Annotated in this window: 43 protein-coding genes, 1 tRNA gene and 2 riboswitches (1 of these 46 only partly in view); of the genes, 31 read left to right on the top strand and 13 right to left on the bottom strand. The window is 72.9% G+C overall.

Going from position 1 to position 40,675, the window contains the following annotated elements:
* Positions 1–509 precede the first annotated feature (509 nt).
* The 8 genes from fdh (at position 510) to ACIBO1_RS15050 (ending at position 9,690) form a co-directional block, all read left to right on the top strand.
* Positions 510–3,800 (top strand): formate dehydrogenase, encoded by a 3,291-nt coding sequence (gene fdh, locus ACIBO1_RS15085; RefSeq protein WP_396746115.1) that lies wholly within the window; start codon positions 510–512, stop codon positions 3,798–3,800.
* Positions 3,800–4,873, top strand: a complete 1,074-nt coding sequence (locus ACIBO1_RS15080) for a 4Fe-4S dicluster domain-containing protein (protein WP_396746113.1) — start codon at positions 3,800–3,802, stop codon at positions 4,871–4,873. Before fdh ends, ACIBO1_RS15080 begins: the two co-directional genes overlap by 1 nt.
* The gene (gene nrfD, locus ACIBO1_RS15075; protein WP_396746110.1) at positions 4,870–5,970 is read left to right on the top strand and encodes an NrfD/PsrC family molybdoenzyme membrane anchor subunit; all 1,101 of its coding nucleotides are present in this window, start codon (positions 4,870–4,872) and stop codon (positions 5,968–5,970) included. The genes ACIBO1_RS15080 and nrfD overlap by 4 nt, the downstream gene beginning before the upstream one ends.
* 43 nt (positions 5,971–6,013) lie before the next feature.
* A tRNA-Sec gene (locus ACIBO1_RS15070) sits at positions 6,014–6,109 on the top strand.
* A 20-nt stretch (positions 6,110–6,129) separates the two neighbouring features.
* Positions 6,130–7,437: an L-seryl-tRNA(Sec) selenium transferase gene (gene selA / locus ACIBO1_RS15065; RefSeq protein ID WP_396746107.1), complete on the top strand. Its 1,308-nt coding sequence runs from the start codon at positions 6,130–6,132 to the stop codon at positions 7,435–7,437.
* Positions 7,438–7,439: 2 nt separating this feature from the next.
* On the top strand, positions 7,440–9,242 hold the full coding sequence (selB, locus tag ACIBO1_RS15060; RefSeq protein ID WP_396746104.1) for a selenocysteine-specific translation elongation factor: 1,803 nt from the start codon (positions 7,440–7,442) through the stop codon (positions 9,240–9,242).
* A gap of 4 nt (positions 9,243–9,246) precedes the next feature.
* The gene (locus ACIBO1_RS15055) at positions 9,247–9,444 is read left to right on the top strand and encodes a hypothetical protein (protein ID WP_013733930.1); all 198 of its coding nucleotides are present in this window, start codon (positions 9,247–9,249) and stop codon (positions 9,442–9,444) included.
* A 69-nt stretch (positions 9,445–9,513) separates the two neighbouring features.
* Positions 9,514–9,690 carry a hypothetical protein gene (locus tag ACIBO1_RS15050; RefSeq protein WP_162854401.1) on the top strand — a complete coding sequence of 59 codons (177 nt, stop codon included), beginning with the start codon at positions 9,514–9,516 and terminating at the stop codon, positions 9,688–9,690.
* A gap of 9 nt (positions 9,691–9,699) precedes the next feature.
* Here the strand turns inward: ACIBO1_RS15050 and ACIBO1_RS15045 are convergent, their stop codons facing one another.
* The 4 genes from ACIBO1_RS15045 to ACIBO1_RS15030 form a co-directional block, all read right to left on the bottom strand.
* Positions 9,700–10,347, bottom strand: a complete 648-nt coding sequence (locus ACIBO1_RS15045; RefSeq protein ID WP_396746100.1) for a hypothetical protein — start codon at positions 10,345–10,347, stop codon at positions 9,700–9,702.
* Between the two features lie 328 nt (positions 10,348–10,675).
* Positions 10,676–11,146: a hypothetical protein gene (locus ACIBO1_RS15040; protein ID WP_350694393.1), complete on the bottom strand. Its 471-nt coding sequence runs from the start codon at positions 11,144–11,146 to the stop codon at positions 10,676–10,678.
* Positions 11,143–11,358, bottom strand: coding sequence for a phosphatidylethanolamine-binding protein (locus ACIBO1_RS15035; RefSeq protein ID WP_396746097.1), 216 nt, complete (start codon positions 11,356–11,358; stop codon positions 11,143–11,145). Before ACIBO1_RS15035 ends, ACIBO1_RS15040 begins: the two co-directional genes overlap by 4 nt.
* A gap of 40 nt (positions 11,359–11,398) precedes the next feature.
* Complete coding sequence (locus tag ACIBO1_RS15030; RefSeq protein ID WP_396746094.1) at positions 11,399–12,301, bottom strand: universal stress protein; 903 nt, start codon at positions 12,299–12,301, stop codon at positions 11,399–11,401.
* Positions 12,302–12,430: 129 nt separating this feature from the next.
* Between ACIBO1_RS15030 and ACIBO1_RS15025 the strand changes: the two genes are divergently transcribed.
* From ACIBO1_RS15025 to ACIBO1_RS14955, 15 genes are all read left to right on the top strand, one after another.
* Positions 12,431–13,177 (top strand): SAM-dependent methyltransferase, encoded by a 747-nt coding sequence (locus ACIBO1_RS15025; RefSeq protein ID WP_396746091.1) that lies wholly within the window; start codon positions 12,431–12,433, stop codon positions 13,175–13,177.
* A gap of 62 nt (positions 13,178–13,239) precedes the next feature.
* Positions 13,240–14,418 (top strand): PP2C family protein-serine/threonine phosphatase, encoded by a 1,179-nt coding sequence (locus ACIBO1_RS15020; protein ID WP_396746088.1) that lies wholly within the window; start codon positions 13,240–13,242, stop codon positions 14,416–14,418.
* A gap of 44 nt (positions 14,419–14,462) precedes the next feature.
* Complete coding sequence (locus ACIBO1_RS15015; protein WP_350694383.1) at positions 14,463–14,918, top strand: MarR family transcriptional regulator; 456 nt, start codon at positions 14,463–14,465, stop codon at positions 14,916–14,918.
* 297 nt (positions 14,919–15,215) lie between these two features.
* Positions 15,216–15,851 (top strand): CDP-alcohol phosphatidyltransferase family protein, encoded by a 636-nt coding sequence (locus ACIBO1_RS15010; protein WP_396746084.1) that lies wholly within the window; start codon positions 15,216–15,218, stop codon positions 15,849–15,851.
* 76 nt (positions 15,852–15,927) lie between these two features.
* Positions 15,928–16,827: a DUF881 domain-containing protein gene (locus ACIBO1_RS15005; protein WP_396746081.1), complete on the top strand. Its 900-nt coding sequence runs from the start codon at positions 15,928–15,930 to the stop codon at positions 16,825–16,827.
* Positions 16,824–17,156: a small basic family protein gene (locus tag ACIBO1_RS15000; RefSeq protein WP_396746078.1), complete on the top strand. Its 333-nt coding sequence runs from the start codon at positions 16,824–16,826 to the stop codon at positions 17,154–17,156. Before ACIBO1_RS15005 ends, ACIBO1_RS15000 begins: the two co-directional genes overlap by 4 nt.
* A gap of 9 nt (positions 17,157–17,165) precedes the next feature.
* Positions 17,166–18,146, top strand: coding sequence for a DUF881 domain-containing protein (locus ACIBO1_RS14995; protein ID WP_396746075.1), 981 nt, complete (start codon positions 17,166–17,168; stop codon positions 18,144–18,146).
* 58 nt (positions 18,147–18,204) lie between these two features.
* Positions 18,205–18,585, top strand: coding sequence for a glycine cleavage system protein GcvH (gcvH, locus tag ACIBO1_RS14990; RefSeq protein ID WP_396746072.1), 381 nt, complete (start codon positions 18,205–18,207; stop codon positions 18,583–18,585).
* Positions 18,586–18,803: 218 nt separating this feature from the next.
* The gene (locus ACIBO1_RS14985) at positions 18,804–19,256 is read left to right on the top strand and encodes an FHA domain-containing protein (protein ID WP_093402417.1); all 453 of its coding nucleotides are present in this window, start codon (positions 18,804–18,806) and stop codon (positions 19,254–19,256) included.
* Between the two features lie 50 nt (positions 19,257–19,306).
* A complete protein-coding gene (locus ACIBO1_RS14980; protein ID WP_396746156.1) occupies positions 19,307–20,005 on the top strand; it encodes a MerR family transcriptional regulator in 699 nt (232 codons plus the stop codon).
* 173 nt (positions 20,006–20,178) lie between these two features.
* Positions 20,179–20,643 (top strand): bifunctional nuclease family protein, encoded by a 465-nt coding sequence (locus ACIBO1_RS14975; RefSeq protein ID WP_396746069.1) that lies wholly within the window; start codon positions 20,179–20,181, stop codon positions 20,641–20,643.
* Between the two features lie 210 nt (positions 20,644–20,853).
* Positions 20,854–21,450, top strand: coding sequence for a MerR family transcriptional regulator (locus ACIBO1_RS14970; RefSeq protein ID WP_396746066.1), 597 nt, complete (start codon positions 20,854–20,856; stop codon positions 21,448–21,450).
* 424 nt (positions 21,451–21,874) lie between these two features.
* Positions 21,875–22,273 (top strand): group 1 truncated hemoglobin, encoded by a 399-nt coding sequence (locus ACIBO1_RS14965; protein WP_396746063.1) that lies wholly within the window; start codon positions 21,875–21,877, stop codon positions 22,271–22,273.
* A 3-nt stretch (positions 22,274–22,276) separates the two neighbouring features.
* Positions 22,277–23,455 (top strand): globin domain-containing protein, encoded by a 1,179-nt coding sequence (locus tag ACIBO1_RS14960; RefSeq protein WP_396746060.1) that lies wholly within the window; start codon positions 22,277–22,279, stop codon positions 23,453–23,455.
* A complete protein-coding gene (locus ACIBO1_RS14955; protein ID WP_396746057.1) occupies positions 23,452–24,171 on the top strand; it encodes a DivIVA domain-containing protein in 720 nt (239 codons plus the stop codon). The genes ACIBO1_RS14960 and ACIBO1_RS14955 overlap by 4 nt, the downstream gene beginning before the upstream one ends.
* A 51-nt stretch (positions 24,172–24,222) precedes the next feature.
* On the opposite strand, the gene ACIBO1_RS14950 is transcribed toward ACIBO1_RS14955, so the two are convergent.
* Positions 24,223–24,882 (bottom strand): NAD(P)H-binding protein, encoded by a 660-nt coding sequence (locus ACIBO1_RS14950; protein WP_396746054.1) that lies wholly within the window; start codon positions 24,880–24,882, stop codon positions 24,223–24,225.
* A gap of 72 nt (positions 24,883–24,954) precedes the next feature.
* Between ACIBO1_RS14950 and ACIBO1_RS14945 the strand changes: the two genes are divergently transcribed.
* Both ACIBO1_RS14945 and gcvP read left to right on the top strand, forming a co-directional pair.
* Positions 24,955–25,821, top strand: a complete 867-nt coding sequence (locus tag ACIBO1_RS14945; RefSeq protein ID WP_396746051.1) for an NAD-dependent protein deacetylase — start codon at positions 24,955–24,957, stop codon at positions 25,819–25,821.
* A gap of 62 nt (positions 25,822–25,883) precedes the next feature.
* Positions 25,884–25,982: riboswitch (glycine riboswitch) on the top strand.
* Between the two features lie 77 nt (positions 25,983–26,059).
* Positions 26,060–28,879 (top strand): aminomethyl-transferring glycine dehydrogenase, encoded by a 2,820-nt coding sequence (gene gcvP / locus ACIBO1_RS14940; RefSeq protein WP_396746048.1) that lies wholly within the window; start codon positions 26,060–26,062, stop codon positions 28,877–28,879.
* 122 nt (positions 28,880–29,001) lie between these two features.
* Here the strand turns inward: gcvP and ACIBO1_RS14935 are convergent, their stop codons facing one another.
* Positions 29,002–29,202: a DUF5999 family protein gene (locus tag ACIBO1_RS14935; RefSeq protein WP_131057861.1), complete on the bottom strand. Its 201-nt coding sequence runs from the start codon at positions 29,200–29,202 to the stop codon at positions 29,002–29,004.
* Between the two features lie 96 nt (positions 29,203–29,298).
* On the opposite strand from ACIBO1_RS14935, the gene ACIBO1_RS14930 reads away from it, so the two are divergent.
* Positions 29,299–30,567 carry a chorismate-binding protein gene (locus ACIBO1_RS14930; protein ID WP_396746045.1) on the top strand — a complete coding sequence of 423 codons (1,269 nt, stop codon included), beginning with the start codon at positions 29,299–29,301 and terminating at the stop codon, positions 30,565–30,567.
* Positions 30,568–30,577: 10 nt separating this feature from the next.
* Complete coding sequence (gene def / locus ACIBO1_RS14925; RefSeq protein ID WP_396746042.1) at positions 30,578–31,084, top strand: peptide deformylase; 507 nt, start codon at positions 30,578–30,580, stop codon at positions 31,082–31,084.
* On the opposite strand, the gene ACIBO1_RS14920 is transcribed toward def, so the two are convergent.
* Genes ACIBO1_RS14920 through ACIBO1_RS14910 form a run of 3 tightly spaced genes read right to left on the bottom strand, consistent with a single transcriptional unit; the run spans position 31,067 to position 33,275 of the window.
* Positions 31,067–31,651 carry a GNAT family N-acetyltransferase gene (locus ACIBO1_RS14920; protein WP_396746153.1) on the bottom strand — a complete coding sequence of 195 codons (585 nt, stop codon included), beginning with the start codon at positions 31,649–31,651 and terminating at the stop codon, positions 31,067–31,069. The two genes, def and ACIBO1_RS14920, sit on opposite strands and share 18 nt — an antisense overlap.
* Before the next feature lie 34 nt (positions 31,652–31,685).
* Positions 31,686–32,462, bottom strand: a complete 777-nt coding sequence (locus ACIBO1_RS14915; protein WP_396746039.1) for a GNAT family N-acetyltransferase — start codon at positions 32,460–32,462, stop codon at positions 31,686–31,688.
* Between the two features lie 33 nt (positions 32,463–32,495).
* The gene (locus ACIBO1_RS14910) at positions 32,496–33,275 is read right to left on the bottom strand and encodes a sulfite exporter TauE/SafE family protein (protein ID WP_396746036.1); all 780 of its coding nucleotides are present in this window, start codon (positions 33,273–33,275) and stop codon (positions 32,496–32,498) included.
* Between the two features lie 175 nt (positions 33,276–33,450).
* Between ACIBO1_RS14910 and ACIBO1_RS14905 the strand changes: the two genes are divergently transcribed.
* Positions 33,451–34,230: an endonuclease/exonuclease/phosphatase family protein gene (locus ACIBO1_RS14905; RefSeq protein ID WP_396746033.1), complete on the top strand. Its 780-nt coding sequence runs from the start codon at positions 33,451–33,453 to the stop codon at positions 34,228–34,230.
* Here ACIBO1_RS14905 and ACIBO1_RS14900 read toward each other — a convergent pair.
* Together ACIBO1_RS14900 and ACIBO1_RS14895 are read right to left on the bottom strand one after the other, a co-directional pair.
* Positions 34,227–35,099 (bottom strand): bifunctional 5,10-methylenetetrahydrofolate dehydrogenase/5,10-methenyltetrahydrofolate cyclohydrolase, encoded by an 873-nt coding sequence (locus ACIBO1_RS14900; protein ID WP_396746030.1) that lies wholly within the window; start codon positions 35,097–35,099, stop codon positions 34,227–34,229. The genes ACIBO1_RS14905 and ACIBO1_RS14900 overlap by 4 nt on opposite strands.
* Positions 35,100–35,112: 13 nt before the next feature.
* A riboswitch (ZMP/ZTP riboswitch) is annotated at positions 35,113–35,196 on the bottom strand.
* A 32-nt stretch (positions 35,197–35,228) separates the two neighbouring features.
* Entirely contained in the window at positions 35,229–36,290 is a 1,062-nt protein-coding gene (locus tag ACIBO1_RS14895) for an FAD-dependent monooxygenase (protein ID WP_396746027.1), read from the bottom strand.
* A gap of 55 nt (positions 36,291–36,345) precedes the next feature.
* Here ACIBO1_RS14895 and ACIBO1_RS14890 point away from each other — a divergent pair, with 55 nt between their 5' ends.
* On the top strand, positions 36,346–36,912 hold the full coding sequence (locus ACIBO1_RS14890; RefSeq protein ID WP_396746024.1) for a TetR/AcrR family transcriptional regulator: 567 nt from the start codon (positions 36,346–36,348) through the stop codon (positions 36,910–36,912).
* A 9-nt stretch (positions 36,913–36,921) separates the two neighbouring features.
* Here the strand turns inward: ACIBO1_RS14890 and ACIBO1_RS14885 are convergent, their stop codons facing one another.
* Positions 36,922–37,926: a tyrosine-type recombinase/integrase gene (locus ACIBO1_RS14885; protein WP_396746021.1), complete on the bottom strand. Its 1,005-nt coding sequence runs from the start codon at positions 37,924–37,926 to the stop codon at positions 36,922–36,924.
* 479 nt (positions 37,927–38,405) lie between these two features.
* On the opposite strand from ACIBO1_RS14885, the gene ACIBO1_RS14880 reads away from it, so the two are divergent.
* Both ACIBO1_RS14880 and ACIBO1_RS14875 read left to right on the top strand, forming a co-directional pair.
* The gene (locus ACIBO1_RS14880) at positions 38,406–39,050 is read left to right on the top strand and encodes a formylglycine-generating enzyme family protein (RefSeq protein ID WP_396746150.1); all 645 of its coding nucleotides are present in this window, start codon (positions 38,406–38,408) and stop codon (positions 39,048–39,050) included.
* 38 nt (positions 39,051–39,088) lie between these two features.
* A complete protein-coding gene (locus ACIBO1_RS14875) occupies positions 39,089–40,024 on the top strand; it encodes an ADP-ribosylglycohydrolase family protein (RefSeq protein ID WP_396746018.1) in 936 nt (311 codons plus the stop codon).
* A 57-nt stretch (positions 40,025–40,081) separates the two neighbouring features.
* On the opposite strand, the gene ACIBO1_RS14870 is transcribed toward ACIBO1_RS14875, so the two are convergent.
* Positions 40,082–40,675: the 3' portion of an HpcH/HpaI aldolase/citrate lyase family protein gene (locus ACIBO1_RS14870; protein WP_396746015.1), read on the bottom strand. Its footprint extends 282 nt past the window's final position; 594 of the gene's 876 nt are visible here — the last part of the coding sequence; the start codon falls outside the window, past its right edge — the gene reads right to left on this strand; its stop codon occupies positions 40,082–40,084.

The raw sequence follows: 40,675 nt of genomic DNA, 5'->3' as shown, positions 1-40,675 counted from the left end.
GCCCCCCCAACGTGACACCCCGCCCCCCCACACCATCACATTTCCCCCCACGGGGGGGGGTCACCCCCCCCCCCCCCCCCCCCCCCCGGGGCCCCGCCCGGCGGCGTCTGTCGTGCCTCGGATCCGTCGCTCGTCATCCGGTGTACGGCCGGGTGCGATGTTAGGAGGGGTCCCTTCCTATACACCAGGCGATAGCAGGGGACCCCTCCTTACATCAGGGTTGAGACGTGGGGGAGGGGGAACAAGGGTGGGCGTGGGTCGGTTGTACCGAGCGTCGGTGTGATCCAGTGTCCCCGGGCCTCACCTATATCGCCGTCGCGGAATACCGTTCGGCTGGAGCCGCGTCGCGCCACTCGCCGAGAGGCGACCTGCACACCGACACCCACCGTCGCCCCCGGCCCGATACGGGCCGGGGGCGACGTCCGTTCCGAGCCGGTTCTGCCGCCCCGCTCGCCTGCCTGCCTGAGCTGGCCTAAGGTCAGGACAGAGCGGGGACCGAGGAGGCGGGCGTGGGACTGCGGGACGTGCTGCTGGGGTGGCCGGTGTACCGGCAGCTCACCGGCACCGACCCGCTGGGCCGGGGCGCCGCCGCCCAGTCCGCCCGCAGCGCCGGGCTCACCGCGCGCACCGAGGACGCCGACGAGGTGGCCAGGTCGGTCTGCCCGTACTGCGCGGTGGGGTGTGGTCAGCGGGTCTTCGTCCGTGACGGCCGGGTGACGCAGATCGAGGGCGACCCGGACAGCCCGATCTCCCGGGGGCGGCTCTGCCCGAAGGGTGCGGCCAGCAAGAGCCTGGTGACCAGTCCATTGCGGCAGACGACGGTGCGCTACCGCCGGCCGTACGGGACCGAGTGGGAGGACCTCGACCTCGACACCGCGCTGGACATGATCGCGGATCGGGTGCTGGCGGCGCGGGCGCAGACCTGGGAGGACGTCGACGCGCAGGGCCGTCCGTTGAACCGCACGCTGGGCTTCGCCAGCCTGGGTGGGGCGACGCTGGACAACGAGGAGAACTACCTCATCAAGAAGTTGTTCACCGCTGCAGGCGCGTTGCAGATCGAGAACCAGGCCCGGATTTGACACTCCGCCACGGTTCCCGGTCTGGGAGCCAGTTTCGGTCGCGGTGGTGCGACGGTCTTCCAACAGGACGTGGCGAACGCTGACGTCATCGTCATCCAGGGCTCGAACATGGCCGAGGCCCATCCGGTGGGCTTCCAGTGGGTGATGGAGGCGAAGAAGCGTGGGGCGAAGGTCTTCCACGTCGATCCCCGGTTCACCCGGACCAGCGCGGTCGCCGACGCGTACCTGCCGATCCGGGCGGGCACCGACATCGTGCTGCTGGGTGCGGTGGTCAACCACATCCTCGCCAACGAGTTGGACTTCCGGGAGTACGTGCTGGCGTACACCAACGCGGCGACGATCGTCAGTGACGACTTCGTCGACGCCGAGGACGCCGAGGGGCTGTTCTCCGGGTGGGACCCGGAGACCGGCAGCTACGTGCAGGACAGCTGGCAGTACGCGGGCCACGAGGACGACTCGGGCAGCGGTGGCACCGCCGAGGAGCGGGACACCGCTGCGGGGCTGCGCCACGAGTCGCACGGTGCGCCGGTGGCGGGTCGGACCGACCGGGACGAGACGCTGCGACATCCGCGCTGCGTCTACCAGATCCTCAAGCGGCACTTCGCCCGCTACACGCCGGAGATGGTGGAGCGGGTGTGTGGCCTGCCCCGGGAGAGGTTCCTGGAGTTGGCCCGGGCCTGGACGGAGAACTCGGGCCGGGAGCGGACCGGGTGTCTGATCTATTCGGTGGGGTGGACCCAGCACACCGTGGGCGTGCAGTACATCCGCACCGGGGCGATCATCCAGTTGCTGCTGGGCAACGTGGGTCGTCCGGGTGGTGGGGTGTTGGCGCTGCGCGGGCACGCCAGCATCCAGGGGTCCACCGACATCCCGACGTTGTTCAACCTGCTGCCGGGCTACCTGCCGATGCCGCACCACGCCAAGCACGTGACCTTCGACGACTGGGTGGACGACATCCGGCATCCGGGGCAGAAGGGGTTCTGGGGCAACGCCCGCGCGTACGCGGCGAGTCTGCTCAAGGCGTACTGGGGGGACGCGGCGACGCCGGAGAACGACTTCTGTTACGGCCACCTGCCTCGGCTGACCGGCGACCACGGCACGTACCAGCAGGTGCTGGACATGATCGCGGGCAAGATCAAGGGGTACTTCCTGCTCGGCCAGAACCCGGCGGTCGGGTCGGCGCACGGGCGGGCGCAGCGACTCGGGATGGCCAACCTGGACTGGCTGGTGGTCCGCGACCTGTTCATGATCGAGAGTGCGACCTTCTGGCAGCGGGGTCCCGAGGTCGCCACCGGTGAGATCGTGCCGCAGGAGTGCCGTACCGAGGTGTTCTTCCTGCCCGCCGCCTCGCACGTGGAGAAGGAGGGCACGTTCACCCAGACCCAGCGGCTGGTGCAGTGGCGGGAGAAGGCGGTCGATCCGCCCGGCGACGCCCGCTCCGAGCTGTGGTTCTTCTATCACCTGGGGCGTCGGCTGCGGGAGAAGCTGGCGGGTTCGTCGCTGCCGCGCGACCGGGCGCTGCTGGACCTGGCGTGGGACTACCCCACGCACGGCCCGCGCGACGAGCCGGACGCCGAGGCGGTGCTGCGGGAGATCAACGGGTACGACACCACCACCGGCCGCCCACTGTCCGCGTTCGCCGAGGCCCGCGACGACGGTACGACCGCGGTGGGCTGCTGGATCTACACCGGCGTGTACGCCGACGGGGTGAACCAGGCGGCCCGGCGGCGGCCCGGTCACGAGCAGGACTGGGTGGCCGCCGAGTGGGGGTGGGCGTGGCCGGCGAACCGGCGTCTGCTGTACAACCGGGCGTCGGCGGATCCGCAGGGGCGGCCGTGGAGCGAGCGGAAGCGCTACGTATGGTGGGACGCCGAGGCGGGCCGGTGGACCGGGCGTGACGTGCCGGACTTCGAGGTGACGAAACCGCCGTCGTACCGGCCGCCGGAGGGTGCCACCGGTCCGGCGGCGCTGGCCGGGGACGACCCGTTCGTGATGCAGTCCGACGGGAAGGGCTGGTTGTACGCGCCGAGCGGTGTGCTGGACGGGCCGTTGCCGACCCACTACGAGCCGGCCGAGTCCCCGGTGCGCAACCCGCTCTACGCGCAGCAGGCCAACCCGACCCGCAAGATGTACGCGCATCCGGTCAATCCGACGAACCCCAGTCCGCCCGCGCCGCACAGTCAGGTCTTCCCGTACGTGTTCACGGTCAGCCGGCTCACCGAGCACCACACGGCGGGTGGGATGAGCCGCACCGTACGGCCGCTTGCGGAGTTGCAGCCGGAGATGTTCGTGGAGGTGTCCCCGGAGTTGGCCGGCCTGGTCGGGCTGACCCATCTGGGCTGGGCGCACCTGGTCACCTCCCGTGCGGTGATCGAGGCGAAGGTGCTGGTCACCGATCGGATCGTGCCGTTGCGGGTGGACGGGCGGGTGATCCACCAGCTCTGGCTGCCGTACCACTTCGGGTACGAGGGGCTGGTCACCGGCGACTCGGCCAACGACCTGTTCGGCATCACCCTGGACCCGAACGTGCTGATCCAGGAGAGCAAGATCGGCACGTGTGACGTGCGTCCGGGGCGGCGTCCCACCGGAGCGGCCCTGCGGGAGATGGTCCGCGACTACGGTGACCGGGCCGGCATCGTGCCGGGCAGCATCCCGCCGGCGGTCACTCCCGGTGTGCCGAGAACGCCGACCGGGACCGGCGACGAGGAGGGGAAGCACTGATGGTCGACCCGCAGCACCGGTCTGGCCCGCCCGCGTCGCCGAGCCCGGCGTACCAGCCGGCGTCGGCGTCCGGGTGGGTCGACGCGCCGGAACGGATGGGTTTCTTCACCGACACCAGCGTCTGCATCGGCTGCAAGGCGTGCGAGGTGGCCTGCAAGGAGTGGAACGGGGTGCCGGCCTCCGGCCTGGACCTGCTCGGCATGTCGTACGACAACACCGGCGCGTTGACCGCGAACTCCTGGCGGCACGTGGCCTTCGTGGAGCAGCCCCGTCCCTCCGGTCACCGCGACGCGCCCTTCGCCGGCACACCCACCGGCGACCCGGTCAGCGCCGCCTCGGCGGCGACCGCCGCCGACACGAGCAACCCGACCGGCACCGGCAGTCCGACCGGCACCGATCCCGGCCTGCCGTCGGGTGATCCGGCGGCAGCCGCCCGGATGACCGAGTTCCTGGGGATGCCGGCCGCCGGACCGCCGGGGCGTACCGGCAGCGCGCAGGGCCGGTCGGACTTCCGCTGGCTGATGATGTCGGACGTGTGCAAGCACTGCACCCACGCCGCCTGCCTGGACGTCTGCCCGACCGGTTCGCTGTTCCGCACCGAGTTCGGCACGGTGGTGGTGCAGGAGGACATCTGCAACGGCTGCGGCTACTGCGTCTCGGCCTGCCCGTACGGCGTCATCGACCGGCGGGTCGACGACGGCCGGGTGTGGAAGTGCACGTTGTGCTACGACCGGATCGGCGCCGGTATGACGCCGGCCTGCGCGCAGGCGTGCCCGACCGAGTCGATCCAGTACGGCCCGCTCGACGAGTTGCGGGAACGCGCCGCCGCCCGGGTCGCCGCGCTGCACGAGCGGGGGGTGCCGGAGGCGCGGCTCTACGGTCACGACCCGGACGACGGGGTCGGCGGCGACGGCGCGTTCTTCCTGCTGCTCGACGAACCGGAGGTGTACGGCCTGCCACCGGACCCGCAGGTCACCACCCGGGACCTGCCGAGCATGTGGCAGCGGGCCGGGGTCGCCGCGCTGGCCATGGCGGCGGTGGCGGTCGGCGCGTTCCTCGGTGGCCGGCGATGAATCCCCGCGACCCGGAGGTGGGTGACAAGTTCCGTCGCTTCCGCGACCAGGCGGCTCGTGGCGGGACCGGCGACCAGGCGACCGGTGGCGGCACCGGCGGGCGGCGGGGCGGTGGGCGCGGGAGGCGCGGCGGCGAGGATCTGGCGGTGCCCCCGGCGGAGTTCCGCTCCTACTATGGGCGGCCGATCCTGAAACCGCCGGTGTGGACCTGGGAGATCGCCGCGTACCTGTTCACCGGTGGGCTGGCGGCCGGCTCGTCGCTGCTGGCGGCGGGTGGGCAGGTGACCGGCCGTCCGGCGCTGCGCCGGGTCGGTCGGGTCGCCGCGCTGGTCGCGGTCACCGCCAGTGCGGGCCTGCTGGTCAAGGACCTGGGTCGGCCGGAGCGGTTCCACCACATGCTGCGGGTGGCGAAACCGACGTCGCCGATGTCGGTGGGGACGTGGATCCTGAGCGCGTACGGGCCGGCGGCCGGGTTGGCCGCGATCGCCGAGGCGGCGCCGCTGTTGCCCGAGCGGGGTCCGCTGGGGCTGGTCCGTCGGGCGTTGCCGCCGGTGGGGCACGCCGCCGGGCTGGCCGCCGCGGTGACCGCCCCGGCCCTGGGCACCTACACGGCGGTGCTGCTGGCGGACACGGCCGTGCCGTCGTGGCACGAGGCGTACCCGCACCTGCCGTTCGTCTTCGCCGGCAGCGCCCTGGCCAGCGGTGCCGGGGTGGGGCTGCTGGCGGTGCCGCCCGCGCAGGCCGGTCCGGCGCGGCGGATGGCGGTGGCCGGCGCCGGTCTGGAGCTGGTCGGCGCGCATCGGTTGGAGACCCGGCTGGGGTTGCTCGGTGAGCCGTACCGCACCGGTCGCGGTGGCCGGTTGTTGCGGGCCGGCCGGGTGTTGACCGTGGCCGGTGTGGCCGGTGCGCTGCTGGGTGCCCGTAGCCGGGTGCTGTCGGCGGTCTCCGGCGCGGCGTTGCTGGCCGCGTCGGTGGCGACCCGCTTCGGGGTGTTCCACGCGGGCGTGGCCTCGGCCCGGGATCCGAAGTACACCGTGCTGCCGCAGCGGGAGCGTCTGGCGCGGCGCGCCGGTGAGGCGCCGACGATCGAGCAGTGACTCGGCGGTACGGCCGGGCGGGTGCTGTGATCCAATGCTGGGTGGAGGCGTTCAGGCGGCTGGTGCCCCTCCCGGTCTTCAAAACCGGTGTGGTCCGGGATCCGGGCCAGGCGGGTTCGATTCCCGTCCGTCTCCGCCACACGGTGAGGAGATGACGCGATGGGCGACGGCGGCGTCGACCCGCGGCGCCGGGTGCCGCGTACCGACGCGCTGCTGGCCGATCCCCGGCTGGTCGCGGCTGCCGCCGCCCTGAGCCGGGACCGGGTGAAGGCCGCCGTCCGGCAGGCGCAGGACCGGGCCCGTCGCGGCGAGATCACCCCCGAGGCGGTACCCGTCGAGGCGCTGGCCGCGTTGCCGTCGGCGGCCCCGCGTGCGGTGCTCAACGCCACCGGTGTCGTGCTGCACACCAACCTCGGGCGGGCCGCCCTCTCCGACGCGGCGGTGGCCGCCGTGGTCGCCGCGGCCGGGCACACCGACGTCGAACTGGACCTGGGCACCGGCCGACGCGCCCGGCGGGGCCGCGACGCCGTCGACGCGCTCGCCGCTGCCGTGCCGGGTGCCGAGGCGGTGCACGTGGTCAACAACGGTGCCGCCGCCCTGGTGCTGGCGGCCACCGTGCTGGCCGCCGACGCCGAGATCGTGGTCAGCCGGGGCGAGCTGGTGGAGATCGGGGACGGGTTCCGCCTGCCGGACCTGCTGACCAGCACCGGGGCGCGACTGCGGGAGGTCGGCACCACCAACCGCACCACGGTGGCCGACTACGCCGCCGCGATCGGTCCCGAGACCGGTTTCGTGCTCAAGGTGCATCCGTCGAACTTCCGGGTCACCGGTTTCACGTCGGCGGTGCCGGTACGGCGGTTGGCTGCGCTCGGCGTACCGGTGGTGGTGGACATCGGGTCGGGTCTGCTCGCGCCCGATCCGCTGCTGCCCGACGAACCGGACGCGGCGACCACCCTGCGGGCCGGGGCGGACCTGGTCACCGCCAGCGGCGACAAGTTGCTGGGTGGCCCGCAGGCCGGGCTGCTGCTGGGCTCGGCCGCGCTGGTGGAGCGGCTGCGGCGGTCTCCGCTGGCCCGGGCGCTGCGGGTGGACAAGCTGACCCTGGCTGCGCTCGCCGCGACCCTCGGCGACCCGGCCGCCACCCCCACCCGCACCGCGCTGCACGTCGACACGGCGGTGTTGCGGGCCCGCACCGAGCGGCTGCGGGACGCCCTGGCCGCCGAGGGCCGCAAGGCCGACGTGGTGCCGTCGGTGGCCGTGGTGGGCGGTGGCGGTGCGCCCGGCGTGGAGCTGGACTCCTGGGCGTTGAGCCTGCCGGAGCGCTACGCCGGCCCGCTGCGCACCGGTGACCCGCCGGTGCTCGGCCGGGTGGCGCGGGGCCGGCTGCTGCTGGACCTGCGGTGCGTGCCGGAGCACGCCGACGCGACCGTCCGCGCCACCGTGCTGGCCGTGCCGGACGGCGACTGACCATGCTGGTGGTGGCCACGGCCGGGCACGTCGACCACGGCAAGTCGACGCTGGTGCGGGCGCTGACCGGGATGGAACCGGACCGCTGGGCGGAGGAACGCCGCCGGGGCATGACCATCGACCTGGGCTTCGCCTGGACCACGTTGCCCTCCGGGGCCACCGTCGCCTTCGTGGACGTGCCGGGCCACGAACGGTTCGTGCCGAACATGCTCGCCGGGGTGGGGCCGGTGCCCGCCGTGGCGGTGGTCGTCGCCGCCGACGAGGGCTGGATGCCGCAGTCCGCCGAGCACCTGGCCGCCCTGGACGCGCTCGGCGTCGCGTACGGCCTGCTCGTGGTGACCCGCGCGGACCTGGCCGATCCGGGTCCGGCGCTGGCGCGGGCCCGGGCGGAACTGGCGTCGAGCACGGTGGGCGCGGTGGAGGCGGTGGTGGTCAGCGGGGCCACCGGCGTCGGCCTGCCCGAGCTGCGTGCCGCGCTGGACCGGCTGGCCGCCCGCGTGCCGTCCGCCGACCGTGCGGCCCCGGTGCGGCTCTGGGTCGACCGCAGCTTCACGGTGCGTGGCAGCGGCACGGTGGTCACCGGCACCCTGGGCGCGGGCCGGCTGCGCGTCGGTGACGAGCTGGAACTGGCCGGCACCGGCGAGACGGTGCGGGTACGTGGCCTGCACCGCCTGGGTGAGGCCCGCGACACCGTCGACCCGGTCGCCCGGGTGGCGGTCAACCTGCGCGGGGTGTCCCGGGACCGGATCGGGCGCGGCGACGCGCTACTCACCCCGGGCCGGTTCCGGTCGACCGACCTGGTCGACGTACGGCTGGCCGGTGACGCGGTGGCCGAGTTGCCGGCCACACTGACCCTGCACGTGGGCGCGGCGGCCGTGCCGGCGCGGGTGCGTCCGCTAGGCGGCGACACCCTACGGTTGCGGTTGGGGCGTCCGGTGCCGCTGCTCGTCGGTGACCGGGCGTTGCTGCGCGACCCGGGTCGTCACCACGTCGCCGGTGGGGTGACCGTGCTGGACGTGCTGCCGCCGCCGTTGCGTCGCCGGGGTGCGGCGGTGGCCCGGGCGGCCGTGCTGGCCACCCTGGACGGTCGCCCGGATCTCGCCGGTGAACTGCGGCGACGCGGCCTGGTCCGGGCCGGGGACCTCATTCGCGCGGGCGTGCCGGTGCACGTGGCCCCGGTGGCGGGGGACTGGCTGGCCGATCCGGACCACTGGGCGCGGCTGGCCGGGCGGCTCGCCGACGCGGTGGCCCGCTACACCCGGGAGCATCCGCTGGAGCCGGGCGCCCCGGTGGAGGTGCTGCGTCGGCAGCTCGACCTGCCCGACCGGGTGCTGGTCGAGGCGTTGGTGCGGGCGCCACTGCGGCTGGCCGCCGGTCGGGTCGGCGCGGCCGGGGCGGATCCGCTGCCGGAGCCGGTGGCCCGCGCGGTGGCGCTGGTCCGCGACGACTTCGTGGCGTACCCGTTCCGGGCCCCGGACGCCGACCGGCTGGCCGCCGTCGGCCTCGGGGTCCGCGAGATCGGCGCGGCGGTCCGCGCCGGCGCACTGCTGCGCCTGACCGGCAACGTGCTGCTGCTGCCCGGCGCGCCACAGCAGGCGGCGCGGGTGCTCGCCGGGTTGCCGCAGCCGTTCACGCTCAGCGCCGCCCGGCAGGCGCTGGACACCACCCGCCGGGTGGCGGTGCCGCTGCTGGAGCTGCTGGACCGGCAGGGCCGCACCCGCCGGTTGCCGGACGACGCCCGGGTGGTGGTCGACGCGGATTCCGCCGATCCGCCGACCGGTGGGAGTCCGGGACGCCTACCGTGACGCCATGGACCCCTCCGCGGTCTGGCGGGACCGGCAGCACCGCTGGCGGATCGAGGCGTACCGGGCGCCGGACCTGAGGTTCGCCATCTTCGCCACCAACGGCACCACCGAGTCGGCGCCGCTGTGGCTGTTCGGGATGTCGGCGCTGGCCCGTTGGCTGATGAGCCACAAGATCTCGCTGGACGACCTGGAGACCGACTGATCGCCCAGTCGGGGGACAGAGTGGGCTAAGACCGGCATCCCGGGGGTGGTCGACCCTATCGTGCGACGGATGAAGGACCGAGGTATCCGCAAGGTCGTCGCTGTACTGGCCGGTCTCGCGGTGATCTACTTCGGCACCACCGGTCGGTCGGAGACCGAGGGCAGCGGGATCTCCGGCGGCCTGGTGGTGCTGGCCCTGCTCGCCGCCCTGCTGGTGTGGCACCTGACCAAACCCGGCGACGCCTGACGACGCCGGTCAGCGGGCCGCGACACGCCGGTTGAGCTGCCCCGCCGACTCCTCGCCGAGCGCCACCCGCACCAGCGCCGAGGCGAACCGACCGAAGTCGTCGTCGTCGACCAACCCGGCCAGCCGGTCCGGGGCGGCTGGCAACCCGAGCCGCTTGGCGCCGGCGACCGCCCGCCGGTCGGCGTACGGGCGCAACTCCGGCCAGACGCTCTGCACCTCGCGCAGGAAGATGTCCGCCCCGGTGGGCCCGATGCCGGGGAACTCGGTGAGCAGCCGGCGCAGCGCGGTCCGGTCGCCGCCCGCCTCCCGGTGCAGCCGACGCAGGTCGCCGTGCCATCGGTCCAGACACAGTCGGGCGCCGGTGCCGAGCATCGTGGCGGTCCGCTCGTCGTAGCGGCGGTAGTGGCCGCGTCCGAGCGCGTCGACGCGCTGCTGCCAGCGGGCCGCCTCCATCGCCTGCGGGGTGCGGTAACCGGCGGCGAACAGCTCCCGGGCCGCCGCCACCGCCACACCGGCCCGGATCCGGGTGCTCAGCAGCGTGACGAGCACCAGCAACTGGTACAGCGGCGCGGGCCGGTCGGCGAGGGTGATTCCCGCCTCCTCGGCGTACGTGCGCCGGGTGAGCAGGGCCTGTGCCATCTCGCGGTGATCGCCCATCTGGCGGGAGTACCCGTTGTGGCCCGGACTAGCCCTGCGCCCGGCCGGGACGCGGAATGCGGCGGTCGGCGGCGGGTATGCGGTCGGCGAGGGAAGGGAGAGCACCGTGACGAACCCGCAGCAGGAGGAGTTCCGCCGCAACGAGCGCGGCGGCACCAGCCAGTACAACAAGGCGCCGCAGGCATCCGGCCCACCGGGGCTCCTCGTCGGGTGACACCGGCCGTCCCGTGCCGCGAGGTCAGGTGTCCCGGTACGGTCCGACCGAGCAGCCGGTCGCCGACGACGACAGCGACCGACGCTGACCCACGGCACCGGTACGGCGTGCGCGCTACCGGTGCCCCGACGGCCGCAGCCGGTTCCAGGTGGCTGCGGCCGTCACCCCGTACGCGAGGTGTGGGACGAGGTCGGCGAGCCAGTCGACGCGCCGCCAGGTCCGCGGGTCGGTGACGCCGAGCAGCGTCAACGACCCGTCGGAGAGCGTCATCGCCCCGCCGCCGAGCAGCGCGGCGGCGCGCAGCATCGGCTGCCGCCGGCCCCGGGTCAGCACGGCGAAACCGACGGCGGCGGCCACACCGAGGCCGTACCCCATCAGCGCGCCGAGCCCGGAGCGCCGGTTGGCGGCCTGCGGCGGCGCGCCCAGGTGCAGGTGGGCCGCGTCGGCCACCCGGCCGGCGCTCTCCTCCGGGGTCTGGCTGGCCGCGCGGGCCCGCACCACGATGTCCAGGTAGGTCACCGTGTTCAGGGCCAGGGTGCCCACCGCCCCGGCGATGAGCCCGTCGGCCAGGTGCCCGCCCCTCACTTCTTCGGGTCGCCCGGCTCGCGGTTGCCCTTCGGGCCGTAGGTGCGCTCGCCCCGCGCCACACCGCGTTGTCCCCGATCCTCCTGGAGGATCCGGTTGGCGGTCTCGTCGGCCTTCTGGTCCGAGGTGTGCCGGCCCGAGTCGTCGATGGCGTTGCGGATGCGGGCGCGCTGCTTGTCGTAGGCGTTGCTACCCGGACGCGGTCCTGGCATCGCTGTCTCCTCCGGTCGTCGCGGTGACGGACGTGCCCGTCTACCCGCGTGGACCGCCGGCAACCCCCGGCGCGGGGACCACCGCGACCGGGCAGTGGCTGTGGCGCAGGGCCGCCTGGCTCACCGAGCCGCGCAGCAGGCCGCCGACCGGACCGTGACCGGCGCCGCCGACCACCAGGAGCTGGGCGCGGCGGGAGGCGTCGGCGAGCACGGTGCCGGCCCGTCCGCGTACCGACTCGCGGGTGACCGACACCTCCGGGTAGCGCTGCGCCAGACCGGCGAGCGACTCGGCGAGCAGGCGGTCCTCGTCGGCGCGCAGTTCGGACTCGTCGTACACCAGCGGCTGCATGTCGCCGGGGCCGGTGGAGACCGGGTGCCGGTAGGCGTGGATCGCGACCACGGAGGCGCCGCGCAGGGCGGCGGCGCGGACCGCGAACTCGATCGCGTACCGGGACGTCTCGGTGCCGTCCACACCGACCACGACGGGTCCGTCGGCGGGCTCGGCGCTCCGGGTCACCAGCACCGGGCAGCCGGCCGACGCGGCCACCTTCACCGTCACCGAGCCGACCACCAGGGCGCCGAGCCCGCCGAGGCCCTGGTGGCCGAGGACGATCATCGCGGCGGTGGGCGCCGCGTCCAGCAGCGCCGCGGCGGCCTCGCCGTCGACGATCTCGCCGGTGACCCGCAGGCCGGGCGCGACCGCTGCGGCGTCGTCGACCGCGTCGGCCACCACCTGCTCGGCCTGCTCCCGCAATCCGGTGCCGGGTCGGTCGTCGGTGACGGCGGTGACCGGGGTACGCAGCAGCGGCCAGATGAAGGCGTGCCGTACCCGCAGCGGCAGGTCCTGTCGGGCCGCCTCGGTGGCGGCGAGCCGGATCGCGGCGCGGGACGGCTCGGAGCCGTCCACACCGACCACCACCGCCGCGCCGTTGATCGGGTCCACGAGCACCTTCCCGCCGCCGGTCGTCGTTGCGGCCAGTATCGCGGCCCGTGGGGGCCCGGCGGGGCGATACCGCGCAGCGGCACCGGGTCGGTACGCTGACGGCGACTGCCCGGGGAGGGAGCGTCGTCGATGGTGGAGCCCGACCAGCCGAGCACCGCACGGATGATCGATTTCTGGCTCGGCGGGGAGCACCACTACCCGGTCGACGTGGCGGCGGCCCGCGCGTTCGAGCAGGCGTACGGGCCCTGCGCCCCGGTGTTCCGGGCGTTGCGGGCCTTCCTCGGCCGGGCGGTCCGGGCGATCGCCGCCACCGGTGTGGACGGTTTCCTGGTCTTCGGTGCCGGGGTGCCGACGATGGGCAACGTGCACGAGGCCGCGCCCGACGCCACCGTGCTCTACACCGATGTGGACCCGGTGACGATCCGGCTGGGGCAGCAGATCCTGGCCGGCAGCGACCGGGCCGGTTACGGCTTCGGTGACGCCACCGACGTCGGCACGATCGACCCGGCGTCGCTGCACCGGTTCGTGCCGGGCTGGGGCCGGCGGCCGGTGGGGGTGGTGTTCCTCGGGCTCGCCGCCTTCCTCGACGACGAGACGCTCGCCCGGACCCTCGACGAGCTCTACACGGCCGCCGCGCCCGGCAGCCACCTGGCGATCGACTTCGACACCGAGGAACTCGCCGGTCATCCGGAGGCGCTGGCCATGATGGGCCCGGCGTTCCGGATGCGGGCACCGGCGGCGTTCCGGCCGCTGTTGGGCCGGTGGACGCCGACCGAGGACGGCATCGTGCCGGTGACCGACTGGCGACCGCAGGGCCCGCCGGAGGCGGTGCCGGACGCGTTCCACGGCGCGGTGGCGGTGCGGTCGGCCGGGTGACCATGGATGGAACCGCCTCCGTATGATGCTTGCCCCAGAGCAAGTATCTTCGGAGGAACGACATGCCGGATGCGCCCACGGGGGTTTCGCGCGCTCTGCGCGAGGCTCCGCCCGATCGCGTGGTCGAGGCCGCCGACCGGGCCATCCGGTCGGTCCTGGGGGCCTCGGGCACCGTCGTGTTCGTCGCCGACTACCGGATCAGCGGCCTGTGGCCGGTGCTCGACTCGCGGCAGCCGGATGCCGCCGCTCACGCTCTCCAGGGGCCGCTGCAACGCAGCTTCAGCAGTCAGCAGCCGGTCCGGGCCGGCGGGACCGACGGCCGGTGCCAGCTCTATCTGCCGCTGTCGGTGTGGGGCGAGCGGCTCGGCGTGCTGATGGTGGAGATGCCCGAGGAACCGCCGGAGAGCGTGGTGCGTCGGGCCGCGGACATCGCCGGTGAGGTCGCCTTGGCGATGCACGCCGCCGACCGGGAGACCGACCGCTACCGACGGGCACGTCGGCAGGAGCGCCTGAGCATGGCCGCCGAGTTGCAGTGGGAGCTGCTGCCGGGGCGCAGCGTCAGTCACGGCTCGTTCCAGTTGGCCGGTCAGCTCGAACCGGCGTACACGGTGGGCGGTGACCACTTCGACTGGTCGCTGGACGACGGCCGGCTCACCGTCACCGTGCTCAACGGCGACGGGATCGGGCTGACCGCCGCCCTGCTGACCGCGGTGACGGTGAACGCGATGCGCAACGCCCGCCGGTCCGGCGGCGGCCTGGTGGAGCAGGCCGAACTGGCCTCCGACACGGTCTACTACCAGCATCGGGGTCACCGGCACGTGGCCACCGTCCTGCTTGAACTGGACTGCGCCACCGGCCGGGTGCAGGCGGTGGACGCCGGTTCGCCGCACCTGTTGCGGCTGCGCGGCGGCACCGTCTCCCGGGTCCCGTTGGAGCAGCAACTGCCGTTGGGCATGTTCGCCGAGACCCGGTACGTGCTCCAGGAGTTCGCGCTCGACCCGGGGGACCGGTTGTTCGTGGTCTCCGACGGGGTGTGGGGCGCGGATCCCAGTGGCCGTGAGACGTACGGGGAGCGGGCGATGGCGCGGTCCATGCGGGCCACGCGGTTGCAGCCGCCGCCGGAGGCGGTTGGTACGGTGATGCGCGAGTTGCAGGCATTCCACGCGGACGCCGACCTGCGTGACGACGCCGTGGTGGTCTGCCTGGACTGGCACGGTGCCGACGGCCGGACGCAGGACTGACGGGCCTCGGGTGGTACGAGCGGGACAATCGCAGGGGACATCGGGTGGAGCGACCGAATCTCGCCGCGGCGATCGACGCAGCCGCTGAGTCGTTGGTGGGTGTCCTCGACTCCGCCGTCACCCGGCACCGGATGGCCGTGTCACCGACCCAGTTGCGGGTGCTGTCGCTGCTCAGCAGCCGACCGGAGACCAACATCAACGGTCTGGCGGAGCTGCTGGACGTCGTACCCTCCTCGGCCAGTCGGCTCTGTGACCGGTTGGAGGCGATCGGCCTGGTGCGCCGGGAGGCCGACCCCCGGGACCGGCGTGAGGTCCGCCTGACGCCCACCGCTGCGGCGGAGGTCCTGCTGGGGGAGGTGCGGTCGCGCCGCCACGATGCCGTGCGGGCGGTCCTGGAGCGGATGCCGGCGCGGGTGCAGCAGGACCTGCTGCGGGCCCTCAAGGCCTTCGGCCAGGCGGCGACCGCGGAGCCGCCGGACTCCTCGGCCCGCAGCGCCTGACGCCCCCTTTCCACCTATCATCCTAGGATGCTTTAGAGGTCGTGACGGTGCTCACACCGCCACCGACCAGACATCACCGACAGGCGCGAGCCGAGCGGGTCGAGGCGGCACGGCAGCCCGCTATAGTGGCAGCGCATCCGACCGACCGGTGATCATCAACGGTGGGCGGCGGGCCAGGGCAGATCCCGGATCGGGGATCGCAGGGGGGTGCCGGCACCAGCCGGCCCGACAGCGCGCACGGCGTTCCATGGCGGACCCAGAGGCCGAGGTGGGGTCGCGTGCCGCGGAGGAGGTTCGGTGGCGCGTCGACCGGCTCGGGCAGAGCAACCGCAGGCCCCCGAGGCTGACGCGGGACGGTCCACCGACCGGGTCCTCACCCTGCCGAACCTGATCAGCTTCGTCCGTCTGCTGGGCGTCCCGGTCTTCCTGTACCTCTTCCTGGTGACCCGCGCCGACGTGGCCGCGATCGTGGTGCTGGCGGTCGGCGGGACCAGCGACTGGGTGGACGGGTGGATCGCCCGTCGACTGCGTCAGGTCAGTCGCCTCGGCGAGCTGCTCGACCCGCTCGCCGACCGGCTCTACATCCTCGCCACGCTGGTGGCGTTCACCGCGCGCGAGGTGGTGCCGTGGCAGTTCACCGCGGCGCTGCTGGCCCGGGAACTGCTGCTGGCCGGTTCGCTGGTGGTGTTGCGCCGCTACGGCTACGGTCCGCCGCCGGTGCACTACGTCGGCAAGACCGCGACGTTCCTGCTGTTGGCGGCCTTCCCGACGCTGCTGCTGGCGGACGCGGTGCCGGCCACGTCGGCGGTGGCCGGTGCGGTGGGCTGGGCGCTGGCCTGGTGGGGTCTGGTGCTCTACTGGGCGGCTGGTGCGTTGTATGTGATCCAGGCGCGCCAGCTGGTCCGGGCGGTCGGTCGAGGAGAGACGGCATGAGCGAGCGCAGCGAGCGAGTCATCTGGCGCAGCGCGGTGGAGCCTCATGCCGGCGCGACGCGTAGCGGAGCTTCGGCATGAGCGAGCGCAACCGGGGGTTCACCCCGGACTTCCTCACCGAGCTGTTCCAGAACCCGCTGGATCCGGGGTACGCCGATGCTGCGGCCCGCCGGGCGAAGACCGGGAAGCCGGCGCGTCCGGGGTGGTCGGTGGGGCCGATCACGCTGGTGGTCGTGCTGCTGCTGGGTTTCCTGTGCGCGGTGGCGTACCGGCAGACGATGGCGGAGGAGCCGGGGCGCGCGCAGGCACGGTCGGGGCTGGTCGGGCAGATCAAGCAGCGGCAGGGTGAGACGGACAACCTGTCGGTGCGCGCCGACCAGTTGCGCGAGGAGGTGACCCGGCAGCGGGAGGCGGCGCTAGGTGGTTCGCAGGCGGCGCGGCTGCGGGACCTGGAGGCGCGGGCGGGCCTGGGTCGGGTACGCGGTGACGGTGTGGTGGTGCGGTTGGCCGACGGGCCGGACGGTGGGGAGTCGTTGGGCGGGGCGAAGGTGGGTCCGTCGCGGGTGCTCTACAGCGACCTGCAGGGGGTGGCCAACGATTTGTGGGGCGCCGGGGCGGAGGCGATCGCGATCAACGGTCAGCGGTTGACGGCGACGTCGACGATCCGGTCGGCGGGTGAGGCGATCCTGGTGGACTTCCGGCCGGTGACCGGGCCGTACGAGGTGTCGGCGATCGGTCCGGGGTCGATGCGCAAGGCGTACGAGGGCAGTCGGAGTGCGTTGACGATGCGTCGGGTGTCGCAGGCGAACGGGCTGTCGTTCGAGGTGCGGGACGCGGACCGGCTCACGTTGCCGGCGGCGCCGGAGCCGCGGCTACGCTACGCGGAGCCCGCGGTGAGTCCGAGCGTGTCGCCGTCGGGCGGTGACGAGTCGTCCGACTCGGGTACGTCACCCAGCCCTTCCGGAGGTGGTCGATGATCGCGGTGCTGGCTCTGCTGGCCGGTGTGGTGCTCGGGTTGTGGCTGGATCCGACGGTGCCGTCGGCGTTGCAGCCGTATCTGCCGATCGCGGTGGTGGCGGCGTTGGACGCGGTGTTCGGTGGTGTGCGGGCCAAGTTGGACCGGATCTTCGACGACAAGCAGTTCGTGGTGTCGTTCATCTCGAACGTGCTGGTGGCGGCGTTGATCGTGTATCTGGGTGACCAGTTGGGCGTGGGTGGTCAGTTGTCCACCGGTGTGGTGGTCGTGTTGGGGGTTCGTATCTTCGGCAATGTGGCGGCGATCCGTCGGCACCTGTTCCGGGCGTAGGTTGGTGTCGTGACTGACGAGCACACCGAGACGGGTACGGGGTGGCCGCAGCCGGCGGGTCCGGCTCGGCCGGGTGGGCCGGCGGGGGAGCCGGATCCGCGTCCGGACGCGCCGGATCCTGACGAGTTGAGTCCGTTGTCGCCGCAGGGGCGGCCGGAGCCGGGTGACGGCGAGTCGCCGGCTGTGCCGGCTGCCGAGCCTGTCGAGCGGGATTCCGCCGAGCGTGATGAGGCCGTCGAGCGGGACGAGGCGGCGGGCGGTGCGGCTGCGGCGGGTGTGGCTGGTCCGTTGCGGCGGTTCAGTTCGGCGGCGGTGATGATCGGTGTGCTGCTGGTGTTGTTGGGGTTCACGCTGGCGGTGCAGTTGAAGACGACGTCGACGGACTCGTCGTTGGCGGCGGCGCGGCAGGAGGACCTGGTCCGGATCCTGTACGACCTGGAGGCGCGGGAGATGCGTCTGCGGCAGGACATCACGACGTTGGAGGAGAGCCAGCGTCAGTTGCGCTCGGGTGAGCAGGGGCGTCAGGCGGCGTTGGAGGAGGCGACCCGGCGGGCGGACGAGTTGGGCATCCTGGCGGGTACGTTGCCGGCGCGGGGTCCGGGGTTGGCGGTGCGGTTCCAGGCGGGGCCGTCGAAGCCGATCTCGGCGAGTGGGGTGTTGGACGCGGTGCAGGAGTTGCGGGGTGCCGGTGCGGAGGCGATGCAGATCTCCGGTGGTGACCGCGCGTCGGTGCGGATCGTGGCGTCGACGTATTTCCTGGACGGGGAGAACGGGTCGTTGATCGTGGACGGGCGTCGGTTGACGGGTCCGTTCACGATCACGGTGATCGGGGATCCGTCGACGATGCGTACGGCGCTCAACATTCCTGGCGGGGTGGTGGCGGTGGTGGCGCGCGACGGCGGTAACGTGATCGTTGAGGATCGTGAGGTTGCCGAGGTTTCGGCGCTGCACGTGCCGAGCACGCTGGAACACGCCCGTCCGGTCTCGTGAGGTCGGGTGGGGCCGGCGCCGGTCGGTCCGGTGCCACCGATGGATGAGGACGCTGCTGGTGATTCCTGAGGAACTGCGTTACACCGCTGAGCACGAGTGGGTGACGACCGTGGACGGCGGTGCCGTGCGGGTGGGCATCACTCATTTCGCGCAGGACGCGTTGGGCGACATCGTGTATGTGCAGTTGCCGGAGTCCGGTGCGGTGGTGGCGGCTGGTGAGTCGTTGGGTGAGATCGAGTCGACCAAGAGTGTGTCGGAGATCTACGCCCCGGTGGGCGGTACGGTGTCGGCGCGCAACGAGGCGCTGGTCGACACGCCTGAGGTGATCAACACGGATCCGTACGGTGCGGGTTGGTTGGTGGAGATCTCTCCGGCGGATCCGGCGGCGGTGGAGGGTTTGCTGTCGGCGGACGCGTATCGCGAGTTGACCGAGAGCTGATTCGTTTTCCGGGCGGGCGGTCGGTGTGTGTGCCGCGCGTCCGGTTGCCCTGTTTTTCGGCGCTGGCTAGGCTCGCCCAGTCGACCGAGAACCCAATTAGTTGTGCGTCGCGGACAGCCTTTCCGAGCACGGAGAGCCAGCCGCCGGGTGGTGTGTACCCGGCGGCCAGACCCGCCGTCTCCCGACGCCGACCGAAACAGATCCGTGAGGTGGTCCCCATGACTCGCCCAGGCGACGAGTTCCCCCCGCTCGACGTCACGTCGACGCTCAATCTGGGTTCGCTCGAGGAAGCGCTGGAGGGGCCGGACACCGATGTGGTGCCGAGCCGGATGTCCGGTTCGCTGCCGCCGGGGATGGCGCTGCTGGTGGTTCGTCGGGGTCCGAACGCGGGTGCGCGGTTCCTGCTGGATCACGACGTGACAACCAGTGGGCGGCATCCGGACAGTGACATCTTCCTCGATGACGTGACGGTGTCGCGTCGGCACGCGGAGTTCCACCGGGATGGTGGGACGTTCACGGTGCGGGACGTGGGCAGTTTGAACGGCACGTACGTGAATCGGGAGCGGGTCGAGGCGGCCACGTTGAGCAATGGTGACGAGGTGCAGATCGGTAAGTTCCGGGTCGTGTTCATCGCCGGTCCGCGCCCGGAGGGGGAGGCCGGCCGGGGGTGAACGAGCCTGCGGCTTCTCCGCCGTCCGGGGTGGGTCGCGCCCAGCCGTTGATGAGTATCGGCGAGGTGCTGGCCCAGTTGCGGGTGGATTTTCCTGACGTGACGATTTCGAAGCTGCGGTTCCTCGAGGCCGAGGGTCTGGTGGAGCCGCAGCGCACGGCAGCTGGTTATCGGAAGTACAGCTGGGACGATGTGTCGCGGCTGCGGTTCGTGTTGACTGCGCAGCGGGATCAGTATCTGCCGTTGCGGGTGATTCGTGAGCAGTTGGCGCAGTGGGATGCCGACGGTGCGGCGCCGGAGCGGTCGCGGCCGGCGTTGGTGGCGGTGGGCCCGGACGGTGAGGTGCCGGGGCGTGGTGCGTCGTCGGTCGAGTCGGGTCAGGTGCGGCTGGATCGTACGCAGTTGGTGGCGCGCAGTGGGCTGGACGAGTCGACGTTGGGCGAGTTGGAGCGGCTCGGGTTGGTGGTGTCGGATCCGCCGGGCTGGTACGACGGGGATGCGTTGATCATCGCGAAGGCGGTGGCCGGTTTGGCGGCGTACGGGTTCCAGCCTCGGCATCTGCGGGGTTACCGGACGGCGGCGGATCGGGAGGTGGGTCTGTTCGCGCAGTTGGTGGCGCCGTTGGCGCGGCAGAGTGATCCGGCGGCGCGGGCGCGGGCGGCGGAGACGGCGCGGGAGTTGGTGGCGTTGTCGCAGCAGTTGCATGCGGCGTTGGTGCGGGTGGGGTTGCGGTCGACGTTGGGTCGGTGAGGTGCGTGTGCGCGGTGATCGGCGGGTTGGTGAGTGGCGTAGGCTTGCGGGGGTAACCCCTCTTCTGGGCACGGGCGTGGTGCGCGGAGCGCGTGAGATGGCCGTGTCGCGGTCCGTGTACCGTGCAGGGAAGGGCGCGGTGCGGCGTAGGTGACAACGACACGGAGGCGGCGGTGCGCGAGCTGAGCGTGGTCGGGGTTCGGGTGGAGTTGCCCAGTAACCAGCCGATCGTCCTGCTCAGGGAGGTCGAGGGTGACCGCTATCTGCCGATTTGGATCGGCGCGGTCGAGGCGACGGCGATCGCTTACGAGCAGCAGGGTGTCAAGCCGGCCCGGCCGTTGACCCATGATCTTCTGCGGGATGTGTTGGCGGCGTTGAAGGCGCCGTTGCGGGCGGTGGAGATCACCGAGCTGAAGGAGAACGTGTTCTTCGCCGATCTGTTGATCGGTGACGGGGTGCGGGTCTCGGCGCGGCCGAGTGATTCGATCGCGTTGGCGTTGCGGATCGGTGCGCCGATTCGTTGTGCCGAGGAGGTCCTCAGTGAGGCGGGGATCGTGATTCCCGATGAGCAGGAGGACGAGGTGGAGAAGTTCCGGGAGTTCCTGGAGCAGGTGCGTCCGGAGGACTTCGCCGGTTGATCGGTGGCCCGGGTGGTGTGCCCGGGTCGTGTGCGTGACCACCATCGTGCGGCGTCACGGTCGGTGATGGTGATGATCGTCGCTGTCGATGCGCGGCGTGTCGCGGCGGTTTCTCCGTGGTAACCCCTGGCGGTCGCTATAGGGTTGCCGTGTCGAGGGGTGCGCGTCCCGGAAGTGACGTGTCACCGCACTGACGGGGAGGTTGTCCGGATGCACGAGCCGCGAGATTCCGATCCGGTTGCGGAGTGGGACGAGTCGGGTGGGATGCCCGGTTCGGCGACTGACAGTGACGGTGCGGTGGGGTACCGGGGTGTGACGGCCTGCCACGCGGTGGGGATCAGTTACCGCCAGCTGGACTACTGGGCGCGGACGGCGCTGGTGGTGCCGAGTGTGCGGGACGCTTCGGGTTCGGGTACGCAGCGGTTGTACTCGTTCCGGGACCTGGTGGTGTTGAAGGTCGTGAAGCGGCTGCTGGACGCCGGGGTGTCGTTGCAGAACATCCGTAAGGCGATCGAGGCGTTGCGGTCGCGTGGGGTGGGGGACCTGGCGGGCATCACGTTGATCTCCGATGGGACGACGGTGTACGAGTGTCGTTCCCCGGAGGAGGTGGTCGACCTGTTGCAGGGCGGCCAGGGGGTGTTCGGTATCGCGATCGGTGGCGCGTTCAAGGAGATCCAGGGGTCGTTGTCGCATCTGCCGGCGGAGCCGGTGGGTGGCGTGGCGGATCCGGAGCCCGAGGTCGCCGGGGACGGGGATCTGGTGGGCGACGAGTTGGCGGCGCGTCGGGCGCGTCGGCGGGCCGGCTGACAGGTTCGTCCGCCCGCCGGTGCGGGTGAGGGTTTTCTGCGCGCGATTCGTCGATCACGCTGTGCCTCGGGTTGGGCGGTGGGCGCATCGCAGGCCGGTGGTGTGTGAGCGCGTCGGGTGCTCCCGTCGGTCCTGCTCAGCGGGGCGTTCTGTGCCGCTTGCCCGGCGTGACCCGATCGCCGGCCGGGTTCGCCGTCAGTGACCGTGAGGTGACGTACCGCAGTGTCCTGTCCAGATTTCGTCACGCTGCGTGTGCGTGCGTTGGCGGTGGTGTGCTGTTCGGGACTGACGGGGACGGCGCGGCACGCTATCGTCCGACACGGTCCGCCTGACACCGCGCCGCGACGGCGGGGGTGCCTGCCGGCGGACGTCGCGCCGAAAGCCGCGCGTCTGTGCACTCTCTCCCCGGCGGAAGGACTGACCTGTGACGGTCACCGACGAGACCACCCCCGTGTCGCACTTCGAGCGGATCGGCGGGGCCGGCGCGGTGCGGGCCGCCGTCGAGCTGTTCTACGACCGGGTGTTGGCCGACGCGGAGCTGGCCGGCTACTTCACCGAGGTGGACATGGCGGGCCAGCGTCGGCACATGGCGTTGATGCTGACCGTGGTGCTGGGCGGCCCGAACGAGTACGCGGGCCGGGACCTGGCCACCGCGCACCGACCGTTGGACATCCCGGTGGCGCACTACGTCCGGGTGGGTGAGCACCTGACGGCGACGTTGACGCAGTTGGGGGTGCCCGACGACGTCATCACCGACGTGCGGGCGGTGCTGGCGCAGGTGCAGGACCAGGTGGTGGCCGGCGGCGACCGGGCGGACGCCTGAGCCGTGGACGTCTCTCGCCTCAAGCGGAGCTGGGCGCTGGTCACCGGGCACGGCGACCAGGTTCCGCTGTACTTCTACTCGACGTTGTTCCTGACCCATCCCGAGACCCGGCAGATGTTCCCGACGAACATGGCGGGGCAGCGGGACCGGCTGGTGACCGCGCTGGGTCACATCGTGTCCCAGGTGGACCAGGTGGACCGGCTGGTGGGTTTCCTGCAGGACCTGGGCGCCGACCACCGCAAGTTCGCGGTGCGGGCGGAGCACTATCCGGCGGTGGGTGAGGCGTTGCTGGCGACGCTGCGGCACTTCCTCGGTGACCAGTGGACCGAGGAGCTGGCGCAGGACTGGGCGGCGGCGTACGCGTTGGTGGCGAAGGTGATGGTCGAGGCGGCGCAGGCCGCCGAGGCGGTGAATCCACCGTGGTGGGTGGCCGAGATCGTCGGCCATGAGCGGCGCGGCTTCGACGTGGCGGTGGTGACGGTGCGTCCCCAGTATCTGCTGCCGTTCACGGCGGGCCAGTCGATCGGGGTGTCGCATCCGGCGGTGCGGGCGTGGCGGTACTACTCGCCGGCGAACGCGCCCCGTCAGGACGGCACCCTGGAGTTGCATGTGCGGGCGGCGCCGGGTGGCGCGGTGTCGTCGCGGCTGGTGTACGGGTGTGCGGTGGGTGACCAGGTGCACCTGGCGTCGGCGGTGGGCGAGGCGTTGACGTTGCGGGCGGCCGGGTCGGCGGATCTGCTGCTGCTGGCCGGGGGGACCGGCTGGGCGCCGTTGAAGGCGTTGGTGGAGCAGGTGTCGGTGGAGGGGGCGGGCCGGCAGGTCGACCTGTACGTGGGGGCGCGGTCGCGGACCGAGTTCTATGACGGTGACCTGTTGGACAAGTTGGCCGCCTCGTATCCGTGGTTGCGGGTGACCCAGGTGGTGGGGGTGGACCTGGACCGGCCGGGGGAGTTCGTGCATCCGGTGGACCGGGCGCTGGCCGACGGTGACTGGCGGTCCCGCCACGTGTACGTGTGCGGGTCCGACGACGTGGTGGCGTACGCGGTGACGGCGTTGACCCGCGCCGGTTTCCATCCCGGGCAGGTGCACCACGAGGGTCCGGGTGCGCAGTGGTACGGCCCCGCGTGGCGTACGGCGATGCAGAGTCCGTCCGCCCCTGACGATTCCGGAGGTGCCCGGTGAGTGAGCCCCGCAGTGACCAGTGGCGGGCCGGTTCGGTGGGTACGGCCCCGATCGGCCGGTACGACGGCACCCCGGTGGCGGGGGGTGTGCAGGTGCGGTTGACCGCCGACCGGGTGCGACGGTGGGAGTTCGGGTCGGCGTCGTTCACCCGGCGCGGCTACGACCAGGGCGCGGTGGACCGGTTCCGGATGCAGGTGGCCGACGAGGTGGATCGACTCACGACGCGGGTGGCGGACCTGCGGGCGGAGAACGAGATGCTCACCGGCCACCTGGAGCTGCACCGGCACGGGGTGATCCCGAGTTCGGGTCCGTCCCCGCAGGCGCCGGCGGCCAAGGAGGTGAACCTGCTGTCGGCGGCGCAGCGGGAGGCCGAGCAGATCATCGCGCAGGCGCACGACTACGCGCGGCGGGTCGCCGAGTACGCCCGCACCCAGTACGAGAGCTATGTGCGGGCGGCCGTGGAGGAGGCCCGGCAGCAGGCGGAACGGGCGGTGCAGGACTATCGCGCGTCGGCGGGGCCGACGTTCGACGACGGGGTGGCCGCGCGGGAGGCGCTGCGCATCTACGGCGAGATGATGATCTCGCACATGCAGGCGGCGGCGCGGCACCTCGACGACGGCAGCGCCCAGTTGGCGCGCACGATGGAGCGCATCGGTAGTCCGGCGGAGCCGACCACGGTGGCGGACCGGTCGTTGCCTCGCCACCAGCAGTCCTGACGCCTGGTCGTCGCGTCGAGGTGGCGTCCGGGCGGCGGTCCGGCCGGGGCCTCAGCCGTCGGTGTGGGCGGTCACCGCGGCGGTGACGGGGGTGGGGCCGGCGACGGTCTCCAGGGTTAGTCCGGCGGTGGCGGGGGCGTCGAGCAGGGCGACGAGGACGGCGGCCACGTCGGCGCGGCTGATCGGGCCCCGGGGCACCTGCCGGTCGAGGGTGACGTGGCCGGTGGGCGGGTCGTCGGTGAGGCGGCCGGGCCGCAGCACGGTCCAGTCGAGGTCCCGGCGGGTCAGGTCGTCCTCGGCGGCCTTCTTGGCCCGCAGGTAGGCGACGAACACCTCGTCGGTGCCCGGGGGCGGGTCGCGGTCCACGCCCATGGAGGAGACCAGCAGGTAGCGGCGTACCCCGGCGGTGCGGGCGGCGTCGGCGAGCAGCGCGGCGGCGGCCCGGTCGACGGTGTCCTTGCGGGCGGCGCCGCTGCCCGGTCCGGCGCCGGCGGCGAAGACGACCGCGTCGGCGTCGGTGAGGTGTGCGGCGAGGTCGCCTGCGGTGACGTGTTCCAGGTCGGCCAGGACGGGCACGGCGCCGTCGGCGCGCAGCGCGGCGGCGTGGTCGGGATTGCGGATCAGGCCCACCGGGACGTCGCCCCGGGCGGCGAGGTCGCGGTGCAACAGTCGGGCGATCTTGCCGTGGCCTCCGGCGATGACGACACGCATGCGCCGAATCTATCCGCCCGGGGTGTGGTCCTGCCGCCGCTCGCTCGCCGACGGGCCGCCGGGTGGGGCAGCATGGTACGGGTGGAGGACGTGATCGAGCAGGTGGCGGGGTTGGCGGCCGGTGGCGCGGTGGTGGTGCTCAGCGGCGCCGGCCTGTCCACCGAGTCGGGTATCCCCGACTATCGGGGACCCAGCGGGGTGGCGCGTCGGCACACCCCGATGACGTACCAGACGTTCACCGGTGACGCGGGGGCCCGGCGCCGCTACTGGGCGCGTAGCCACCTGGGGTGGCGGTGGATCGCGCAGGCGGCCCCGAACGACGGGCATCGGGCGGTGGCCCGGTTGCAGCGGGCCGGTGTGGTGGCGGGGATCATCACGCAGAACGTGGACGGGCTGCACACGGCCGCCGGCAGCACCGGGGTGGTGGAGTTGCACGGCCGCCTCGACGAGGTGGTGTGTCTGGGCTGCGGGGCGCGGACGACCCGGGAGGACCTCGACGGTCGGCTGCGGCGGGCCAACCCGGGTTTCGACGCGCGGGCCGCCGCGATCAACCCGGACGGTGACGTGGATCTCGACGACGCGCAGGTGGCCGGGTTCCGGGTCGTGGACTGCGGGACCTGCGGTGGCATGCTCAAACCGGACGTGGTGTTCTTCGGCGAGACGGTTCCGGCGCCCCGGGTGGCGCGGTGTTTCACGATGGTGCGGCAGGCGCGGCTGCTGCTGGTGCTCGGATCGTCGCTGACGGTGATGTCGGGGCGGCGGTTCGTGTCGGCGGCGGCCCGGCAGGACGTACCGGTGGTGATCGTCAACCAGGGGCCGACGCGCGGTGACGGGTACGCGCGGTTGTGCGTCGACGCCCCGCTGGGGCGCCTGTTGCCGGCGGTGGCCGACCGGCTCTGCCCGGCCGGGGCGGACCGCGTGGTGTCCGTCGCCTCCTGAGCAGGGGGCCCGGGGGTTCGGTGTGGGCCGGCGGGGACGCTGGTAGCGTTGATCGCGCCGGTAGCACCCGCGTGGGAGAGACCGCCTGGCGGCAGCCGGGGCGGCGCCGAAGGGGCAAATCCTCCCCGGAACCTCTCAGGCAAAAGGACCGCGTGGGTCAGGCACTGTGGAGCGCCCGTGGGGTGTGACAGAGGGGGAGGGCCGACCTGTCGACCCCGCCCCCGCAGGAGCGCCCCTCATGACCACAGAGTTCGCCGACCGTCACATCGGCCCCGCCCCCGACGACGAACGCCGCATGTTGGCGACGGTCGGGTACGCCTCGATCGACGAGCTGATGGACGCGGCGATCCCCGAGGTGATCCGCTGGCACGGTCGTCTGGACCTGCCGGAGCCCACCGGTGAGCACGAGACCCTGACCGAGTTGCGGGCCCTCGCCGACCGCAACACCGTCGCCGTGTCGATGATCGGTCTGGGCTACCACGGCACGTACACCCCGGCGGTGATCCGCCGTAACGTGCTGGAGAACCCGGCCTGGTACACGGCGTACACGCCGTACCAGCCGGAGATCAGCCAGGGCCGGTTGGAGGCGCTGCTGAACTTCCAGACCATGGTGTCGGACCTGACCGGCCTGGCGACGGCGAACGCGTCGATGCTCGACGAGGGCACCGCCGCGGCCGAGGCGATGACGTTGGCGCGGCGGGCGTCGAAGAGCAGCAGCCCGGTGTACGTGGTCGACGCCGACGCCCTGCCGCAGACCATCGCGGTGATCGCCGGTCGGGCCGAGCCGCTCGGCATCGAGGTGCGGGTGCTGGACCTGACCGCGCAGGAGTTGCCGGCGGAGTTCTTCGGCCTGCACCTGCAGTACCCGGGCGCGTCCGGGGCGGTGCGTGACCAGGCGGCGCTGGTGACGGCGGCACACGAGGTCGGCGCGTTGGTGACGGTGGCGGCGGACCTGCTGGCGTTGACGCTGCTGCGGGCGCCGGGGCACATTGGCGCGGACATCGCCGCCGGCACCACCCAGCGGTTCGGGGTGCCGATGGGCTTCGGTGGGCCGCACGCCGGCTACCTGGCGGTGCGGGCCGGGTTGGAGCGGATGCTGCCCGGCCGGCTGGTCGGGGTGTCCCGCGACAGCGCCGGCGACCCGGCGTACCGGTTGGCGTTGCAGACCCGTGAGCAGCACATCCGGCGGGAGAAGGCGACCAGCAACATCTGCACCGCGCAGGTGCTGCTGGCGGTGATGGCCGGCATGTACGCCGTCTACCACGGCCCGGACGGGTTGCGGGCGATCGCGACGCGCACCCACGAGGCGGCGGTGCGGCTGGCCGCCGGACTGCGGGCCGGTGGCGTCGAGGTGGCCGACGTGCCGTTCTTCGACACGGTGACGGCGACGGTGCCGGGGCGGGCCGGTCAGGTGGTGGCCGACGCGGCGGCGCGCGGGGTGAACCTGCGGCTGGTCGACGACGACCGGGTGGGGATCTCCTGCGACGAGACCACCACGGGCGAGCATGTGGCGGCGGTGTGGGCGGCGTTCAGTGTCGACGGCGTCGACGGCGCGGTGACGGCGGCGCTGCCGGACGGGTTGCGGCGTACCGACGAGGTCCTCACCCACCCGGTGTTCCGGTCGCACCACTCGGAGACGGCGATGCTGCGCTACCTGCGGCGGCTGGCCGACTTCGACTACGCGCTGGACCGGGGCATGATCCCGCTGGGGTCGTGCACGATGAAACTGAACGCCACCACCGAGATGGAGCCGGTGAGCTGGGCGGAGTTCGCCCACATCCACCCGTTCGCCCCGGCGGAGCAGACCGCCGGCTACCGGGAGATGATCGGCCAGTTGGAGGGGTGGCTGGCCGAGGTGACCGGCTACGACGCGGTCAGTGTGCAGCCCAACGCCGGGTCGCAGGGGGAGTTGGCCGGGTTGCTGGCCATTCGCGCGTACCACCGCGACCGGGGTGAGGGGCACCGGGACGTGTGCCTGATCCCGTCGTCGGCGCACGGCACGAACGCCGCCAGCGCGGTGATGGCCGGGATGCGGGTGGTGGTGGTCGGCTGCGACGACAACGGCAACGTCGACCTGGTCGACCTGGACGCCAAGATCGACCGGCATCGGGACGCCCTGGCGGCGATCATGGTGACGTACCCGTCGACGCACGGCGTGTACGAGACGGGCATCGCGTCGCTGTGCGCGAAGGTGCACGACGCCGGTGGCCAGGTGTACGTCGACGGCGCGAACCTCAACGCGCTGGTCGGGTTCGCCAAGCCGGGCCGGTTCGGGGCCGACGTGTCGCACCTGAACCTGCACAAGACGTTCTGCATCCCGCACGGCGGCGGTGGTCCCGGCGTGGGGCCGGTGGCGGTGCGGGCGCACCTGGCGCCGTTCCTGCCCGGTGACCCCGGTGGCGCGCCGGTGGACGGGCGGCCGGCGATCTCGGCGGCCCGGTACGGGTCGGCGGGCATCCTGCCGATCCCGTGGGTGTACCTGCGGATGATGGGTGCCAACGGGCTGGCCCGCGCCACCGGGGTGGCGGTGCTGGCGGCCAACTACGTGGCGGCGCGGCTGCGGGAGCACTTCCCGGTGCTGTACGCGGGCAACAAGGGCCTGGTGGCCCACGAGTGCATCCTGGACCTGCGGCCGTTGACGAAGACGACCGGTGTGAGCGTCGACGACGTGGCCAAACGGTTGATCGACTACGGGTTCCACGCGCCGACGATGTCGTTCCCGGTGGCGGGGACGCTGATGGTGGAGCCGACCGAGAGCGAGGACCTGGCCGAGCTGGACCGGTTCTGCGACGCGATGATCGCCATTCGGGCGGAGATCGACGAGGTGGCGGCGGGGCGCTGGCCGGCCGGGGACAACCCCCTGGCCAACGCGCCGCACACGGCGGCGATGGTGGCCGGCGACGAGTGGCCGCACCCGTACCCGAGGTCGGTGGCCGGCTACCCGGGCGGCGTGGACCGGGCGGGGAAGTACTGGCCGCCGGTGCGTCGGGTCGACGGCGGGTACGGCGACCGGAATCTGGTCTGCTCGTGTCCGTCGCCGCAGGCGTACGAGAGCTGACGGCAGCCGCGCCGGGGCGGTCCCTGCCGCCCCGGCGTCGCGTCGACCTGGTCGTGACGGCCCCCCCTGGTGGGGACTAGCCTGGGTCGACGCGGGAAGAGTCGTGACGGATCGTGACCAGGTCAGGCGGCGAGGGCGTGTCGGGCGGGGCCGCGGTGCGGTGCGATGCTGCTGCCGTCGGGCAGCAGTTCGCCGGTGTCCTCGAAAACGATGACCCCGTTGCAGAGCAGGCTCCAGCCCTGCTCACGGAAGCAGGCGATGACCTTGGCAGCTTCCCGGTCGGTGGCTTCGGCGGAGGGACAGGTGGGTTGGTGCTGGCACATCGGGTTCTCCGGACTGTGGGGGCACTGTGTCATGGTTCACATGACCAGTGACGCACAGTACCAAGCAAACGCATGGCGCATCGAGCAGAAGTGTGCGTGGTCCGTGGGAAATCCGCTGAACGGATGAGCCACCACCAACCAGACGTCGTGGAAGCGCTCCCACGGACGGTGGTCGATCCGTCACCGTACGACCCCCCGGCCGCGCCCACGTCCTGCCGAGGCCGCCGCGTCGAACTCGCCCGCTGGCAGTGGCGCCCCACCGACGGCGGCGACCCCGCCACCGCCGTCGAGGACTTCCTCGCCGCCCACGACCTGCCCCGGCACGACCTGGCCCGCCCCACCCGCCCCCACCACCACGACGACCACGTCTGCGGCGCCGCCCTGTACGTCTCCGCCGCCGCCGGCGCCCTGCTCGCCGGCGGCAACCCCGGCGCCGCCAACCCCGCCGACCTGCCCGAGGTCGCCGTCGTCGTCTACGGCCACACCGACACCCCCACCACCGGCACCCCGGCCGGAACGTGGTGGCGCGGCCCGTGGACCGAGAGCTGGACCCCCACCGCACACGCCGACGCCGTCCGCGCCGTCCGCACCGCCATCGGCCACGGCGACGTCTACCAGGTCAACGTCGTCGGCCACGCCGCCGCCCCCTACCACGGCGACCCCCGCCCCGCCCTGGCCCGCCTCGGCCGGCTCCCCGGCGCCCGCTACGGCGGCGTCCTGACCGGCGACGGCTGGGCCATCGGCTGCGCCAGCCCCGAAACCCTCATCGAGGTCCGCGCCGGCACCCTCACCACCCGCCCCATCAAAGGCACCCGACCCGCCACCGCCGCCGGCCGCGCCGACCTGCTCACCTCCGCCAAGGAACGCGCCGAACACATCATGATCGTCGACCTCGAACGCAACGACCTGGCCCGCGTCGCCCGCACCGGCAGCGTCCGCGTCGACGACCTGTTCGCCGTACGCCGCTGGTGCGACCTGTGGCAGGCCGAGTCCACCGTCCGCGCCGACGTCGCCGACGGCCTCGGCCTGGCCGACCTGCTGCGCGCCGTCTGCCCCGGCGGCTCCGTCACCGGCGCCCCCAAACTCGCCGCCCTGCACCACATCGCCGCCCTCGAACCCGTCGGCCGCGGCGCCGGCATGGGCGCCCTCGGCTGGATCGGCCCCGACCACCTCGACCTCGGCCTGACCATCCGCACCGCCGCCACCGACCGCTACGCCGTCCACGTCTGGGCCGGCGGCGGCATCACCTGGGACAGCGACCCGCACGCCGAGGTCGCCGAAGCCGCCGCCAAGACCGCCCCGGTCCGCGCCACCCTCGACCCGACCCCACCCGGCCGCCCCACCGCCGGCCCCACCGACCGATAACCTTGCCGACATGACCATGCGGGACATCCGAATCATCGGCGACCCGGTGCTGCGCACCCCCAGCGAACCCGTCACCAGCTTCGACGCCGACCTACGCGCCCTGGTCACCGACCTGATGGACACCCTGCTCGGCGCACCCGGCCGCGCCGGCGTCGCCGCACCCCAGATCGGCGTCAACGCCCAGGTGTTCGTCTACGACGCCGACGGCCACCGCGGCCACATGGTCAACCCCACCCTCGAACTGTCCGACGAACTCTGCGACGACGACGAGGGCTGCCTGTCCATCCCCGGCCTGTACTTCCCGACCCCCCGCGCCCTGCACGCCACCGCACACGGCTACGACCAGCACGGCGAACCCCTCACCATCGCCGGCAGCGGCTTCCTCGCCCGCGCCCTGCAACACGAGACCGACCACCTCGCCGGCCGCCTCTACGTCGACACGCTGCGCGGCGACGTCCGCCGCCGCGCCCTGCGGGAGATCCGCGCCGGCCGCTTCGACTCACCCCGCCGCGCCTGACCCGCCCGCCGCCCACTCGTCCCGGGTCACCGCGTACTCCACCTCACCGGCCTGCGCCCCCGGCAACGGATCCGCCCACGGCAGGTGGAACGTGCGCACATACCGCATCCCCACCGCCGCCATCGTCGCCCGCGACGCCACGTTGACCGCCATCGTCTCGGCGAAGATCCGCGACAACCCCAGGTCGGCGAAACCGTACCGGATCAGCTCCCGGGCACCCTCCGACGCCAGACCCCGCCGCCAGAACCGGCGCGCCAACCGGTACCCCAACTCGGCCTGCCCCATCACCGGCCCCTGGTCGGCCCGCGCGGGCGGCTCCAACAACCACCAGCCGACGAACTCACCGTCGGTCGACCCGGCCCAGAACCCCAACCCCGGCGCCCGCCGCGCCACCGCCACCCGCTCCCGGTGCAACCGCGTCACCTGCGCCGCCGACCGCACCGGCCCCAGGAACCGCATCACCTCCGCGTCGGCGTCCAACGCCACCTCATCAGGCAGATGCACATCCGCCAACGGCGCCAACACCAACCGCGCGGTACGCAGAATCACCTGGGACACGCGCGTCATCATCGCGGCCACGGGCCGCCACCGCCACCGACAATCAGCGGCCACCGGCGCGCAGCCGGAACTCGCCGTACTCGGCCACCCGGGTGAACCCCAACCGCTCGTACAACCGCACCGCCGCCCCGTTGTCGGCCTTCACGTTCAACGTCACATGATCCACGTCGGCCCGCAACACCTCGCACAGCCGCGTCACCACCGCCGCCGCCAACCCCCGACCCCGCCACCCCGGCCGGGTCGTCACGTTCCCCACCGCCGCCACCCGATACGTGGGGGAGAAGACGTGCACCCCCGCCACCGCCACCAACAGGTCACCGTCACTGATCCCCACGTACCGGCCGGTGTCCACCATCCGCGCGTCGAACCAGTTCCCCGGATACGCGACCGCGTACAGCTCCCGCAGCCGAGGTAGATCCGCCCGCCCCAACACCACCCCCGTCGGCGACACCCCCGCCGCGCGTGAAGGATCCGTCCACGCCATCTTCAGATGCGTCCCCGACGACGTCACCTCGAACGCCCCCGCCAACGCCACCTCGACACCGGGGGACAGGTGCGCCTCCAACCGGGCCGGCAACACCGGCACCACCTCACCCAGCAGCGCCGACACCGCCGCCACCCCGGCCGGCCGCGTCAACGCCACCAGCGTCGGCGACACCGCCCCGTGATACAGCAACACCACCGCGTCCCCACGCCGAAACCACGACGTGTACGGCCAGAAGAAATCGTCCAGATCACCCAACTCGTACGCGTGCAGCCGAGGATCCCGCCCCAACAGACCCGCCAGGACGGCCCGGTCGTGTTCCGCGCGCACCGGCACCCGCCGATGATCACACGCGCCGCGTCGCGCCGCTCACCCCGCCAACCACTGGTCGTAGCCCAACTTCGCCACCAACGCCACCACCACCAGCAACAACACCCCCCGCACGAACCCCGCACCCCGCCGCAACGCCATCCGGGCACCCACCATCGCCCCGACGATGTTGCACACCGCCATCGCCGCACCCAACAGCCACCACACGTGCCCCGTCACCGCGAACACCGCCAACGCCCCCGCGTTCGTCCCCGCATTCACCACCTTCGCCATCGCCGACCCGTGCAGGAAATCCGCCCCCACCAACGCGGTGAACGCCACCACCAGGAACGTGCCGGTACCCGGCCCGATCAACCCGTCGTACAGGGCGATACCCACCCCCGCCACCAGCACCGCCACCACGACCCGCCCCCGGGTACGCCGCCCCGGAAACGACGACACCCCCAACCTCGGCCGCACCACCACGAACAGCGCCACCGACAGCAACACCACCAACACCACCGGCCGGTACGCCGACGGCGGCACCGCACCCGCCAACGCCGCACCCACCCCCGCGCAGAGCACCGCCAGACCCGCCGCCGGCCCCGCCACCGCCCAGTCGATACGCGTACGCCTCGCATACGTCACCGCCGCCGCCGACGTCCCCGCGATCGCCGCCAACTTGTTCGTGCCCAACGCCGTCGCCGGCGGCATCCCCGGCGCCGCCACCAACAACGCCGGAAGCAACAACAACCCGCCGCCACCCACCACCGCATCCACCCAACCGGCCAGGGCAGCAGCGGTCAGCAGCAGCGCGACAGTCGACGGGTCCAGATCCACGGCGGCATTCTTTCCACCCCGAGGCACCCGACGCCGCCGCCTGTGGCCAGCCTCACCGGCCCCGACGCCTCCGCAGCCACACCCCGACCGCGCCCACCGCCACGAACATCAGCATCGAACAGAACAACACCCGCAGCATCGGGCAACTGTGCCACGGCGTCGATAAGGTGACACCGTGCGCCTGGCCACGTTCAACCTGCTGCACGGCCGGTCCCTGACCGACGGCCTGGTCGACCCGGCCCGCCTCACCGCCGCCGTCACCGCCCTCGACGCCGACGTGCTCGCCCTGCAGGAAGTCGACCGCGACCAGTCCCGCAGCGGCAACCACGACCTCACCGCCATCGCCGCCCAGGCCCTCGGCGCCACCGAACACCGCTTCGCCGCCGCCGTCGTCGGCACCCCCGGCGAAGCGTTCCGCCCCCTGCGCCACGACGACGACGGCCACGGCGAACCCTGCTACGGCGTCGGTCTCGTCTCCCGCTACCGGGTCACCGCCTGGCGCATCACCCGCCTGCGCCCGGCACCACTACGGTCCCCGGTCTACGTACCCGGCCCCGGCGGCGGCCTCATCCTCCTGCACGACGAACCCCGCGTCGTCCTCGCCGCCGTCCTGGACACCCCGCACGGACCCCTCACCGTCGCCGCCACCCACCTGTCCTTCGTGCCCGGCTGGAACATCCGCCAACTCCGCCAGGCCGTCCGCGCCCTGCGCACCCTGCCCGCCCCGCGCATCCTGCTCGGCGACCTCAACCTGCCCACCTGGGCCGCCCGCCTGGTGTCCCGCTGGCAGCCCCTGGGCCGCCAGCCCACCTACCCCGCCGGGCAACCGCGCGTCCAACTCGACCACATCCTCGCCGACCGGCAGGACCTGCACCGACTGCCACCGGTCACCGCCGTGCAGACCCCACTGGCCACCATCTCCGACCACCGGCCCCTGCTGGTCGACCTCGGCTAGGCCACCGCCGACCGCGCCGCCCGCACCGCGTTGCGGAACAGCATCGCCACCGTCACCGGACCCACCCCACCGACCCGCGGCGTGATCGCCCCCGCCACCCGCTCACACGCCGGATCCACATCCGGCAACAACCGGCGCCCCGCGTACCGCACCCCACCACCGACCACCACCGCACCCGGCCGCACATGCTCCGGCCGCACGATCCCCGGCACCCCCGCCGCCGCCACCAGGATCTCCGCCCGCCGCGTAAACCGAGGCCAGTCCGCCACCCCGGTGTGCACCACCGTCACCGCCGCGTTCGCCGTCGGCCGCTTCTGCGCCAACACCATCGCCAACGGCCGCCCCAACGTCGCCCCACGCCCCAACACCACCACCTCCCGACCCGACACCGGCACCCCGTGGAACGCCAACAACGCCTCCACACCCGCCGGCGTACACGGCACCGGACCCGGCAACCCGAGCGCCAACCGTCCCACGTTCACCGGATGCATCCCGTCTACGTCCTTGTCCGGGTCCAACACCTGCAACGCCCGGTCGAAGTCCAACCCACCCGGCACCGGATGCTGCACCAACACCCCGTGCACACCCCGGTCCGCGTTCAGATCCGTCAACACCGCGTGCAGATCCGCCTGCGACGCCGACGCCGGCAACCGCACGTGCGGCGACGCGAAACCCACCTCCGCCGCCTGCCGCTGCTTGATCCCGATGTAGCGGGCGCTCGCCGCGTCGTCACCGACCAGCACCGTCGCCAACGCCGGGGTCACCCCCGCCGCCCGCAGCGCCGCCACATCCTCGGCCACCTCGGCCAGAATCCGCTCCGCCACCGGCGCGCCCGGCAACAACCGGGCCGTCTCCATCGTCGTGGACATGGCTCACCTCGACCGTGGAGGCCCAGGCGGACGACCCCCACGACGAGCTTCCCGATGGTCGATCCCATCCCCGGTGCCGCCAGTCGCGTCACCCGCAGCCTTGCACACCCGACGACGCCACCACCACCGTCAGCCCGGGGGACCGAACGCCAACGCCAACCGCAACGCCACGTCCCGCACCCCGGTGAACCGCCGCACCTGCGCCAACCGGCCCGCCCGCACCGCCATCGCCGCCATCCGCTGCGTCGGCACCCGCCGCGCCCGGTCGTACCGGGCCAACGCCGACGACACGTCCGCCTCCGCCGCCAACGCCTCCGACAACGCCACCGCGTCGATCAACGCCTGGCAGGCGCCCTGCCCCAGATCCGGCGTCATCGCATGCGCCGCGTCGCCCAGCAACACCCACCGCCCCCGCACGTACGTCGGCACCGGCGGCAGATAGTGCACGTCGTGCTGCAGCACCCCGGCCGCGTCGACGCGATCCAGCACCGCCGGCACCGGGTCATGCCAGTCACCGAACCACCGCCGCAGCGCCGCCAGATCACCCTCCGGCGGCCGGAAACCCTCCGGCGCGGCCACCGCCGCATACCAGTTCGCCACCCCGGGACCCTGCGGCGTCACCCCGAACTTGCGCCCCCGACCCCACGTCTCCCCACCGGAGGCCACCTCCAACGGCACCGTGCCACGCCACGCCGTCACCCCCGAGTACCGCAACGGGAACCGGTCACCGAACATCGCCGCCCGGGTCGCGCTGCGGATCCCGTCCGCGCCCACCACCACGTCGTACCCGTCACCCAGCTCCGCCGGACCCGCCACCGGCGCTCCGAAGCGCACCGTGCCCGGCGGCAACGCCTCCGCCAGCAGACCCAGCAACGCCGGCCGGGACAGCAGCAGCACCCCCTCACCGTGTCGCCGACGGATCCGCCCCACGTCCAACCGGGCGATCACCGTCCCGTCCGGGCGACGCATCGCCCCGTCCGGCTGCGCCCGCCCCCGTTCTCGCGCGGACGCACCCACACCGAGCCGATCCAACGCCCGCAACGCCGACGGCCAGATCCCCAACCCGGTACCCGTCTCGGGCAGCCCCGCCGCCCGCTCGAACACCGTCACCGACCACCCGGCGCGCAGCAGTCCCACCGCCACCGCCAGCCCACCCACGCCGCCTCCGATGACGGCCGCTGATCCACGCATCACCCGACCGTACTACAGATGTAGTCCCACCCACTACTGCTGTAGTCTCGGCCACGTGGACGCCCGCCAACAACGCCTCCTCGACGCCGCCATCGCCGTCCTCGGCACCCGCGGCCCCCGCCACCTCACCCACCGCGCCGTCGACGACCAGGCCGAACTCCCCACCGGCTCCACCTCCAACCGCTACCGCACCCGCGAAGCCCTCATCGCCGGCGTCCTCACCCGCATCCTCGACCTCGAAACCACCGGCTGGAACCACCTCGCCGGCACCCTCGACCGCATCGACCCCGACACCTTCACCACCGCCCTCGGCACCCTCGTCCACGACCTCACCACCACCCACCGCGCCCTCACCCTCGCCCGACTCGCGATCTTCGCCGAAGCCGCCCACCACCCCGCCCTGCAACACCAGATCGCCCAACGCCAACACGACCTCGCCGCCTGGGCCACACCCCTGCTCGCCGCACTCGGCGCACGCCACCCCACCACCGCCCTGCGACTCCTGCTCGCCCTCGTCGACGGCCTCCTGAACAACCAACTCGCCAACCCCGACCCCGACTTCGACCCCACCACCGCCATCACCGCCGTCCTCCCGGCCGTCCTCGACGCCCACCCCGCCTGAGACCACACCTCACGACGACGGCCGCACCAACCCCACCAACGCCCGGTACGTGCGATTCACCCGCGCCGCCTCCCGCTGCTGCCCCGACGTCACCTCGATGTACGTCTGCGACGACGCCAACGACGCATGCCCCAACAACCGCATGATCTCCGCCGCACCAGCGCCGTCCTCGGCCAACCGCGTCGCGAACGTGTGCCGCAACGCGTGCAACCGCGCCCCACGCGGCACCCGGTCACCGATCCCCGCACGCCGGTAACAGGACTCCACCAGATACTGCAGACCACCCCGCCGCAACGCCTCACCCTGCCGATCCACCAGCAACGGCGAGGCCGGCCGCACCGAACGCGAACCGAACCGCCGCACCCGGCTGTCCAGATAGTCCACCAGCAACGCGTCCAGATCCGGCTCCACCGGCAACACCCGAGGCCGCCCACCCTTGCCGACCACCTCCAACCGGCGCTCACCCGGCCGACCCGCCAGCGAACCGACCCGCAACGCCAACAACTCCGACAACCGCAACCCGGCACACAACGCCAGCGCCAACACCGCCACGTCCCGCTCCGGCCACGGATCCCGCTGCCGCCCCTGCCCCTGCGCCTGCGCCGCCGCCGCGAGCAGCTGCTCGGGAGTGTCCTCACCCCGCAACGGCTTCGGCACCGGCAGCGGCGCCCGGGGGCGTCCCACCGCCGGCATCGGATTGCCCGCCACCACCTGCTCGGCCACCAGGAACGAGAAGAAGCCGTTCCAGGTGGACCAGGCGCGCCCGACCGAGGCGGCGGCCCGCTCGGCGGCGAAGCGGGCGAACGCCGCCCGCATCAGCCTGGGGGAGAGCACCTCGATCGACAGGGCGTCGAGGGGGAGGGGAGGGGTGGCCAGCTCCGCCGCGAGCGCGGCCACCCCGATCAGGTCCCGCCGGTACGCCGCCTGCGTGTGCGGGGAGGGCTTGCGCGTCGCCCGCGAGGTCAGGAACTCCTCGATCAACACCTGGACCGTTTCATCCCTTTTGTCATGCATAAGGGATATTATGCATGATTCTCGGGTTCACGGTCGACCCAGGGGAGCGGGGATGATTCGCGGCGCGAGCCGTACCCAGCGTTGGGGAGGGTGCCGTGAGGCCGGTCCTCGGCCTGTCCGAGCCGAGGGGTCTCCAGGTGGCGGCGATGTGGGGGCGCGCGATAGGGGCGGGGGCCGCCTTGACGCGCCGGCTGCGAGCGATCGGCACGTCCGGCCGGCGTGCACGGTCGGCTGGGTGATCGTCGACGAAGCCTTACGCACCTACGCCGGGGCGCGCTGGGGTGCAAGGAAGGGTCCCTTGCTAACGCCTGGTGCATAGCAGGGGACCCTTCCTTGCATGTCGGTACCCCCTCTCGGAGAGTGCGTCGGAACGTCAGCTTTACATAATGTCAATTATCGAACATGAGCTGACCGGCCTGGAGTGCCCGGCGGTGGCGGCGGGTCGGTAGCATCTGCTCCTCGTGGACTCCGACAGCGAGATGGTGAACGTTCCGGCGGGACGCGTGGTGTTGTCGGACCGGCGTACGCAGCGGAGTTGGCCGGTCGACGTCGGGCCGTACCGGCTCGCCGCGTATCCGGTGACGCGGGCCCGGTACGCCTCGGTCGTCGGTGTCCCCTGTGCGCCCGACGAGCGCCGCCGTCCGATGGAGACGGTGTCCTGGTGGGACACGGTGCGGTTCTGTAACGCCCGGTCCGAGGCCGACGGGCTGCGGTCGGCGTACCGGATCGACGGTGAGGACGTCGAGTGGGACACCGGTGCCGACGGGTACCGCCTGCCCACCGAGGCCGAGTGGGAGCACGCCTGCCGGGCCGGCACCGAGGGTCCGCGCTACGGGCCGCTGGACGAGATCGCCTGGTATCGCGGCAACTCCGGTGAGCGGCTGCACGACGTGGGCGGTAAGCGGCCCAACGCCTGGGGCCTGTACGACATGCTGGGCAACGTCTGGGACTGGTGCTGGGACGTGTACGACCCCGAGGTGTACGGCACCTACCGGGTGTTGCGTGGCGGCGGCTGGTTCGACGAGCAGTGGAGTTGCCGGGCGTCGGTGCGGCGGCGCAGTCATCCGAGCTACGCGATCGACGACGTGGGTTTCCGCCTCGCCCGGTCCGGTCACGCAGAGTAGTTGACCACTCCCCTCGTTCGGCCGCCTAGGCTGCTGGTGTGTCGAGTGTCGTGGATGAGTCGGTGACGGTGCGGCGGGTGGCGGGGGCGCTGACCGCGTACGCCTGTGGGGACGCGTTGGGGGTGCCGTACGAGGGGCGTCCGCCGACGGAGGACGGTGCCGAGGTGATCGAGACGCCTCGGGCCAGTGAGCGGTGGGCGGCCGGGGCCACGTCGGACGACACGGCGTTGACGCTGCTGGTGGCGCAGTGTCTGGTGGACGGTGACGTGGACGCGGTGACGTTCCTGTCGCGGGTTGCGGCGCAGGATCCTCCGGTGCCGGGTGCGGGTCCGTCGACGCGGGCGGCGTTGGCGGCGTTCCGGGCCACCGGGGCGGTGCCCGACGATCGGGAGGGTGGCACGAACGGCGCGCCGATGCGGGCGTTGCCGGTGGGTTGGTCGGTGCCTCCGGAGCGGGTCGATCTGCTGGTGGCGCGGACGGTGGAGTTGACGCGGGCGACGCATCGGGCGCCGGAGGCGTTGGTGGCGGCGGTGGTGATGGCGGGGTGTGCGTCGTGGTCGGTGGCGGGCGCGCCGGTGGCGGTGGTGGTGGCGCGGGCGGTGGAGTTGGTGGAGGCGGCGCGTCCGGTGTGTGGGGACGCGCCGCGGTTGGCCGGGTTGGTGGGTGCGGTGGTGGCGGGTAGGTGGTCTCCCCCGCCGTCGGGTGTCGGTCTGGATGCGGCGGAGACGGTCGCGGCGGTGCTGCACTGTGTGCGGGGCGCGGGTTCGGTACGGGAGGGGTTGGTGGCGGCGGTGCGGTGTGGTGGGGACACGGACACGGTGGCGGCGTTGGTGGGTGGTCTGTTGGGTGGGGGGTCGTCGGCGGAGGCGGTGCGGGCGGAGTTGCCGTGGAGTGGGTTGGTGGCGGTGCCGGACGCGGGTGTGCTGTGGCGGTTGGCGTCGGGTCTGGTGGCGTTGCGGGAGTCGGCGCGGTGAGTTGTTGGCAGAGTTCGGCCCCGGGATGTCACACACCCCGGGGCCGGTGGCGCAGGGCTATTCGCCTGTGGTGGCGCGGTCGAGGATCTCCCGGGCGCTGCGCGCCACGGCCGCGTCGATGAGCCGCCCGTCGGCGGTGACGGTCACGCCGGAGCCGTCGCGTTCGGCGGCGGTCAGCCGGTCGACGACGTCGCGGGCGGCGGCCACCTCCTCGTCGGTCGATGTGAAGACCTGGTTGACCACCGGCACCTGGGCGGGGTGGATGGCGGTGCGGCCCCGGAAGCCCTGCCGCAGCAGGAGCCGGCTGGTCTGTTCGAGGCGGTCCGGGTCGCGCAGGGCCGTCTCGGTGGGGCCGACCGGTGGGGCGAGGCCGGCGGTGGCGCCGGCCAGCACCACGCGGGAGCGCATCGGCCACAGTTCGGCCTTGTCCGGGCCTGGTTGTAGGCGCAGTTCGGCGGCCAGGTCCGCTTCGCCGAGGCCGAGCCGGACCACTCGGCGGGCGGCGGCCACGGCGTCGGCCCGCCACACTCCCCCGGCGGTCTCCAGGAGGGCGAAGATCACCAGGGAGCCGGTCGGTAGGCGGTGGGTGTGTTCGGCGTCGCCGAGCAGCGCGTCCACCTCGGCGAGCAGGTCGACGTCGGCTTTGGGCAC

The organism is Micromonospora sp. NPDC049903, from assembly GCF_044460945.1.
Classification (GTDB): domain Bacteria; phylum Actinomycetota; class Actinomycetes; order Mycobacteriales; family Micromonosporaceae; genus Micromonospora.
This window is presented reverse-complemented; position numbering and strand designations above follow the sequence as displayed.

Coding starts and splice junctions, on each gene's coding strand:
- ACIBO1_RS15080 (WP_396746113.1), top strand. CDS start 3,800: ATGGTCGACCCGCAGCACCGGTCTGGCCCGCCCGCGTCGCCGAGCCCG.
- nrfD (WP_396746110.1), top strand. CDS start 4,870: ATGAATCCCCGCGACCCGGAGGTGGGTGACAAGTTCCGTCGCTTCCGC.
- selA (WP_396746107.1), top strand. CDS start 6,130: ATGGGCGACGGCGGCGTCGACCCGCGGCGCCGGGTGCCGCGTACCGAC.
- selB (WP_396746104.1), top strand. CDS start 7,440: ATGCTGGTGGTGGCCACGGCCGGGCACGTCGACCACGGCAAGTCGACG.
- ACIBO1_RS15055 (WP_013733930.1), top strand. CDS start 9,247: ATGGACCCCTCCGCGGTCTGGCGGGACCGGCAGCACCGCTGGCGGATC.
- ACIBO1_RS15050 (WP_162854401.1), top strand. CDS start 9,514: ATGAAGGACCGAGGTATCCGCAAGGTCGTCGCTGTACTGGCCGGTCTC.
- ACIBO1_RS15045 (WP_396746100.1), bottom strand. CDS start 10,347: ATGGGCGATCACCGCGAGATGGCACAGGCCCTGCTCACCCGGCGCACG.
- ACIBO1_RS15035 (WP_396746097.1), bottom strand. CDS start 11,358: ATGCCAGGACCGCGTCCGGGTAGCAACGCCTACGACAAGCAGCGCGCC.
- ACIBO1_RS15025 (WP_396746091.1), top strand. CDS start 12,431: ATGGTGGAGCCCGACCAGCCGAGCACCGCACGGATGATCGATTTCTGG.
- ACIBO1_RS15020 (WP_396746088.1), top strand. CDS start 13,240: ATGCCGGATGCGCCCACGGGGGTTTCGCGCGCTCTGCGCGAGGCTCCG.
- ACIBO1_RS15005 (WP_396746081.1), top strand. CDS start 15,928: ATGAGCGAGCGCAACCGGGGGTTCACCCCGGACTTCCTCACCGAGCTG.
- ACIBO1_RS15000 (WP_396746078.1), top strand. CDS start 16,824: ATGATCGCGGTGCTGGCTCTGCTGGCCGGTGTGGTGCTCGGGTTGTGG.
- ACIBO1_RS14985 (WP_093402417.1), top strand. CDS start 18,804: ATGACTCGCCCAGGCGACGAGTTCCCCCCGCTCGACGTCACGTCGACG.
- ACIBO1_RS14980 (WP_396746156.1), top strand. CDS start 19,307: ATGAGTATCGGCGAGGTGCTGGCCCAGTTGCGGGTGGATTTTCCTGAC.
- ACIBO1_RS14970 (WP_396746066.1), top strand. CDS start 20,854: ATGCACGAGCCGCGAGATTCCGATCCGGTTGCGGAGTGGGACGAGTCG.
- ACIBO1_RS14950 (WP_396746054.1), bottom strand. CDS start 24,882: ATGCGTGTCGTCATCGCCGGAGGCCACGGCAAGATCGCCCGACTGTTG.
- ACIBO1_RS14945 (WP_396746051.1), top strand. CDS start 24,955: ATGGTACGGGTGGAGGACGTGATCGAGCAGGTGGCGGGGTTGGCGGCC.
- gcvP (WP_396746048.1), top strand. CDS start 26,060: ATGACCACAGAGTTCGCCGACCGTCACATCGGCCCCGCCCCCGACGAC.
- ACIBO1_RS14935 (WP_131057861.1), bottom strand. CDS start 29,202: ATGTGCCAGCACCAACCCACCTGTCCCTCCGCCGAAGCCACCGACCGG.
- def (WP_396746042.1), top strand. CDS start 30,578: ATGACCATGCGGGACATCCGAATCATCGGCGACCCGGTGCTGCGCACC.
- ACIBO1_RS14920 (WP_396746153.1), bottom strand. CDS start 31,651: ATGACGCGCGTGTCCCAGGTGATTCTGCGTACCGCGCGGTTGGTGTTG.
- ACIBO1_RS14900 (WP_396746030.1), bottom strand. CDS start 35,099: ATGTCCACGACGATGGAGACGGCCCGGTTGTTGCCGGGCGCGCCGGTG.
- ACIBO1_RS14895 (WP_396746027.1), bottom strand. CDS start 36,290: ATGCGTGGATCAGCGGCCGTCATCGGAGGCGGCGTGGGTGGGCTGGCG.
- ACIBO1_RS14885 (WP_396746021.1), bottom strand. CDS start 37,926: ATGCATGACAAAAGGGATGAAACGGTCCAGGTGTTGATCGAGGAGTTC.
- ACIBO1_RS14880 (WP_396746150.1), top strand. CDS start 38,406: ATGGTGAACGTTCCGGCGGGACGCGTGGTGTTGTCGGACCGGCGTACG.